Here is a 41,299-nt window from a genome sequence, read left to right as displayed (position 1 = left end):
TTTATACCCGAGATTGCAGGTTTTAATTTTGGATACGAACAACTACCACTTCATTTACTGATTACAAATTATGAACTTAAAGAGTTAGGTATTGATTCCAAATATTTTAACCTACACATTACAATTGATAACTTTGATAATGGACATGCTCAATTAGCTACAAATGCGATCAAATGTTTAGCCAAACGTTACCCAAATCAATCCGAATTTATTCGTAAATTAAAGATAGGCTTTTTATTGAATAATCGGGGAATTAGCTCAGTTCAAATAATAAAGAACCTAAATACTGAGCGAGTGGTTCTGGACATTTTCAAGAGCAAAGCTTTGGTTGGAAAGCACATGCATAATGAGAAATGCAAGTTTAAGAATAAGTCTGTAAATTCATGGCTATCAGAAGAAGATCAGGTTGAGGAATTCATTCTTGAGCTAATAAAAATAGGATGGATTAAGCTTAACGAAGATCCTGAACATAGCCGATTTTGGAAAATGATCAATGATGAAGATGGGAAAATGTTTGGAGTTTTCTCTGCTGCAGAAAAAGCTTTTATTTATGATTGGATTGCTGGTGCTAATTCAAGTAGACGCATTAACCCAGTAAATACAGAATATATAAAAAACTTTATAGAACTAAATGATTTTAGTTATTTGTCAGAAAAGGAATTATTGCTGTTACAGCAGCAAATTCAGATATCTACAAATACTGGACATAAAATTAGCAAATTGATGCCATATTTAGCTCCACATCAACATCACCAAGAGATTGGTTTATGGGCTACGCAAAAAGTAGTTGAATATATTTTCCCATTCTTAGGCAGTAATTTTAAATAAGAGTAGGCTAACTTATTAATTTATACAGAATAGATGTAGTCTATGACAAATAGATTGCATCTCGCTATTTTTTACACGTATGAAATGAAACACCTTTGATTCAAACGGACATTGCGAAGGCTTAGGGCTTTTTTGAAATTACTTACAAAGAAATAAAGAGTACGATCAAAGTCTAGCCCTACTCTTTATTTTACGATAATTTAAATAGCTTGCCATTGTTGCTTAACTTCTTCTGAATTTTTAATCAGAACTACTTTGTCATCTTTGACCTCACCAATCCATGCCGTTGGGATCAGATGATGCTGATCATTTTCATCACGCGTCAGTTTGAGTTGGCTATCACCTTCGAGATGATCAACTGTTCCGACTTTGGTACCACAAGAAGCAATTACATCTGAATGTTTTTTAATATCTTGAATATTTAAAGTACTCATTTCTTAAACCTCTTTTATAAACATTACAACACAGAAGCCTTTAAGCTACTGCTTATTTCCTCATAATTGTTGGATTTTAAATAATCCTTACATGATGATTTTATAGATTCACTTAAACCTACTATTTAGTTAACAATGAAACAAAAAGAAATAAATAGTTAAATAATTACGAATAATTATCTTTTCATTACAATTTATCTATTTAACTAAACAGATTATTTCAATTATTGTTTAAATAAACTCATTTGAATTAACATTTTAAGAATGAATAGAAAAATATTTATAAAAAGCTCAACTTTAGACATATTAAATCGCTTTGAGCAGTATTCAGCTGAAGAAAAGCTAACTCAACGTCCAATTGTGTTGAAACAGTTGATTCATTCTGTTGGACGATTGCCTGACCCTGCTTCGGGACAAACCTATCAACGCTGGCAAATTTTTGCCCAGATAGCTGGCTTTGACCTAAGTTTAGCAAAGCTTTTTGAGTCCCATTTTGATGCTTTAAGTATTTTGCATGAACTCGGTTATCAACATGAAATCAATGAGGAGACATGGGCTGTTTGGGCTGCCGATGGTGGACCCGTGCCGTTACAGGTCGAAAATGGGCTTTGTAATGGAATTAAGCCGTGGTGTTCAGGCGCTGAATTTATTCATAAAGCATTAATCAGTTTTAAAGATCAACAGGGGCAATCTCAGCTCTGCATTATTGACCTCAACCAATCCTTGATCACCATTGATCTGGCTCACTGGCAAGCTATAGGCATGAAGGGAACACAGACCGCAAGAGTCAATTTTCAAGAGATAGCAGTCAAACTCATTGGTCACCCCAATGACTACCTTGATCGGGTTGGTTTCTGGCATGGTGCTGCGGGTGTTGCAGCTTGCTGGTACGGTGCCGCGGTGCGGTTAGTGGATGAGCTACAACAAAGTTGCCTTAAAGCCCCTAATCCTTTTAAGAAAATGTATTTAGGGCGGTTGGTAACTCGACTTGCTGTAACCCGACAATATTTCCAATATATCGCGCAACTGATTGATAGCCAACCCAAGCTTAGCCATGAACGGGATGTACGGATCTTGCGTGCGCAGGCAGAACAAAGCTGTTTGGAGGTTATTGAAGGGGTAGGAAAAGCGCTTGGAGCACGGCCTTTTTGTGAACAAGCAACTTTTGCCAGCCTAATGGCTGATTTACCTGTATTTATTCGGCAAAGTCATGCGGCATTCGATGATGAGCAAATTGCTGAACGATGTTTACAGGAGCAAATATCATGGCAGCTCTAAAACATCCTTTAGTCGAAGATCGTATTATTGAAGGGCAAGGGACCTCCCGAGAACAATGGCTGCATGCATTTGAGCAGCAGCCGCTTTCTCTACTCAATTTTAAAAAATTTCAGTCTAAAAGAATCTTGATTGTTGCACCCCATCCAGATGATGAGATACTGGGGTGTGGCGGCTTGATGCAACAATTAATTATGTTGAATTGTCAGTTGGTGATCGTGGCCGTAAGTAATGGGACACAAAGCCATCCACATTCAACCAAATACAGCCCAGATCAATTAGATCAAATTCGCCCACAAGAAAGCTTGGCGGCCTTACAGCGTCTAGATATTTCTGAATATGTTCAACGTATTGCACTAAATTTACCAGATGGGCAGATTCATTTGCACAGGGAACATCTGTGGCAAGAATTAGACAAGTTGGTTAAAGCGGAAGATATTTTAATTTGTAGCTATGCACAGGATGGGCATCCAGATCATGAAGCGGTAGGAAAAACTGTACAGGCATTTGCTCTAGCTCATGACATGTCATATTTACACGTGCTGATCTGGGCTTGGCATTGGGCGCTACCACTAGATCCGCGTATCAACTGGCAAAAGGCTAGAGCTTACAACTTAACTCAGGCTCAATTAATCAAAAAACGTCGGGCCATCATGCAGTTTAAGAGTCAGATTGAAGCTGATGAAAGTACAGGCAATTCTGCGATTTTATCTCCAGCAATCATCGAACGTTTGTTAATGCCTTGGGAGGTTTATCTTTGTGAATGATTCTAGTCAATATTTCGAAGCCTTATATCATCACAATAACGACCCTTGGGGCTATGATTTACATTGGTATGAAGCTCGTAAAAGGCAGATTTGTTTGGCATTGCTTACTCAACAGCATTATTCATCAGTGTTGGAAATCGGCTGTTCCAATGGCCATTTAAGTGTACATTTAGCCAAACGCGCTGATCAGCTTTTATGTCTAGATTTTTCTGAACATGCTGTTCATTGGGCCTCTAAACGTTTAGAGAATTTGAAGCATGTGAGCGTTCAACACCAAAAAATTCCTGAATATTTTCCTGAACAGAAATTTGATCTGATTGTCATCAGTGAAGTGGCCTATTACTTATCACGCACTGAACTGCATGAACTGATCTATCAGCTCAAAAACAGTTTAACGCCACAAGGTGAAATCCTGTGTTGTCACTGGCGTCACGCTATTCAGGATTTTGAACTAGATGCTTCTCAAGTCCATCATCATTTAAAACAATCTTTGTTGTTCACTCATTATTTAAGTTTGAATGATCCAGATTTCATTATTGATATCTGGACGGTAAATCCTTCATCTTTGGCAAAACAACAGGGCTTAATATGAAAATAGGTATTGTTATCCCAGCCCATAATGAAGAACAGAATTTATCCGCTTGTTTGCAGTCAATTGAACAAGCTACACAGTATATAGGTCACGGTCAGGTCAAGATTCTAGTGGTTTTAGACAGTTGTACTGACCAGTCCCTCATGATTGTAAAGTCACATCAGATGAACTGGATTGAATGTAATTTTGCTTGTGTGGGCAAGGCCAGAGACCTTGGCATTAGGCAGCTAATCGATCAAGGTGTTACATGGGTTGCTTGCACGGATGCTGATACAATTGTAGATCCAGATTGGTTACTATGCCAAATGCGACATCAGCCAACAGATGCCATTTGTGGAATCGTTATACTGGATGATCTTAGCCACTTATCAATACAACAACAGCAAAAATATCTGACGCATTATCAGGACATGATGGATCATCAACATATACATGGGGCGAATTTAAGCTTTAGTGCCGAAGCCTATATTCAGGCAGGAGGCTTTGAACCTATTCCTTGTCATGAGGATGTCTCATTAATTGAAAAATTTATTAAGCAATGTTGCAAAATCACTTGGAGTAATTTGGTTCGGGTCACCACTAGCAGTCGATTAAATGGACGTGCACCTGAAGGTTTATCGTACTTTTTAAAACATTTATAAAATTGACCTAATCCGAGAGAGAAAGTTAATCCACAGCTTTAGCGGGTGACATATATTATTCAGCTTTATAAATGAGCTATTTAATTCTGTCATCCTTACAAAATTTAAGTAAATTCATATCTTTGCCTAATAAAATTGAAAAGCTAAGAGGAAAAAGTGTTAAAAATAAATGCTTTAATTTTATTTGAATAAATAATAATAAGTTGTTGATATATATAGATTTAATTTTTGTAAAAAATACTGTTTCTAGCTTGGTTTTGTGTATAATTTCGTCATAAAAGCCTCTGTGAATTTATAGAACTTCTCTATAGATTAGCAGGGGTTTTTCTATGGTGATTTATCCGAGATGGACGCTCTGAGTTAATTTGTGTGGATGGTATTAAATGATCCTTTTTTCCAGAACTGCTCTTATTGATCCTGAAATTCAATTAAGTGCTCAACGTCTTTCAACTCGTTTTAGCTTTTTCGGTCTGGGTTTCGCCACGGCTGCATGGGCGCCGCTGATTCCTTTTGCCCAGCAACGTTTGCATTTTAATCATGCCGATTTTGGTTTGTTGCTATTATGCGGCGGCTTAGGTGCAATGCTAGCTATGCCTGCAACAGGTAAAATTGTTCAGCGTATTGGTTGTCGTGTGCCGATCGGTTTCGCTTTACTTTTGCTTGCCGTTTTATTGCCAAGCCTAAGCTTATTGAACACGCCGTTAATGATGGCGATCACCTTATTCCTATTTGGTACAGCAGCAGGAAGTCTGGGCGTTGCTCTCAATATTCAGGCCGTAGTGGTTGAGAAAAATAGCTTAAAATCATTGATGTCTGGCTTTCATGGTATGGCGAGTCTAGGCGGATTAGCTGGGGTACTGACGATTACTGCATTGCTTGCTTTAAGTATTTCGTCTGTTATAAGCGCATTTGCTGTGAGTTTACTGTTGGTAATTATTGTTTTTCTTTCAGTGCCATACAACATAAAAGCTGTAGAAAACACCCTTCTTGAAGCGTCATCGAAAGTGAAAAAGTCGATACGACAGCGTCTGCCACAACCTTTGATTATATTAATTGGTATTGCCTGCTTCATCATTTTCATGACGGAAGGTGCGGCGATGGACTGGAGTGGTATTTATTTAACGCAACAATATGGAGTTAGTGCCGCTTTTGCGGGATTGGCGTATACCTTCTTCGCGATTGCCATGACCACAGGACGTTTTACGGGAGATTATCTGATCCGTTATTTTGGTGAAAAAAAGCTTTTAACCTATAGCGCGATTTGTGCAACTTTAGGTTTGGCTTTGGTCAGTATCGCGCCTCATTGGTGGCTGGTTTTAGTGGGTTATACATTGGTTGGGGCAGGTTGTTCTAACATCGTCCCGATCATGTTTTCCCGTGCTGGACGTCAGAAGATGATGGCAAGTGCAGTTGCATTGTCTTGTGTTTCGACTATGGCTTATACGGGTATTCTGGTTGGACCTGCTTTCATTGGAATGGTGAGTGAGCTGATTGGCCTAAGTACAGTGTTTATGGCACTATCTGGTCTATTATTATTGATTGTGACTTTAAATCGGTTTACTTATGTGAAATAAGCATCATAGTGAATTGAACTGGCAATATCTGGATACTGCCAGTTCCTTACAAATCGAAGTACTATAAATTTTGATAAATAGGGTTAACGTTACGCATTCCCAGGAATCTGAAATTTTGCATAGCGGTTTTGTTCTGTAAGTCGTTAAGAAATGCATTGCGCCAGTCATTAATATCAAAATCTTTTAAACCTTTCATTAGTTGTTTGTAGCGTGAAATACGTTCTTGTCGTGGCATTTCCAGTGCTGTTTTTAAAACATCGACCATTGCCGTTTTGTCGGTAGGATCAACCAGTAGTGCTTCTGACATATGCTCTGCAGCACCTGCATATTTGGATAGAATAAGTACACCAGGATTTGATGGATTTTGCGCGGCAATATATTCTTTCGCGACCAGATTCATCCCATCTCGTATTGAACTGATCCAGCACACATCCGCTTGACGATAGATTTGCATCAAATGATGATGTTTCATTGCATCATAAATACATTCCACGGGTTGCCAATCTTCCTGTGCAAATTCCTGATTAATCATCTCGATCTTAATCTTGAAACGCTCAAATAAACGTTGATAAGCTGGAACTTCCAAACGGCATGGGCAAGCAATTTGTAAATGTTGAATATGCTGCTGATACTCAGGATATTTCTCTAAGAACTCTGCATAGGACAAAAAACGTTCCAGTAAACCTTTTGAATAATCAATCCGATCTACGCCGATAATGGTTTTTGCAGCATTCAGCTCTACTGGGCGGGTAAGGAAGTCTTGTACATCAATAAACTGCTGGGCCGCTTTTTGAATCGCTGTTGGATTTACCCCAATTGGGTAGCATTTAATTATGGTTAAACGTTGATGGTAGCTTAACAACGTTTGTTGAATTTTCTGTGCTTTCAATAAAGATGTGCATACTTGCATACACACTTTTTGATCTTTATCTGTTTGTAGACCCACCACATCGTATTGGCATAGATCCTCAATCAATTGTTGAGCACATGGAATTTTTTGCCAGATAAATAAAGGTGCAAAAGGAATGTGCAGGAAAAATCCAATTTTATTCTGCATACCGAGTTCACGGCAATATTTCGCCACACTTAAAAAATGATAATCATGGACCCAAATGGTATCGTCTGGATCTGCAATTTCGGCAAGTTTTTGAGCGAATAAATAATTTACTTTTTGATATCCTTCGTATTCTGATGTTTTAAACTCGATCAGGTCTGAACGATAATGCATGGCAGGCCAAAGTGAATTGTTGGCAAACCCCGCATAATAATCTGAATATTGAGAATTTGTTAAAGGGCAGGTGACATAATCAACTTTATCCTTCCGAAGAATATTAAAATGTACTTCCTCTTGCTTATGAACTCGTTCGCCATTCCATCCGAGCCATACACCACCAATATCATCTAATGCATCTTGTATAGCGACTGCAAGCCCACCTGCTGTAGTTTTTTGCCCATTGGGAATACTGACTCGATTCGATAAAATAATTAATTTAGACATGTTTTCTCTCCATCTAAGTTGTTGTTACCCTTAACATTGTGGTCATAGTTTCGAATGTATTCTAAAAATAATTCCAAAAAATCATGTACTTGCTTTGTGTCTTTAAGCTGGTATTTGGCATGGGTAAGCCCTTGACCGACTTTGATTGAGATGCCATCTTCCACCTGATTCACAAAATAAAAACCATCTTCGTCCGTGACGTCATCGCCAATGAAAATTGGTGTGTAAACCTCATACTGGTTTAAATGAGCTAAAACTTCCTTGATTGCTAAGCCTTTATTGGCTTGAGCGGGTATTAATTCATAAACGAATTTCCCTTGAATTAATCTTAGGTTGGGGAATACCTTTTGACCTTCTAATATTATTTTTTTTGCTATATCTTCTAGCTCTGGAGCTTTCCTATAATGCAACGCAATTGATGATTTCTTGTTTTCAATCAGTAAACTTGGATAGGCGATACATGCTCGAGCTAAAATTTTGTAAATATGTGAAATTTCTAAGAAACTCTTTGGTGTACGTAATTCTTTTTCATTTCCTAGATATATTTCTAATCCATGCAATGCAGCAATTGGAAGATCAAGGGATTCAAATAATTTACGTGCAGAATCAATGTCTCGTCCTGTCACAGCTATAACAGGAATTTTATTTGAAATAATTTGTCTTAAAATATTTAAAGTCTTAGTCGGAATATAACTGTTAGTAGGATCTAATTGAAAATCAGATAAAGTTCCATCTATATCTAAGAATAGACAGGGCTTATTGTAATTTGAGTTAAGCTTATCTCTTAAAGAGTTCAAGTATTCTAATTGTGAAATTGATTTATCTATTATATTTCTCAATTTTAATATCTCATATTGCAATTATATTTTATTATAGGTTGATATTTTTTTTATAATACTTAAGTTGTCAATAAGCAAACACAAGCAGAACGTAATTTACATTATTAATGCTTATAATACATCGTAAACCTTTCTTACATGTTTAATAAGAATTCATTTTTTATATTTATTATGGCTTTGTTACACAAAGATGTATAAGTTGAAGTCGCTTTATTGCATAAATTTCTTCTTGAATATTTTTCAATAATATAAATTCCAAATGAAGAAGCCTGTACCTAAAATCTATCGTACAGTGAATAGGTCCACCAATAACCGAGCATTAATAAATCGAGGAAATATCTCGATTGGTTTTGATCTTACAACTTAATGGTAGACTCCTCCCAAAGGCAAACATGGTCGAAATTAAACTTATTCGAACACATTCATCCAATGTTGTTTAATGATCAAATCCTTATTTAATCTAATGTAGACCAAAAAAGTAAAATCAAATTTTCCCATATTATTAACTTATTGTTCCTTAAATGTCTCATTCAAAGCCTGTTGAACTGCATCTACACGTGTTTTACAGGCTCTGTATGCCACCATAGACTCTTCAACGATTTTCATTAAATTGTCGATGTCGGGCTCTTCCTGTGATTCCAATAGTTCAGCATTCTTTTTAAGGACTTCATAACCTTTCTTGAAAGAGAGTTCTTTTTTACTCATTCCTATATACCTTCGTTACATTTGCTTGAATGGTACCATCCAGTAATTCGACCTGGATGTTATCACCTGAGATTTGTTGAATAGAGCGAATAGCTTTTCCTTCACTACGAACAATTCCGTAGCCTTTAGCCATCACGTTTCTTGGATTCTGAATTAAGGTTTCACGCATCAGTGATTCGACTTGATTCGTTGCCAGTTTGATCTGTTGCTGGGCTAAGTAATGCAGGGTGCTTCGCAGCAAATCTACGCTTTTATTAGCTTCATTGATTTGCCCATGTGCAAGCGTCTTAATCACTCTCATGTATTGATCATTTTGACTTTGGTACGCCGTGATTTGATGTTGAGATAAGAGCTTTATGGTTTGGAATGAATCTAAGACGTCCTGCGTCCGTTCAGCGATAAGATTACGAATACCACCAATCACTTTACTTGGTGTATCAAATGAACGGTTTGCAACTTCATCTAGTATTGTGCGGTCTTTCTCGTGACCAATGCCGACCCAAATCGGAACAGTTCGTTGAGCCAACAATGCTGCCAGTTCGTAATCATTTAAATAGGCAAGGTCGTTCACAGCACCACCGCCGCGGATAATCACAATGAGATCAGGTGGGATATTGAAATCGGTAGCCCATTGTCTCAGACCATTACTTAGAGAAGTGATGATACTCTGTGCTGCCGTGTTCCCTTGAAATGTGGCTGAATAGTATTTGAAATGACATACACCAGATTTTTCTAAAGCATCAGCATCTTTTTTGAAGTCACCTAAACCTGCCGCATTCTCAGGAGCAATTACCAGGACATTCTGAATATCAAACGGAGTAGGAATGAGCTTATTTTTATTTAACAGACCTTCAGTGGTTAGTCTTTCTAATATTTGTTGATAACGCCGTGCAATGTCTCCAAGGGTATAGCTTGAATCAATATCTTCAACATTAACTGAAAAGCCATACTGTGGATCAAACTTGGCTCTGACTTTTACCAGGACATTTAAATCTTTTGAAAGCTCTACACCGCTTTCCCTTTCAAACTTAAGCACCATTTTCTGAGCTGTAAATTTCCAGATGGTTCCTTTACAACTCGCTATAACTTTGTCGGTACTTTCATCCTTTTCAGCTAACTCAAGATAGTAATGTCCGCCCTTAATATTTAGATTACGGATCTCAGCTTTCACCCATACAGGCTCATTGAAAGTAATTTGAATTACTTCCTGTACGGTTGATAGATAATCACTGAGAGAAAACTGAGGTTCAGACATTAGATCAATTATTTGAAGTGCTTAGATGAATAGTATTAAAGCAAAGCTAGAAGTGCAAATTGAGAATATGCTCACTTGACCCTGATCAAGGTATATGGCATATTTCTGCTATAGTGGACGTACATATGGAAATTCACTTAATTACCGTAAAAAGCTCATCATTTGATGGGCTTTTTTTGTTGCTAGATAATTTGGAATAAAATGTGAATGAGGTCTCAATATAAACCAAGTATATTAGTTGGTATTAAGTTCTCCATGATAGTTAATATCAGTTTATACCTGCACCTTCCCCAAGTTGCAGGTTTTTTTTCTTCATTTTTTATTCGATTAATGATTTAATTATTTTGTTGTAAATAAAAACAACGATTCCTTGTTTCGGCGCAAAAGACCAAGGGGAAAAGCCTTACAGAAATGTAGGGCTTTTTTAATAGGAGCTTAACTTAAATTGTATTGGTATAAATTTTAATTTTTTATCAGATGCTTAGTCGATAAAGTGCGTTCAAATAATTGCGCTTTTTTGTTGTGATATATTTTAATCATTACTTACAACAAGAAGAATAGAAATGAATATTTATATCGGTGGTGATTTAGATGGCAGGGTAATAGTGCTTGATAAACCATGTTTTAATGCTAAAAAAGTAAACAAGACAAAAGCAGCAAACTACATTAAGCAAATGTATGTCATACATGGTGACGTCTATTATTTTTGGCGTGATGCTGAGCTTAAATTATTGGAAGTTACTCAACGTATAGAGATCTTACTGGCAAAGACTAAGCGAAAATCTATTTAACTGTCCCTGATAGTAAGTTTTTTATTGTCTTTATCCGTAAAAGAAATTAGTTTAAATTGAACCAATTGTTAAAATAATTATGAGAACGGAAAAAATGAATAGAAAATTTGAACTACATGTGATTAGCCAGATCTATGACTTTTTAGTTGAAAGAGAGGCGTTTACCTCACTAAACCTTGATCGGAAAGTTACGGAGTTTTTTCGGGAAGTACATGTAGGGCGAGAAGAAGATTTTACAATTCTTGAATCAAATAAAATCTCAGGAAACTTTGGTGAAGTTTCCTATATCAATTTATTGAATGTCCCTAATTTCAACGATAAAGATAAATTTCTGAAATGGGCACATAAAGCTTTAAATTTATAAGTTGTAATAAATCAGTGTAATTTAATAGGAATTGTTTCATTGTTTAACAAATTCAATTACATAAATAATAATGTGGTTACATTATGAACAGTAATTCATCATAAGGCGGTTAGATAAATACAAATCACAGTGATATGTTTGAATCAAAAGTTCTACATGGATGGAATTAAAGATGAAATTCTTAACTTTGGTGAGCATAGGTGCGGTAGCAAGTTTCTGTTTATTTTTAAAGAGTCACACTACTGACAATTCATTTCATTCAAACTTCGATAAAGTTGTTCGAAATGCTGTCTTACAGGGATTCATATAAATATAGATGCCTAAGATATATAGCTTTTAAGTACTTAAAGGAGAAATAAGATGATCAGATTATTAATGTGTATATTTGGCCTTCATGGTGCTAGAGAGATTGATTACACCAATGACCAAAAAGAAATTTGTGTATGCCGAGAGTGCTTGAAGAAAGTCAAGAGTCCTTATGAATAGGTATAATTTCTTTTTATGAAAAGACTGCCTAAAAAATCTAAGCATATAACCTCAAATTGGACAACCGAGCAGGATATTTTCTTAATTGAAAATAGTGTTATGGCGATTGAGGAGCTTATCAATCATCTGCCTTTTACTGAAGATGAAATTATTAAGCGCAAAGAGGTACTAGGTCTCACTAGAAGACATAGACAGATGCGTAAATTTTTAAGCAATCCATCTTAAGAGAGTTCTAAGCCTCTATTTTTTTAAATGGATCAGACATAAAAGACCCTGTTCGATATCTATTATTCGCGGAGGTTTTTTCTCTCTTATGAAATGTTGTTATACAACTTTATACACTTAATCAACGTCACAGTTACTTTTATAAAACCTCTTACATGTCTATCCCTAGAATTTGTGATAATTGTTTGCATTTAGAGTCAAATGCATTCTTAATGACTAGAGCATTAAATAGAACAATAGAAGGAGATGGATATGACCTCGCAAGAAGTACTCGTATTTTCAGCCTCAGCATTTGGTCTCACATTACTCATTTATGAGTTTGGACAGATGTCCATGATGTTTAGTTAAACCACCTTCGGGTGGTTTTTTATTGCAAGATATAACTACATCACAATATGGATAGAATATGTAAACTGGTTAAATTTTAGTGTAATTATGAATTTACAATATTTACTGGAAGTTTCATTTACGTAACAAACGAGTAGTTAATTATTGATTATGTATTCACATAATAGTTTAGGTATGATTTATATAAAGGAAATTATCATGCCACAATATCTAGCTTTGGCTGAAAAAGTCATAAAAGACATTAAGGAAGAGGTTGGTATTGAAAGGGATCAAAAAGGCCTTTTCACATTGATAATCCTCAAAGTTAGAGAGTATACCCACTCAAGTAATTTAAAAGTTGATCATGAAATTTGTGCGACCATTTTTGATGATGAGAATAAAATTGAGGGTATTAAAAGGTTGGATTTAACCCTAATTCCTCGAATCTCAAATGAAGATGAGTTTCTGTTATGGTTAGCAGGTTTCATACAACATATTACTATTGATGAGAGTAAGAAAGACCAGATTCCTTTATCCATTGTTATGAAACAAAGTAAAAAATCCAGCAAACATACTTTGTTAGATGATGTTAATTATGAGTATGAAATTTATAAGTATTTCAGAGAGCCATCTAAGGAAAAAATTACTGATGAATAATAAGTTCTAATAATAAAATAGAACTCATAATAATTATTTCTAGATATTTTAACCACCTTAGGGTGGTTTTTTAATAAGCGTACCATGTGTAAGCAGACGACTACTTCCAGAAAAACAAAAAGCGGCCACCCAACTGCTATCAGGCTGTGCAGCATATTCGATTTCGACAAAGGTACATGTCCTAGTTTGTGTGCAGTGTGTGAATTGAGAAAAAGGAGGTAAAACTGATTTATTGAATGACCGCAATCCAGTCAACGTCACACTTTTCCCCATTTTTAAAAATTAACTGATTTGAGTATGAATATTTATCGTAAATCAAAATAGCTTCCTCTCCATAAATATATTCATAGCAATATTTAGTTTTAATAATTAGTTTTGCTTGGGTATCCATGTAGATGTTGCTATCGTCTCTTTTAATATAAACTTTATAGTATTCCGCATTCGCTAAGGTGGAAAATAGTGAGAGTGCGAAAGCCCCAGAGATTAAAAAGCTTTTCATATTTAGAGTTGTGTCCTAATTTTTTAAAGGATTATACATAAATCAATAAATTAGGGCCTAATTTTCTAATAACCTTAGCACCTTTCCACGTTGTTTTAATAAGGAGGAACTGGCAATCCCTCTAGTGTTAAACATTTTTGTTGTCAACCTAAACCTTTCTTTGACACCTTTCACAGCAAGCTGTAGCTTTTCATTTCGTTCTATCGATTCAACATTAGTAAGCAAGGCCAGGATGTATGCAGCCTTGTTCTCGATACATATTAAAATCACACAGCACTTTTTAAACTAAATTCCTTCTTGAAACAGATCATTCGAGTGCGATTTCCCATTAATGTATTGGGGTTCAAAGATGGTTTCGAAATGGATTAAACCAAATTGAGACTTGTGCCGAGCTTCTCTAAAACTGGGTTTCTCAGCAACCATCTCTGTCCAGGCATTATATGTGTACTTTCCAAAAATTTTTTCTTTTGCCCATTTGAGAATCATTCCAAAATCAACTGATATCTATTTGATCTTGACGTCATTGGAAAAGATCAAAGGTGAGGGGGAGTTCGGAAATATGTCTTTAGGGAATTCTAATTGATCTGGTTCAGGAAGGTCTAGCAAGAATGCGCGATTCTTTCTGATCGCTTCAAAGTTTGCGCACATGAGAGAAATATTCCGTAATATACAATTTTTTGATCGTTTACACCAAAGCCAGTATAAAACGCACTCCATCTTGAGACCGAGGGAGATATGTTAATTTTTTCTTTTTCGATTAGCTTTCCAAATAACTCCCAATCAATCACTAGAACCGATTTTACTTTCATTACTTATCTAGTGCATTAGGTAGTTAGTTGGGTGTTATATCTGATATTTTCATAATTCATGTGCTCCAGCTATCTACAATATTTGCCCAATCCTGAAGCATCTTTCTACGATCAGTCAAATATTTCGCATGGTTATATGAAGCGCGGGTCTTATTTACTTCGGCATGGGCTAGTTGTGTTTCAATCCAGTCAGTATTATAGCCAAGGCCATTTAATTCAGTTGAGGCTGTAGCCCTAAAGTCATGAGCTGTTACTTGATTTAAGCCAATATATGTAAGCATTTTGTTTAGAGTAGTTCTAGAGATCATGCAGTCTCTTTTTTGCGGGGAAGGGAATACATATTTTTGATCTTTAGTAAAAGCATATTGTTCATTCAAAATATTAAGTAATTGATTGGAAATGGGAACGATATGAACTCGATTTTTCTTCATTATTCGTTCTTGCTTTAATCGTCTAGAGGCTTTAGGAAATTTGATAATCTTCTCTTCAAAATCTACAAAACTCCATTCCATTTTTCTTATTTCAACAGTCCTGAGCATAGAGTAAAGCATTGCCAAACATGCATTCTTAACGGTTGTAGAACCTCCATAACTATCAATATTTTGTCGTAGTGCATTCTTCTCATGCTTTTCAAGTGGTCGAGCATGTTCTACCTCAGGGGATTCAATGGCCTCCCTTACCGCGTAGGTGGGATCGTTATCAGCGCGTAAAGTCACAATTGCATAGCGCATAACTAAACCAATGAATCTACGATTAAGGTTGGCAGCAGACTCACCAGTGCCATGCTTCCCTTGACTTAATACACGTTGAACAGTGTTCTTCATAATGGATAAGATATCTGCAGAGCTAACGTCATTGATTGGCTTATTGCCAATGGCTTTGTAGACATCCTTTTCCATAGAATTATTAAAACGGCCGATATAGTCCTCTGATTTGTACTTCATTCTCTCTTGAACATATTCTTGAGCAATGGCCTTAAATGTATTGTTAACAGCCAATTCTTTTTCAATTCTATCTTTTTTCTTTTCTTCAACAGGGTTCAAGCCTTTAGCAAGTTTAGCTTTAGCCTCGTCTTTAAGCTTACGAGCATCCTGAAGTGATACTGCAGGGTATTCGCCAAAACTAATAGTCCCTTCTTTTCCATGTAAGACAAATTTGAATCGCCAAATTTTTTTACCAGTCGGGCGCACTTCAATATATAAACGTTCAGCATCAAGTATTCGGTAAGATTTTTCTAGTGATTTTAAAGTTCTGACTTTTGCATCGGTGAGCATACGGGTATCTTGTTAATAGAAATATGTTACCCGTTAAGATACCCGTTTTTATTGAGGATTAAAATAGAATAAAAAAGACTAAAATAGAGTGTAAGTTTTGTTTTGTAAGGGTTTAAGTGGTTTTGATTAGATTGTAACGGATTGATACAGACTCATATTATCAGCATTATTCAGGATGACGATTTTCATAGTCAATAACTTCTGTAATTACATAAAATAAGAAATATCAAGATTTATTTAATAGAGAAATGTAGTTATTTCTCGTATAAATCTCAAAAACAGCGGAATTCGATTAAGCTATTATGCGATAAGAAGAGTGGAAAGTATTGTCTATCGGCAATTATTTTTTAAATTTGCCAATTATAATAAAAGGGAGCGCCTGCAAAATGGGTTATCAGAAGATCATCGTTCCTGTGGATGGTAGTAAAATTACCGTAAACGCAGATTTATCATTAAATGTTCCAAATCAACCGATTATTCCTTTTATTGAAGGCGATGGTATTGGTGTTGACATTACACCAGCCATGAAAACTGTAGTAGATGCTGCAGTACAAAAAGCATATGGTGGTAAACGCTCGATTGAGTGGATGGAAGTCTACTGCGGTGAAAAAGCCAATAAAATTTATGGCTCTTATATGCCAGAAGAAACTTTTGATGCGTTACGCGAGTTCGTGGTTTCAATTAAAGGCCCTTTAACCACACCTGTCGGTGGGGGCATTCGTTCTTTGAACGTGGCGCTACGCCAAGAATTAGATTTGTACGTATGTGTACGCCCTGTACGTTGGTTTGAAGGGGTACCATCACCTGTTCAGCACCCTGAACTGACCGATATGGTCATTTTCCGTGAAAATTCAGAAGATATTTATGCAGGAATCGAATGGAAAGCCGACTCTCCTGAAGCAAAGAAAGTGATTAAGTTCCTCAAAGAAGAAATGGGCGTGACTAAAATCCGCTTTGAAGATAACTGTGGTATCGGGATTAAGCCTGTATCGAAAGAGGGAACGCAGCGCCTTGTGCGTAAAGCGATTCAGTTTGCGATTGATAATGATAAGCCGAGTGTGACCTTGGTTCACAAAGGCAATATCATGAAATATACCGAAGGGGCGTTTAAAGAGTGGGGCTATGAACTTGCGATGGACCGTTTCGGTGGTGAGCTCATTGATGGCGGGCCATGGGTAAAAATTAAAAACCCAAAAAATGGTAAAGACATCATCATTAAAGATGTGATTGCCGATGCATTTTTGCAACAGATTTTAATGCGTCCTGCGGACTATTCAGTGATTGCGACTTTAAACCTGAATGGTGACTATATTTCTGATGCGCTGGCTGCTGAAGTCGGAGGGATTGGTATCGCGCCGGGTGCGAATATTGGTGGGGCGATTTCTGTTTATGAGGCCACGCACGGAACAGCGCCAAAATATGCCGGTCAAGATAAAGTCAACCCAGGCTCCATTATTCTTTCTGCTGAAATGATGCTACGGGATATGGGCTGGGTAGAGGCGGCAGATTTGATTATTAAAGGCATTTCAGGGGCAATCGAAGCGAAAACAGTCACTTATGATTTTGAGCGATTAATGCCGAATGCGACCTTATTGCGTTGTTCAGAGTTTGGTGAGGCCATTATTGCGAATATGGAATAAGCCTTAAGCTAAAAGATGATAGAAACCTGCACATGCTGCGGGTTTTCTTTTGTTGGCTTGAAAATAGCCGTGGAAATATGATTGCAATGTAAGGCTAGGTTAAGGGATCGGTGTTTTGAGTGAGTATAGGTAAGGCTGAAGAATAAGTGGGAGTTGATTCTTAACCATAATTTATATATGTAATTACATTGAATCACCTTGATACAGCTTATGACTTGGGTTTTCTCCCTATTACTGTAAGGTGGGACTTGTCAACTAAGGCAAATGATGAAAAAGGAGTAGTCTCATGGCTAATCAACAACAAAGTAATCAGCAACAACGTCAACAACAGCCGAATCAACCTCAAGAACAGCAAGATCAACAGCAACAACAGCAACAGCCGAACCAGCCACAAGAACAGCAAAATCCGCAAAAACAACCGAATCAAAAACAGCCGAACCCAGATCAGCAACAACGCTAGACGTATTGCTATTTCATGAACGAATGCCAAAGGTATTTCAAGGAAGTATCGATCAAATGGAGTTGAACCAAAGGAGGACCCTATGTCGAATAATGTTGTGAAAACATTAAAACAGAAGATCAAAGCACGTTTAAAAAAGATTTCTAAGCATCAGTCTAAGCTGAAAGCCTTAGAGAAAGAATTGAAGAAACGTAAGTAATTTATGTGATTTATTTGAAGCAAAGCCCTCATTTTATATGAGGGCTTTGTCGTTACATTTATAAGATATCTTTCAATATATGAAGCATTTAGTATGAAAAGGTAACTTTATCTTATTTGAATATCTAAAAATTAGCTGAGTAGTTGAATCATGTCTCGTTTAGTTCTGAGTGGAGCTATTTTAAGTACAAGTCTGCTGATGAGTGGATGTCAGCCACCTGTTTCGGGTGAAGCAGCAGGTCTGAGTTATCCATATTTATATTGGCAGTTATATAAGACACCTTTAGCAAAAAATTTAAATGTGCCTGTACAAGGTGTAAGCCATAAGCATATACAGGACACTTGGGGGGCTGCACGTGGTCAGGGACGAAAACATCAAGGTATTGATATCTTTGCTAAACGCGGAACACCTGTATTAAGCGCCACATCAGGCATTGTCTTGGATGTCGGCATCAATAGTTTAGGTGGACAAGTGGTGTGGGTAATGGGACCAAACTTAAGCCGTCACTACTATGCACATTTAGATGCTTATGCGCCTGATATTCAAACGGGTGATTGGGTTGAAGTGGGAGAAGTATTGGGCTATGTCGGGAACACGGGCAATGCCAAGAATACGCCACCACATTTGCACTATGGAATTTATAGGACTGGGAAAGGAGCTGTGAATCCTTATCCATATTTAACTTTAAATGCATTGAAATAACAGAGCTTTGATCTACAGCTATAAAAGTTTGAATGCGTTCATTGTATTGGTCATAGATGGTATATCAATTAGGCTCTTTTCTTATTCTTACACCTTACGTTTGTAATATTTAGGGGTAAGTTAAAAATATCACTACGTATTTAACATGGATGACCCTCTATAACGCGCCCGACTAACGCAAGTAGGTTATTTTTTTTGATTCTCTTCAATGCGAAGGCTTAAAAGGCCTCTTTTTTAGTTGTTGGATTGGAGGTGGATGTCCTACGAGTAAAATAAAATAGTTGCAGTGTTCCTAAACCGAGTACTCCCGCAGCAAGCATAAACTGAAAGTGATATGACCAACCCAAATGCTGCAAGGTACTAAAACTTAGGCCACCAACCAGCTGTACCGTTGCAAAGCTGAGTGTCGCCATACTCCACAGTTTTTTATAGGCCAAGCCGTAGAGTTGTAAGATGGTGTAGGAGGTGAGAAAGACCACCGCAGGGTTCAGTAGGCCTGTGAGAAATGAGGACATGAGCGTAAATACAGGCGAAAAACTCAGAACCGCAATAAAAACTGCCGCAATATAGACACTGTATAAAATCTTTAAAGCCAGAAAGTTGCCAAATTTACGCGCTAAAACATAAGCTGTCGCTGCACCCAAAGCGCTGCCTAAGCCATATAAAATCCAGTTAAAATTGATCCAATATAAATTTAGCGTTAACACATGGCTTAAATAATCAATCCAAAACAAAGAATGGGGAATATACGCAAAGGCACTACAGGCATAAACAATGAGTAAGCTATAGTAAATTTTATTCACTGTATATGTCTGGGGCTGGCTTGTAGGGATACTGTGCAGTTGCTTTTGGAAAGGGTGAACAAGTATCCATAATAACCATGTAATGACAAATGCAAAGCCACAGAGAATGAACCATGCATTACTGATTGCAATACGGTCTAAATACGGCATAAACAGCGTGGCTGCCAATACACCAATTCCTATTCCGCTAAATCCAATGAGATTAATTTTAAAACGGTGCTGTAACTCACTGCACTGCGCCACAATACTGGGCGATAGAATCATCAGCAAACCACCGCCGATACCTGAAATGATGCGCCACACCAAATACCAAACTTCGTTAAAATGCGCAAATGCACAGGCAAACAGGCTGATTGAACCAAAGAGCGCAGCAAAAATGATATAGATCGGCATTTTTACATTCTGTGGCAACTTCATCGCCCAAAATGCTCCGATTAGATAACCCAGCAGATTGGCGCTACCGAGTAGGCTGGCGAAATTGTGTGACCATTCATAGGCTTCGCGAGTGGACGGCAGTAGAGCGGTATAAGAAAAACGTAAGATGCCAATTCCCAAGCACATACTCAGGCAGAGAAAGAGACTCAGTTGTACGGTGCTTGAGAACGTCCTGTTCATCATAATTTGACTATTTGTTTAAAAAATACACTTGAACTATAAGATGAAATTTACAATAAAACAATCGGGTGATGTTCGCCTTTAGTCGAGCGGAGTAAAGGTGAAGTCAATTTACTCTGTGTCTTTAAGTGTATTGATATCCACCGCATTACCAATGGTATAAAAATGTCCGCCTGCAACATGGTGGATGCTTTTCCATTCATCTGCGGCTTCATGGTAGTACCAATGGCCATCTCTAAAAACCCGATCATCTGCATAAGCGGCAATGACTTTGCCAATAAACAAGTCATGTTGCTGTTGATTATGCGGTTCAGGAATGAGTTCACACAGAATCCAAGCGCTACAGCCTTCAACCACTGGAATTGGGCTGTAACCAAACTGAAAAAGTTCGACCCCACACTGACGTAATTTTTCAGGAGCATCATATTGACTGATCATGCCCAGTGCGTAGACCATTTTCAGCTGTTTAAGTGTAGGGACTTGCAGCGCAAACAAACCCGATTTTTCAATAATACTGCGGGTTTTTGTCGATTTATCGAGTACGACCGTCACTTTGGCTGGGCTAAACTCTAGGGCGCATGCCCAAGCCGCGGCCATGACATCGGTGCTTTCATCATCTTGACTGGAAACCAGCACGGTTGGGCCGTGGTTGAGTAGCCGATATGCTTTTTCTAAAGGGACGGGCAGAATGTGAGGATTAAGCAGAGATTGATTCATATAAAAGAACACTTTAACAGCCGTTTAAATGCTTTATACCACATTCTAAAACTGCCAATTCAGTCTAAATTTGTACATTCAGCGTGGAATATGGCGCAAAATAGTAAGCCCGTTTAAATTTTGATTTATAATTATGACAGCATCATTTAGGGAAACAATATGAATATCCCCTTAATCGTCAATGTCATCATTTTTATTGCATTGCTTTTTTTACTGGGCCGAACCCGTAAAACCGATTGGAGTTTAGCGAAGAAGGTACTGGCAGGTCTCTGTCTCGGTATTGTTTTTGGTCTCGCTTTACATGGGTTTTATGGTACGAATTCTCCTGTACTGCAAGAGTCGGTACAGTGGTTTAATTTGGTCGGTAAAGGCTATGTCAAACTACTACAAATGGTGGTGATGCCTTTGGTATTTGTTTCGATTTTAGGCGCTGTGATTAAGCTGCACGATGCGGGTTCATTGGGTAAAATTAGTTTTATCAGTATTGGGACTTTGTTATTTACCACAGCGATTGCTGCGTTTGTCGGTGTGGTGGTGACCAATCTGTTTGGCTTAACTGCGGCAGGTTTGGTACAAGGGACACAAGAAACTGAACGTTTAAATACGATTCAAACTGACTATGTCGGGCAAGTCGCTGACTTGCAAGTGCCTGATTTATTTCTGTCATTTATTCCGAGCAATCCTTTTGCCGAGCTGACAGGGGCACATCCAACCTCAATTATTAGTGTAGTCATTTTTGCAGTGTTTTTAGGCATTGCAGGCTTGAACCTCATGAAAGCGGATGCTGATAAAGGGCAAAAACTGTTGTCTGCAATTGACATCTTGCAAGCGTGGGTCATGAAGTTGGTGCGTCTAATTATGATGCTCACGCCTTATGGTGTGTTCGCACTCATGACCAATATTGTGGCCAACTCTAAAATGGCGGACATCTTAAACTTAGGTGGCTTCTTGGTTGCGTCTTATATTGGCTTGGCGATTATGTTTATCGTGCACGCCGTGATTTTGGCGCTCACAGGCGTGAACCCAATTCAGTTCTTTAAAAAGGTTTGGCCTGTGCTGACCTTTGCATTTACCAGCCGTTCAAGTGCTGCCAGTATCCCTTTAAATATTGAAGCGCAAACACGACGTCTGGGCGTACCTGAATCGATTGCCAGCTTTTCAGCATCATTTGGTACGACCATTGGGCAAAACGGCTGTGCAGGGCTTTATCCTGCGATGCTGGCCGTTATGGTTGCACCGACAGTGGGTATTAATCCGCTCGATCCACTTTGGATTTTGACTTTGGTTTGTGTCGTGACCTTGAGCTCGATTGGGGTGGCGGGTGTAGGTGGTGGAGCAACATTTGCAGCACTAATTGTCCTACCGATGCTGGGCTTGCCTGTGACTTTGGTTGCACTGCTTATTTCAATTGAGCCTTTAATTGATATGGGGCGTACGGCTTTGAATGTGAATGGTTCTATGACAGCAGGTGTTGTGACCAGCCAAGTCTTAGGTCAAACGGATAAGCGTATTTTTGAGCAAGACAATGTGGACTTAAAAGAAGTCTAAGCTGAGAAATATATAGCTTATGAACTGAAAAGAAGCCTATCTTCATGATTAGGCTTCTTTTTATTGGGCGTGTATCCATAAATGACTAAAAACTGTATCTACTTTTTTACTCAGTTTTTTGCAAAATAAAGCTTCAATTTAGGAGAAAAACGATGAAAATGTATCAAGTCGATGCCTTTACAACTGAATTATTCAAAGGTAATCCTGCCGCTGTGATTGTGCGTGATGAATGGTTAGCAGTAGATTTGATGCAGAATATTGCCTTGGAAAACAATTTGGCAGAAACGGCTTTTGTGAAAGTCATTGATGCTGAAAACTATGAAATTCGTTGGTTCACCCCCCAGGTTGAAGTGGACTTTTGTGGGCACGCGACTTTAGCCAGTAGTTTCGTCCTGTTTCGCGATTATACCGATGCTAAACGTATCCAGTTTTATGTGAAAGACTTGGGTGTTTTTATCATTGATCAAGATGTTGACGGCAAGATTCATATGAATTTTCCAATTCGTGCACCGCAAAAATTAGAAGACTATCCTGCGGAAATTCATGAACTGGTCGATTGTGAAATTAAAGAAGTCTATTTAAACCCTCAGGCTTATATTTTAGTCTGTGAGTCTGAGCAGGCCGTTAAGGATGCCAAACCGAATTTAGATAAAATTCGTCAACTGGCAGAAAAGCATAAAGTCAGTACTGCGATTACTGCTGAAAACTTGGATGTTACATTGACCTCAACGTCTCAAGACTATGACTATATCGCGCGTTATTTCGCACCGCATAAAGGCATCAATGAAGACCCTGTGACAGGCTCCATGCATACAGGTCTTGCACCACAGTGGGCGGAGAAGTTGGGTAAAACCTCATTGATTGCCTATCAGGCATCGAGCCGTGGTGGATTACTGTACTGTGATATTCAGTCTGAAACGCGAATCCAAATCTCAGGCTATGCCAAGTTATATATGACGGCTGAACTTTACTTAGATTAAGTTGTAATTCTCTTAAATTAAAACTACTGGTGAAAAATAAGCATTGATTAAAATGCTATTTTTCACCAAATTACTATAAAAATAATTTCACTTTCCTCTATGATGTTGAGAATCATTCATATTTTGTCGAATTATTTGGAAAAATAATGTTAATGCGTTTTAAAACATTGAGTTTGTCGGTATTGCTACTTGGCTTTGGGGGCACAGTATGGGCACAACCCGTATTGGTAAAATCGGAACAGAAAATTGAAGAATATAAATTAGATAACGGTTTACGTATTATTCTTGCGCCAAACGATAAAGAAAATAAAGTGTATATGAATATGGTCTATTTGACTGGTTCATTGAACGATCCCAAAGGTAAGGGCGGTTTGGCGCACCTACTGGAACATTTAGCGTTCAAGGGAACTAAAAATGTTCCAGGGGACGAGTTTCAGCGCCGTTTAGATCAGTACGGTTTAATGAATAATGCCAGCACGGACTATTATTCAACCAAATATATTAATGTGGTTCGTCCTGAACAAAATGCGATTAATGAGCTGATTCATCTTGAAGCTGAGCGTATGGACGGCTTGGTGCTCCAAGAAAAATATGTACCGTCTGAAATCGCGATTGTAAAGCGCGAGCGTGAAGTCCGTATGGATCAGCCTTTTTCGGTACTCATGGATCAGATGTGGAAGTCTGCTTATGGTAATCAATATTTAGGGCGTTTACCGATTGGTGATCTAAATGAGTTACAGTCAATCAAAATGGCTGAACTGAATAAGTTTTATCGTGACTGGTATGCACCGAATAATGCGGTATTTGTCATTTCAGGTAAGTTTGACCAAGCAGCTGTACTGAAGCAGATTGATGAAAAGTTTAGTGCGATTAAAACGCGCGCTGTGCCTGCGAAAGTTAAAGTGCCTGTCTTAGATGCCAGTAAGATTAAAGATCGCCAGTTTGTGGTGAAAAAAGGCAGTAATTTCGCCAAATATAATATCTACCTGAATGGTAAAAACGAGAACATTAAGACTGCGCTGGCGGTGTCACCGTATTTATACACCATGCAACCCAGTGGACATTTGTACCAAAGCATTGTAGAAACGGGAACGGCGACAGCTGTTCAGTCGACCACATGGTTAGACCAAGATTTTAATATGGTGTTTATGGGCGCAGTTTATGCACCCAACCATGATGTGAAAAAAGTCGAGTCGGCTTTGGTTGCTGGAGTAGAAAAGACACCAAGCTTCAACGAGATTGAGCTCAACCGTGTGAAGAGCATGATTAAAAATGCCCAAGAAAGCATGTTCAGCAGCGCAACGGCAGTCGGTGGTATGCTCAGTGACTACGTGGTTTCTGCCAATGGTGATTGGACACAATACTTTAAAGATCAGCAACAGTTACAACAGCTCAGCGTTACTGATGTGAACCAACGTTTAGATGACTTTTTAGTACCCGAGCATCGTATTTCAGGCACTATTTTACCGACCCCAGAAGATCAGAAAAAAGCACTTGAACAAGCGGCAGCAGCGACCCCAGCAAAAACTTTAGACCAACAAGCCGTGGCTGAAGAACCATTGAAAGATGTCAGTGCGTATAAGGCAGAAGTGGCTGGATATGTAAAAAGTTCAAAGCAGTATTTAGAAAGTGCTGAAAAACAAATTCAGCGTGGTAAGTTAAAAAATGGCATGCAATATGCGCTGTACCCAAGTACCACGCGTGATGATAAGACTTATGCCACCATTTCGATTGATTTTGGTACTGCAGAAAGTTTGTTTAATAAAGCAGAGTTGTTAGATCTTACCTCTTATTTATTGCTCAGAGCGTCAACTCAATATAGTTTGCAAGATATTGCCGATCACTCGATCGATGCTGGTGGTGGTGCAAGTGCAGCAAGTAATGGTAACGGCATCAATATTTCAATCGTGGCGAAGAAAGAAAAGTTTGATGAATTTTTTAACTTCGTGATCGATGTACTTAAAAATCCAACTTTTGAACAAAGCCAGTTTGATTTGATTAGGTCACAAAGCTTAGCAAGTCTAGATCGACCGTATACTGAGCCTGAAACTGTAGCGGCTTTAACCATTGCTCGGTTACTTGAAACTTATCCAATTGGGGATATTCGACATCACTTCGAGCCTGAATATGTCAAGAAGCAGTATCAGGCCGCAACACAAGCTCAGGTTAAACAGCTGTATCAGCAGTTTTTTGCGATGAATCATGCACAAATTTCGGTAACGGGCGTGATTGATACGAAAAAGATGAAAAAGACTTTAAATCAGGCTTTTGCAAACTGGAATTCGGCAGCGCCTTATCAGCGAATTACTTCTGACTTTACTGCATATAAAGCGCAGCGTGTACATGCACTGTCAGAGCAGCGTGAGTTTGGTAGCTATCAGAGCATTATGACGTTCCCCGTGGGCACATACCACCCAGATGCGCCTGCTTTACAGGTACTCGAGCACATTTTAGGTGAGTCGCAATTATCTTCTCGTTTGGCGCAAGAGCTACGTGAAAAGAATGCCTTGGTCTATGGTTTCGGCAGTAGCATTTCGTTGGATGACTGGACGGAGTCAGGAGCGCTAACGATTGATGCAAACTATAGCGCAGGCAAATCGGCTCAAGTGTCTCAGGCGGTGTATAAAGTGTTGAATGAGTTACTGGTAAAAGGCGTTACTGAACAGGAAGTGGAAGCTGCTAAGGCTGATATTTTGAAAAAGCGTGTGACTGCACTTGAAGATAGTCGCAATATCCATCGTATGTTGATTCCTCAAATGAAGCGTAATCGTACTTTATTGGATCGTGAGCAGCGTGATTTAGCATTGGCCAAAATCAGTAAAGCCGATGTTGATGCGGTGATTCAGAAGTATATTAAGCTGGATCAGTTGGTTGAAGTGATGGCTGACCAATATGGCAAAGCGCAGCCAGCGTTGAAAAAGTAAAGATTTTAGTTCCCACCTAAAAAAAACCCCTCAAAATTGAGGGGTTCTTTGTTATAAGTCTTATGAATCAGCTTTCTTATTTTTTTAATTAAAGCCGATAAAACTGTTTGGCATTGTGATGGAATACGCGCTCTAAAGCATCAGGGTCATAGGCTGCGACAACATCACTAAAAGCATCGATAATATTCACCAATGATGTACTGACCGAATCCATTGGAAAGTTAGAGGCAAACATCACCCGATAGGTGCCAAAACAGGCGAGGGTATGTGTAATCATGGGATGTGCAAGGTCAAACACTTCTTGTTTAGACGCCAGTCGACCTTCTTTATGAAAGCGATGTCCTAATACAGGCATGAAGAGCCCTGACATTTTGGTATAGACATTTGGACAACTGGCGAGTTCTGCTAAGTCATCTTTCCAACGGAAGAAAATATTTTCCCGTGCCGTCTGTGTCATCCCTGTATTTGTACCAATTGGGCCAAATAAACCTGCGGGTGTACCCAAATGATCGAGCACAATGGAAGTTTCAGGGAACTGCTTGGCCAGATAAATCACATCTTCGAGCTGCGTAGAATAAACCCAAGCATCAAAACTCAAGTTGTATTGGGACAGTACTTCGAAGCCTTTGAGAAATTTTTTATCACGGTATAAGTGTGGTTCATCTGCCCACGCATGGATTTCTTTGTCTTCATGAAAAGACGCCATTTTACGAATACCACGAAAGTGTGGGGAAGCTTTATGGTGTAATTTTAGGATCTTTTTAAAGTTACGATCACGCGGGTCAGCTGTTGCGACGATGCCACCCAATTTGACGGTATCCGCTCCAAAAGCTAAAGACTCGATAAACTGAGTTTCCTCAACCACACCTTTGCCTTTGCTGTGATGCCAACTGGCTTCAACATGTACCACTTGTTCTACTGTGTATGGGCCAGTATCGAGTTTATAGTCTTGGGGCAAATAAGGACGTGTGATATGACGGGTTAGACCGATGGTTTCAATCAGATCTTTAGGTTTCACCAAACGAACCATCTTATCCAAAAGCTTAGGATGCTTACCCAATAATTTGACTGCCAAAGCCGCTGCATGTGGCGTGCTATATGGGTCCCATTGATGGATGTGTGGATCGATGAGTGCAAAGTCCAAATGCTGCATATTCTTCCCTAAGTCATTTTCCTTAGCGATTACCTTACTGTAAATTGATGTGTTGCAACATTGTATTTCTTTTCAAATACGACGAAATGAAAAAAGCCTGCACGAGGCAGGCTTGGATTGATCAGTGATCGTGTTTGTGGTCATGCTTGTTGGCATGAAATTCTTCGTTATGACGGAAACGAAGGTAGTTCTCAAACTGTTCACAATATTCGTCATAGTTGTCTTCAAGCATCATTTGGAACTGTTGCAAAATATAAGACATCACTTGTTCTTTGGCATCACGCATTTCATCGCCATCTTTAAAGTTGTTGGCTGCCACCCACGTGTTAAAGCGTGCTGTACCAAACAACATCGCAGCACTCACTTGGCCACGTATTTCAGCAGGTTTCACTTGTGAACCTTTTTCAGTGCGACAAAAATCGTTGGCTTGCTTAATAAATTCATCTGCACGTTCAAAAAAAGCAGCATTCAACGCTTCTTCTTCGGTTACATCTGTTGCTTCAATCTTCTGAACCATGAACTTGTCCTAAAATACATAAATAACTCAGACTGCATTATAGGCAAAGCCTTGCAGAAACTAAACCTTTGCCTTAATCTAAAAATAGCCTAAGCAATAAAATAGAGAATATCTATGCAAGACGCCATTGCGGTACAAAGTTTAAAAAGTGATATTGCCTTATTGCGTCAAAATATTTGGCCACCACAAAATCTAGCCAATGTTGAAGGCTTGCCTATCTACTATGGAACGAAATTGGAAGTCGAGGACTACTACCACCAGTGGACGGGTTTAATTGAGCGGGCGCAAGACTTGTTCCAACCCTTTATGGAAGACGAGGTGTTGGATGCGATTCATTTACCTAGTCATTTGAACTTACCGCTGTTTTATTTTCATGTCGATCGTATTCGGATTAATAAAACCCGCGCCAAAGAGTCTAAAAGTTTTCGCGGCATTGCGAGCTTAATTGAAAAATGCGGACAATTTGAACCAGAACAGGTACAGGCTATGCGCGCTTGGGTGGACAGCGATGATAATGCCGCTTTGGTTGCACATCGTGAGTTTATTGATCTCAGAACCTATGTCTTTCAACACGGACAGAGTGAATATACCCGTACCCGATTTTATGTAAATGGTATCGTGTTAAGTACCGAAGCACACTTTGAACTGGTCGATGCACGAGACAAACCACGTAAACAGCGCAGTGATAGCTATAACGACCCCTTAGCAGATAACAATACGTGGAAAGTGTATGGCAAGTATCGTTAACTGAGGTATCGGCAGGGAATTCACTTATAGAAGAGCCTTTCGCGGTTGATCTATATTTTGATTTAAAGGCTATTTCAGCTTTTTGGTTTGACTAAACTGCATCAGTTGTTGTTCAACCAATTTCAGCATCCTATTTTTTTCCGCAGCAATCCAGCCTGTAGCAAAACTATAGGCGGCTTCTGGTTCAGAGGCTTGTGAAAATAAGGCTTCTGCAACCACCAAATCATTATAGTGCCCCAAGCTTTCCTGAACTGCTTTAAGTTTTTTTAAATAAGTTTTTAAAGCTTTTGCATCGAGTAAAGACGCCGCGAACTCAATGCTATAACGCAGTTGTTTGACTTGTTTACGAATGCGGTGTTTTTCCTCATCTTCAAGCTGGCTAAAGTGCTCGGCATGCGCGCATATTTTATGGTGTAAAGCTTGTATCACTTTGAGTGCATGTTTTTTCAGTTTGCTTTTTGAAGGCGAATCTAGTTCTTGCTCTGTAAATAAAATTAATTCAAGCCAAAGTTGAGTCGTTTCTGGTCGTTGGAATAGAGCGCAGACATCAGTGATGGCTTCTGTACTTGGAGCAAGATGGTCTAATGGATAACCTGCCTCAATTAGCTGAGGAAGTAAATCCTCGTTCAGCGCATCGATATCACGTGTTCCACTTAAGGCTTGAAAAATAGTGGTGAGTTCCGTTTTCCAGTGCGGTTGCGTAGCCTCCGACCATGCAGTAAAACTTTTTAGTGCACTACGTAATCGGCGGATTGCCACGCGTGCTTGGTGCACATGCTCACTGGAGTACTGCTGTCGAGCAATTGAACTGGCATTCGGAAGTAAGTGCTGTAAGCAATTGGCCACTATGCTTTGTAGCGCTTCAGCTTCACTTGAGGTTCTGTTCAGTACAAGAGCTGTTTGATACTGCGCAGGAAAGTAGGTCTGTTGGTGAACCACTTGAAGACCATAGTCAGATTTACTGTGTGTGTCGAGATTCAGTTGGTATTTTTGAACCCAAGGTCGTATAAATGCGATCAAATCTTCTATTGATCCTTGTTTTAATTCAAATTCGATTTCGAAAATATCAACACTGTTTTGTTCTTTAAAAATTTTTCCAATATCGAGTGCAACTTCAACTGTACTACTTCCAACATTTTGCAAAATGCGTAAACGTTGGATGTTGGTTTCAAAGAGCAATTCCAGGGTTGGAAGTGGAAGCCCCAAAGCGCGTTTTAATTTTTTATAGGCAGCAGGATAAGCTTCATAGTTATGTAAGTCGAGAGTAGTCGTCTCAGGTAGTGAAATATCAAATTCAAGTTCAAAGCGACTCAATGCTTTTGCGCTGTTCACTGCTTTGAAGGTTTGTTTCCATGCATCATTTTCCAGACGCCGTCGAATCTCGATGCAATGCTTAGCAAGCGTTTGATCGACTGTATCAAAGTATTGGGCTGCCAAATGAATCGGCTCAGCCTTGAGCAGTGTAAATGCTTTTTGCAAGGCCTTACGCTTCTTAACTGGAACTTGAAACTTAAATTCAATCTCTTGCATAGCCCTGACTCATGACAATCTACGTTTTACTATATGCTAAATTGAGCAAAAAAAGACCAGTTTTGAATAGGTATAAGCTAAAAGAGCAGAAATAGTGGGCTAGATGTCACTTTTAAAATGAGATGGTGGTTGGAAATATGCAAGTTAATAAGTACAGATGGTTACTTCGAAGTGATAATAAATTTACATTGAGTAGGAATGTATAGGCTTACTTTTTAAGAATAAAAATGAATATAAGGCCTGTATTGTTTTGATAATAGGCCGTTTTGTCATAGATAAATTAGCGGTTTGAAGCGACCAACTATGATTTTCTATCATGGTTTTAGGTCTTATCAGGCTTTGTGGGGATGATAGCAGTCATGTATTAACATGACTGCTTTGGTATACAGAGCGTTATTTTAAGAATTTACGGCTAACTAAGAACTGTTCTGTCACTTCTAAAAGTTTATCGGCATAAACTTCAAGCTTCGCCGTGAGCCAACCCAAAACAAACCAATCACTGGCTTCAAGTTCGGTCTGTTGAATGTATGCAGCTGAAGTCGCCAAGATTTGATATTCATGTGCAGCTTGTTGGGCATCATTCAACGCTTTACTGTATTTCTGCAAATTTTTCACATCATAAATTGACGTTAAAATAGGAAAGCTAAACTTCAATTCCTTAATTTTCTGCGCCAATACATCTAAGCTTTCAAAGTGACTAATATCCGCAGCATTTAAGCTTTCTTGTAGCTGTCGATATTGGTTTTGCAGGGTATTGTGTGCATAGGTTTTCAAATCCTGCTTTTGCACCTGATCATGTGAACTTAAACTAAAGGTCAATAATTCAAGATAATGATGGACGTTCTGTGTCGATTTGACTAAATTTCCAAGCTTTTCTTGAGCATATAAAATGTCTTTGGCAAGATTTTCTGTAGTGGTTGGATTCTGAAGAAAAGCGCCTAGGGTACTTTGCATATGCTGCAAATGTTGTAAATGATCAAACTGATGTTTGAATGCGGCAAGTTGCATCGCCCATTTATCAGAAATATTACTATTCCAGTCTTTAAATAAAGCCAAGGTCAGTTGTAAGTGCTCTAAAGCAGTTTGTGCTTGATCAATATGGCTTTGCTCAGCAACACCTGCTGAAATTGCAGCAATATTTGGCAGTAAATGCTGCATTTGCTGACCAATCAACAAACTCAGGTTATGTGCCGCACTTTCTTTTTTCGATAACACAAACTCTTTTTCAAAACGTGCTGGACTTACGGTTTGCTCAAGTGCCAGTAGATTACCCATTTCGGCTTTGCTGCGGACATCTAACCACAGTTGATACTTCTTCACCCATTCAAAACTAAAAGCCAAAAGCGACTGAACAGAGCCTGATTTGAGTTCAAACTCTACCTCATGGATGGTCTGTTCTCGACCAGATGCACGAACCACTCCGACATCCAAACAGACTTCAATTTCAGCGTCTTCAAACTCAATGACGCGATAGGTACGTTGGATGTCCGTTTCAAAAGTGAGTTTTAACGCAGCCGCGTCCACTCCTAAAGCTTGGGTTAAAATTTGCTGAGCCTCTGGAATAGCTTCATAAATGCTTAAGTCCAGTTCAGGAGATGACTCTAACTCACCCAAATTATGATTATGTTCAAAACGGTGTAAATGACTTTTACCTGCGGCTTTGAGTGTTTGAATCCAGCAAGCACCTTCAAGACGCTGACGCAAAGCAGCACCATGTTGGGCCAAGAGGCGATCAGGCGTGTCAAAATACTTGGCTTGAAGTTGAATCGTTTCAGATTTTTTAGGATCTAAAGCTTTAAGAAGGGCGGTACGTCGTGCTTCGCTAATCTGAAATTTTAATTCAATTTCAACCATGAAAAATTCCTAATTTGAGGGGCTAGGTCAGTGCCAAGCCTTTATGTATTTAGATGCATGATCTGTAGTTTGTTTTTATGTGCGCTAAAGGCACACCAATGGACCACTGGATTGTAGCGAAAAAGAGACAGTATGTAAGACTTGACGACACAATAAAACAAAGTTGCAGCATGAGATTGATCAAAAAACAATTCTGTTTTTAGTGGACACGCGCCTAGAGGCGATTGCACTTTGCAGATTGCATATTTTCAGCTATGTTGGTAAAAAACCATCAGGATGATGACAGATGAATGCTCAGGTTGAACCGAAACAGGAACACGACGCTGAACCTAATTTTCAATTGCCGATTAAGGACTATCACCAGTTTTATCGTTTTATCTAACAGAGCACCGCAACATCATGAGTCGTCGGCTACACGTTGCGGGCAGTTCTATTGGGCTGTACTTTTTCTCTAAAGCTATACTTAAACGCAAGCCGCGTTATTTTATATACGGCTTAGTCTCTGGCTATGCTTGTGCGTGGGTAGGTCATTTTGTTTTTGAAAAAAATAAGCCGGCCAGTTTTAAACAGCCTTTGTATAGTTTTATTTCTGACTGGCGCATGTTTTCCGATGTTTTACGTGGAAATTTAAGCTTACAAGATCGTGCCTTGGATAAAATTCCAAGTTAGTGAAGCACTTTGTGACTTCATCATGAAAGTTTTATGAAAAGCTTGAAATTAACAGTTGCAAAGTATGAATTAATGTTCTAATAATGAGGTCGTTGATTATATTTTCATCAAATAATATATAAGTACTTTGAACTTTAAAGTGCTTTTAGTTTTCCAAGCCTAGAGCGACCTTCTCTAGGCTTTTTTTATATGGACGTTAATTAAAATATGCGGCTTTTTAGCTTTTATGATGTTATTTCAACATCACTGGTTTAAAAAGCTAAAAAGCCGTATCAGATCGCTGTGTGTCTCTTATTCTTGTTATAAAGTTGTTATTTTTATTTTATTCTTGTTGCTTTCTGTATCCATTAAACTGCGAAAGCGGTGGGGCGACTATCACTGAAAATAGGTATTTTTATATAGCCTGAACTTGGCCGCGGGATTTTTGTGCAAAGCAAAGTATTTTCGGTCCCAATTCATTAAAGAATTAGTCACCATTAGCTTTATAATAGAATGACATAACCCAAAGGTAGAGTTAAATGCGCGGTTTATATTTAATTACAAATGATGATCCTTTAGAGCTACTTTTGGCTAAGCTAGAAGGTGCAATGGCAACACGTGAAGTTGCCATTTTGCAGTATCGCCGAAAAAAAGTACCCAAAGAAGAACAGGCTTACGAAGTTGAGTATATGAAAGCGATGTGCGCTGAGTATCGTGTTCCTTTTGTGATCAATGATGACTTAGAAATGGCCGTTAAATACGGCGTTGGTGTGCATTTAGGGCAAGGTGATGGCGAAGTTGCCGAAGCTGTCGCACGCCTGCCAAAAGATACGGTGATTGGTCGTACGTGTTTGAACTCGATTGAGCTGGCTGAAAAGGCGATTACTGAAGGTGCAACTTACGTCGCTTTTGGTGCAATTTATGCAACTGAGACCAAGCCAGAAGCTGGCAATATTGGCTTGCAGACTTTAAAAGAAGCCAAAGCCAAATTGAATGTGCCTATTTGTGCGATTGGTGGCTTAACAGTTGAAAATTCAGGTGAAGTGATCGAAGCTGGTGCCGACCTTTGCGCAGTGATTAGTGATATATTAGGGCTATCAATGTCTGCGATTCCTGATCGTATAGAACAGTGGGCTGATTTATTTGCATCTAAAGCTTAAGCGTTTTTAGATGTTTTTTTATTTTTTGAGTTGAGTAACTTCATGAGCTTATCTCCAAAGCAAGAACAATTGTTTAAACAAGCAAGCAAACATATTCCGGGTGGTGTGAACTCACCTGTACGTGCATTTAATAGCGTAGGCGGAACGCCTGTCTTTATTGAAAAGGCGCAAGGTGCATACTTGTACGATGTGGATGGTAAGCGCTATGTAGATTATGTGGGCTCATGGGGACCAATGATTTTAGGTCATGCTCATCCTGAAATTATTAAAGCAGTTCAAAATGCTGCAGTGGATGGATTAAGTTTCGGTGCGCCTACTGTACATGAAACGACTTTAGCCGACATTATTTGCGAAATTATGCCGTCAATTGAGCTGGTTCGTATGACCAACTCAGGTACTGAAGCTACCATGACCGCTATTCGTCTTGCGCGTGGTTATACAGGTCGTGACAAGATTGTAAAATTTGAAGGCTGTTACCACGGTCATTCAGACTCACTGCTAGTAAAAGCAGGTTCAGGTTTGTTAACCAGCGGCGAAGGTGAAGCGACTTCAGCTGGTGTTCCTGCCGACTTTGCCAAACACACATTGACTCTTCCATATAACGATATTGCTACTTTAAAAGAGTGCTTTGCTAAGTTTGGTTCAGAGATTGCAGGGGTGATTGTGGAGCCTGTGGCAGGGAACATGAATCTAGTCAAACCAATCGAAGGCTTCTTACAAGCGATTCGTGATGTATGTGATGAACATGGTTCTGTTTTTATCATTGATGAAGTGATGACTGGTTTCCGTGTTGGATTGGGTGGTGCGCAAGCTCACTATGGCGTGACTCCTGATTTAACCACTTTGGGTAAAATTATTGGTGCAGGCTTACCCGTTGGTGCTTTTGGTGGGAAACGAGAAGTGATGGAGTGTATTGCTCCACTGGGTAAAGTTTACCAAGCTGGAACACTGTCGGGGAATCCACTTGCAATGCGTGCAGGGATTGAGATGTTTAAACACCTGCGCCAAGATGGTTTTTATGAAAAATTGACAGCGCAGCTAGAAAAACTGCTTGTGGGTTTACAAGCCGCGGCTGATGAAGCGGGTATTGCTTTTAAAACGCAACAAGTAGGCGGTATGTTTGGTTTGTACTTTACCGATCAAGAAGACATTACCAGCTTCGACTCGATGCTGAAGTGTGATATCGATGCATTCCGTAAGTTCTTCCATGGAATGTTAGACCGTGGTGTGAACCTTGCACCATCTGCCTTTGAAGCTGGCTTTATTTCAGCTGCCCATTCTGATGAAGACATTGAATTTACCCTGCAAGCAGCGAAAGAAGTTTTTGCAAGTATGAAGTAAGTATTTCTCCTTGTTAAAAAAGCCCATCTCATTTGATGGGCTTTTTTATGATGGGTATTTTGAATAAAAAATACTATATCTCAAATACTTTGTGTTAATTTTAGGAGTGCATGAAAAAAATGAATAATTAAATAAGATGACTTATGATTTTAAATTTTCTTCGAAAGCCTATTCAGCTAAAACATTTTTTGATCTTTATACTATTGTCACCAATCATTATCGTTATTTTGAGTGTTATTGTTAGTGTATTAGAACCAAGTGATGTACCGAGCTTAAAAGAAAAACCATATGAGTGTGGAAGTTTTGGCGATCAGAAAATGCACATTGATCGACGATATTTATTTTTTGCAAGTGTTGAATATCAAGATGTTAATTATTGGGAGAAAGGTTCTAATCAACTACATAATACCAAAGGTTGTAATGATCAAATCGGTAACGCCACATTTCTTGTGAAATGGCCAGAAATGCATCCTTCAGAAGGTTTTAGGCTTTCCTCAAATCAAATCAGTGACATCGCTTTCACTTTATCACAACGTGGTAATTGGAAGGATGAGTGGGGAGACGACAAAACGTTTTTTGATTATACGCCTTCATTGAAATTTTATTTAAGTGAACGGATGGGTGCTCGAAAAGATATGAGCATAAGTGAGATTAATTCGGAGAAGAAATTTAATGCAAGTTTGTCACTTTATGAAATAGATTTGGGAGAGCAAGATAATATTTCTAAAAAAATTTACTGGAAAGAAGAAAACGGGAAAGGCATTGGTGTAGTCATTGCGTGTGCTTCATATCCAAGTGGTGCTACGGCGTGTGAATTAAATAGTCATGTACCAAATTATGGTTTTAATACTAGTAATTTGGATATAGATTTCCATGCGGAGCTTCTGCCACATTGGGAAAAAATTCAGCGTGATTCTTTAAAATTATTTAATTCTTTTCAGATAGAAGAAAATAAAGTAAATGCTTCGGGTAAAGAACATTGATGTAGTAATGGTAAAAGTGGGGAGGAAGAATGGATAAATACTTACTGGTGGCCTTGGTGGTTGGTGCATGCATACTTTTGGTGATTTATACCCAACTTGCACCATCAGGTGGACAGAAAAATTTTAAACAAATCGTACAGCAGGCATTTAGTCGTTATAAAGTGATCGAAAAAAACTACACCATTATGATTTGTGAGATTAACCATCGCAATGAGCCAGAAGAATTGGTCTTTATACGTATCGATCCTGCTCAAAAGAAAAATTTACGCATTTCAGGAAGAATGCTGATAGCAACTTATCCCAAAGCACCGTCGGTACGTGAAATGCGTAAAGACTTTAAAGACTATCTCACTTAACACTTAGCGTCGACGAGAGCTACTACGGCTGCGTCCGCGCGCCATACCGCCAAGAGCATTGAGTACAGCAAGCTTGGTCATACTGCCTGAAGCATGTGCATGACAGATGGCAGCAGCGAGAGCATCGGCGGCATCTTGCTGTGGTTTGATGCTCAGGTTTAGGAGTCTCATCACCATCATTTGTACTTGTTCTTTGTCCGCAGCGCCATAACCGACCACCGACTGTTTAATCTGGCGTGCGGTGTATTCTGCAACTTGTAGGTCAAGGTTGACCAGTGCAGCAATAGCAGCCCCGCGTGCTTGCCCTAGCTTCAGTGCGGAGTCAGGGTTTTGTGCCATAAATACTTGCTCAACTGCGGCTTCGGTTGGGCCATGAAATTTTACAATACGATCAATCCCTGCAAAAATACGTTTTAGCCGTTCAGGCATATCAGCAGCTTCGGTACGAATGGTGCCAGCATCGACAAAAATTAGTTTTTGACCTTCTTTTTGAATAATACCGTAGCCTGTGAGGCGAGAACCGGGGTCAATACCAATAATTAATGACATGCTTGCCCTTTAAAAAAAATAATATGCCCATATTGTTACATAAGCGTATCAAAAAAGCTTGATGTAGATTGAGCACTTGATTCTTGCACCTTATTCATTTTGTTGAGATTAGATTAATTTTCATGAAATTATTTCTTTTTATATTAGCTGGTGTCATTCTCGAAGTCTTCGTATGGATTGGCGTGGGTGACCTCGTTGGTAGCATGTGGTACGTGTTCTTCTGGTTTATTGCCGCTTTCTTTATTGGTATGAGCCTGATTCGTAAGTATTCAGCAGGTTTAATGCCACAAATGCAGCAAATGCAAGCGGGCCAGATGGGTGCAGATCCTGCATTAACAAACAATCTGCCAAAAATCATTGCGGGTTTTCTTTTATTGATTCCTGGCTTGGTGACAGACGTGGTTGCCGTGTTATTGCTTATTCCTGCAGTGCAAAAAGCCATGACAGGTGCACTGATGAACGTGATGATGAAACGTCAGCAAGCGATGATGGAAAAAATGATGGGTGGCATGATGGGGGATATGAATGGCATGGGCGGTGGTGCTCAAGGTCAAAACCCATTTGCAGATATCATGCGTCAGATGCAAGAAATGCAGCAACAGCAGGGCGGTTCAGCTTATCGTGACTCGAGTATTATTGATGGCGAAGCACGAGAAGTCACGCCAGATGCGAAAAAAATTGAAATGAAAGATGTGAATAAATAATTTCATCCCTAATTTTAAAGCCGAGTTCTAACTCGGCTTTTTTTATCTTTATGAAAATGTTTTAAGTGCTTATGATTTAAAATAAATATAACAAACGATATAATTATTTTTTAAAATTTATGCCGTTTTTTATGTCATTGCTTTTCACGATTTGCGCATTGCATTTTGTTGCGCAGCTAAGTCCTGGTCCTGATGTTTTACTGATTGCCAAAAGTTCAGCTTCGACCACACAAAAAAACACTTTAAAAACGATCTTAGGTATTTCTGTTGGCATCGTCGTTTGGGTGGTTTTAACCTTGTTAGGTTTTACCGTACTCATCGAAAAAATGCCATGGATTCAACAGGTATTGATGGTGATTGGTGGGGTGTTCCTTGCACGTATGGGGTGGCTGATGTTGAAAGCTGGCCTCAATACAATGCAGCAAGAAGCCTTGCTAGATGATGGTCAAAAACTGCCTCCACCAAAGGCAAACCATTATTTCATGTCAGGTTTACTGACGAACTTGTCTAACCCGAAAACGCTGATTTATTTCAGTAGTGTGTTTTCATTGGCACTGAGTTCTAGCGCAAGTCCCTATTTAAAAATGCAACTTGCGGTCATTATTCCAATCCAAACTTTTATGACTTTTGCACTGCTGATGCTGCTTTTATCATTACCTAAAATTAAAGCGGCATATCAGCGTTCAGGAAGTTATATTGACATTTTTTCTGGCGGGTTGTTTCTGATTTTTGCTTTATGGCTTTGGTACGATGCTCTCGCAATCTACATCTAAGTCATTTTTAAGCTCTTTAGATGATGGAGCCTGTTCCAAGATAGACACTTCGTCTTTTTTACTTTGCGCATAGCGGTTGGGCTGCAATGTCGCTTCGGTATTTTCTGAGCCCTTATAGCTCCGACTGCGGTTGGCACGTTCGCGTAAACCGCCTTTTTTAATCAACTGAACCATTTTTTCTTCCTCATCGTTGCATCTTATTTTAATAAACAATCGCGAGAAAACTAAAGGGTTTTAAGCAAATATGACGGAATACGTCAAAAACTATTATGTTACAAGATGAAATTGTCATGATTCGGTGTTATAAACAGGAATATGCGTTAAATCAATTGATTAATCTTTCAGTGTAAGCCGTTGCTGACATCACTTCAGGCGAATGGCGCTTGAGTCTCAACAAATACTCACATAAGATAAATGAATCTAACATTCTGTGAGGCAGGGTGATGGACAATAAAAACAAGAAAGGACAAAAACAAGGGGGTAAAGCCATGCTCTATCAATACCACTGCGCATGTTGTGAAACAGTTGTCGCATCAACAGATAAAGACTGTCCAAACTGTGGATCACATAATATTCGAAGTCCTTTTGGATTTTGGATTTTCTGTATTGTTGCATGTCTTGCAGCAGCTATTATCGTTAAATCTGTACAAGTCTATTTGGCCGACCGAAACAGTGAACCCGCTGCCGTGACTTCGCTCTTTGATGTACTCAATCATGACAACAAACCTAAGTAGTGAGGTTCAATGACTTCACGACTGAACTGATGGGCTATTTTCCATCAGTGAAAATAAAAAAAACCCGCATTAAGCGGGTTTCTTTATGGATCAAACTTATAGACCAGCCGAAGCTTTAAGCGCTTCCACTTTGTCTGTTTTTTCCCAAGTAAATGCAGTATCTGAACCTTCACGACCGAAGTGACCATAAGCAGCAGTTTGCTTATACATCGGTTGAATGAGGTCAAGCATACGAGTGATACCGTATGGACGTAAGTCGAAGTGTTCACGGACTAACGCAATGATCAATTCTTCAGATACTTTTGCTGTATTGAAGGTATTGATTGAAATAGACGTTGGCTCAGCCACACCAATGGCATAAGACACTTGAATTTCACATTTGTCTGCAAGGCCCGCAGCTACGATGTTTTTCGCAACATAACGACCTGCATATGCAGCAGAACGGTCAACTTTAGATGGATCTTTACCAGAGAAAGCACCACCACCGTGACGTGCCATACCACCGTAAGTGTCTACAATGATTTTACGACCTGTTAAACCACAGTCACCCACTGGACCACCAATCACAAACATCCCTGTTGGGTTGATGTGGAATTTGGTGTCTGCATGGAACATTTCAGCAGGGATCACTTTTTTCACGATTTCTTCAATCACAGCTTCTTTTAAGTTGCTTTGAGAAATTTCAGGATCGTGCTGGGTAGATAATACGACTGCGTCTAAACGAACAGGCATGCCATTTTCATAAGCAAAAGTCACTTGGCTTTTTGCATCTGGGCGTAACCATGGCAAAGCGCCACTACGACGTAGTTCAGCTTGCTTTTCCATTAAACGGTGTGCATATGAAATTGGAGCAGGCATAAGCACGTCAGTTTCACGGCTTGCATAACCAAACATTAAACCTTGGTCACCTGCACCTTGATCTTCAGGCTTTTGACGGTCTACACCTTGAGCAATCTCTGGTGACTGTTTACCAATCATATTGATCACGGCACATGTTGAACCATCAAAACCAAGGTCAGAATGGTGGTATCCAATGCCATTTACGGTTTGACGAACAATCGCTTCAAAGTCAACATTTGCAGTTGTTGTGATTTCACCTGCAAGTACTACCGCACCCGTTTTTACAAGCGTTTCACAAGCAACCCGCGCATATGGGTCTTCTTTTAAGATCGCATCCAAGATAGCATCACTGATTTGGTCAGCCATTTTATCTGGATGGCCTTCGCTTACAGATTCCGAGGTAAATACAGCGTACTCGCGCATAAGTCCTATCACAGTTAATTTAAAAGACGCAATATGGTACATCGACTTAGCCGTTTGAGCCAGTTCTACACGACCAAAATGACTGAATTTATTTCAATTCAACGACTTTTTATCTGATATAAGCATCTAAAAAATTGATATAGCGTTTATTTTTAGTTCGAAATGACAAAATAACGGGTTTTGCTTCAAAGTATACAGGTACCTATTATGAGGTGTTTTGCTTTGGTTATATCTAAATGTAAAACAATAGCTTGCTCAAGTTTGTATTGGCTTGGGTGTTAGGTTGGTAAAGAAAAAATGCTCAAAATATGCATCATAAAATAATCTATAATCTGTGGTAATTCATGAATAATTTAAAAAAGTGAATAAAATTCACCATGAATGTTTAATTGTATGTAAAAAATACAAATGTATCCTGTGATGTGTTTGATACTCAAGGATAACGGTTTGTTCTGATTAGTGAATAGGGTGGCTGAGCTTTGTTTTTAAAAGCTGATGATTCTATCGTGTAGAATTTGAACCGGAGAAAAGCGAGAGAGACATTTCTGAGTGAAATTGT

40 protein-coding genes and 2 pseudogenes are annotated in these 41,299 nt (G+C 38.9%); 26 read left to right on the top strand and 16 right to left on the bottom strand.

The genetic code is table 11. The features are described 5' to 3' along the window. The coding region (locus F946_RS16855; RefSeq protein WP_004985009.1) for an iron-containing redox enzyme family protein at positions 1-828 on the top strand (828 nt) is incomplete at its 5' end. Positions 829-1,028: 200 nt separating this feature from the next. On the opposite strand, the gene F946_RS16850 is transcribed toward F946_RS16855, so the two are convergent. After that, complete coding sequence (locus F946_RS16850) at positions 1,029-1,262, bottom strand: DUF2171 domain-containing protein (protein WP_004772208.1); 234 nt, start codon at positions 1,260-1,262, stop codon at positions 1,029-1,031. A gap of 264 nt (positions 1,263-1,526) precedes the next feature. On the opposite strand from F946_RS16850, the gene F946_RS16845 reads away from it, so the two are divergent. From F946_RS16845 to F946_RS16825, 5 genes are all read left to right on the top strand, one after another. Then, positions 1,527-2,540: an acyl-CoA/acyl-ACP dehydrogenase gene (locus F946_RS16845; RefSeq protein WP_004985006.1), complete on the top strand. Its 1,014-nt coding sequence runs from the start codon at positions 1,527-1,529 to the stop codon at positions 2,538-2,540. Beyond that, positions 2,528-3,304, top strand: coding sequence for a PIG-L deacetylase family protein (locus F946_RS16840; protein WP_004985005.1), 777 nt, complete (start codon positions 2,528-2,530; stop codon positions 3,302-3,304). The genes F946_RS16845 and F946_RS16840 overlap by 13 nt, the downstream gene beginning before the upstream one ends. Next, a complete protein-coding gene (locus F946_RS16835; RefSeq protein WP_004985003.1) occupies positions 3,297-3,896 on the top strand; it encodes a class I SAM-dependent methyltransferase in 600 nt (199 codons plus the stop codon). The genes F946_RS16840 and F946_RS16835 overlap by 8 nt, the downstream gene beginning before the upstream one ends. Then, the gene (locus F946_RS16830; protein WP_004985002.1) at positions 3,893-4,537 is read left to right on the top strand and encodes a glycosyltransferase family 2 protein; all 645 of its coding nucleotides are present in this window, start codon (positions 3,893-3,895) and stop codon (positions 4,535-4,537) included. The genes F946_RS16835 and F946_RS16830 overlap by 4 nt, the downstream gene beginning before the upstream one ends. 383 nt (positions 4,538-4,920) lie before the next feature. Beyond that, positions 4,921-6,111, top strand: coding sequence for an MFS transporter (locus F946_RS16825; protein WP_004985001.1), 1,191 nt, complete (start codon positions 4,921-4,923; stop codon positions 6,109-6,111). Positions 6,112-6,172: 61 nt separating this feature from the next. Here the strand turns inward: F946_RS16825 and F946_RS16820 are convergent, their stop codons facing one another. Then, complete coding sequence (locus tag F946_RS16820; RefSeq protein WP_004984999.1) at positions 6,173-7,609, bottom strand: trehalose-6-phosphate synthase; 1,437 nt, start codon at positions 7,607-7,609, stop codon at positions 6,173-6,175. Next, the gene (gene otsB, locus F946_RS16815; RefSeq protein WP_004984990.1) at positions 7,597-8,448 is read right to left on the bottom strand and encodes a trehalose-phosphatase; all 852 of its coding nucleotides are present in this window, start codon (positions 8,446-8,448) and stop codon (positions 7,597-7,599) included. The genes F946_RS16820 and otsB overlap by 13 nt, the downstream gene beginning before the upstream one ends. A 259-nt stretch (positions 8,449-8,707) precedes the next feature. Between otsB and F946_RS17140 the strand changes: the two are divergent. After that, positions 8,708-8,851, top strand: a pseudogene (locus F946_RS17140) (IS5/IS1182 family transposase); the annotation flags it as partial. A 104-nt stretch (positions 8,852-8,955) separates the two neighbouring features. On the opposite strand, the gene xseB reads toward F946_RS17140, so the two are convergent. Further along, complete coding sequence (gene xseB, locus F946_RS16810) at positions 8,956-9,153, bottom strand: exodeoxyribonuclease VII small subunit (protein WP_004984989.1); 198 nt, start codon at positions 9,151-9,153, stop codon at positions 8,956-8,958. Then, complete coding sequence (xseA, locus tag F946_RS16805; protein ID WP_004984987.1) at positions 9,146-10,408, bottom strand: exodeoxyribonuclease VII large subunit; 1,263 nt, start codon at positions 10,406-10,408, stop codon at positions 9,146-9,148. The genes xseB and xseA overlap by 8 nt, the downstream gene beginning before the upstream one ends. Before the next feature lie 563 nt (positions 10,409-10,971). On the opposite strand from xseA, the gene F946_RS16800 reads away from it, so the two are divergent. The 4 genes from F946_RS16800 (at position 10,972) to F946_RS16785 (ending at position 13,258) form a co-directional block, all read left to right on the top strand. After that, positions 10,972-11,199: a hypothetical protein gene (locus tag F946_RS16800; protein ID WP_004984985.1), complete on the top strand. Its 228-nt coding sequence runs from the start codon at positions 10,972-10,974 to the stop codon at positions 11,197-11,199. A gap of 94 nt (positions 11,200-11,293) precedes the next feature. After that, the gene (locus F946_RS16795) at positions 11,294-11,563 is read left to right on the top strand and encodes a hypothetical protein (RefSeq protein WP_004984984.1); all 270 of its coding nucleotides are present in this window, start codon (positions 11,294-11,296) and stop codon (positions 11,561-11,563) included. Positions 11,564-12,064: 501 nt separating this feature from the next. After that, positions 12,065-12,274 (top strand): hypothetical protein, encoded by a 210-nt coding sequence (locus tag F946_RS16790; RefSeq protein ID WP_004984983.1) that lies wholly within the window; start codon positions 12,065-12,067, stop codon positions 12,272-12,274. 546 nt (positions 12,275-12,820) lie between these two features. After that, complete coding sequence (locus F946_RS16785) at positions 12,821-13,258, top strand: hypothetical protein (protein WP_004984981.1); 438 nt, start codon at positions 12,821-12,823, stop codon at positions 13,256-13,258. Between the two features lie 229 nt (positions 13,259-13,487). On the opposite strand, the gene F946_RS17335 is transcribed toward F946_RS16785, so the two are convergent. Together F946_RS17335 and F946_RS16765 are read right to left on the bottom strand one after the other, a co-directional pair. After that, entirely contained in the window at positions 13,488-13,649 is a 162-nt protein-coding gene (locus F946_RS17335) for a hypothetical protein (RefSeq protein ID WP_212749328.1), read from the bottom strand. A 973-nt stretch (positions 13,650-14,622) separates the two neighbouring features. Beyond that, complete coding sequence (locus tag F946_RS16765) at positions 14,623-15,840, bottom strand: tyrosine-type recombinase/integrase (RefSeq protein ID WP_004984978.1); 1,218 nt, start codon at positions 15,838-15,840, stop codon at positions 14,623-14,625. 386 nt (positions 15,841-16,226) lie between these two features. On the opposite strand from F946_RS16765, the gene icd reads away from it, so the two are divergent. The 3 genes from icd (at position 16,227) to F946_RS16755 (ending at position 18,841) form a co-directional block, all read left to right on the top strand. Continuing rightward, a complete protein-coding gene (gene icd / locus F946_RS16760) occupies positions 16,227-17,480 on the top strand; it encodes an NADP-dependent isocitrate dehydrogenase (protein ID WP_004984977.1) in 1,254 nt (417 codons plus the stop codon). Positions 17,481-17,766: 286 nt separating this feature from the next. Beyond that, entirely contained in the window at positions 17,767-17,940 is a 174-nt protein-coding gene (locus F946_RS17320; RefSeq protein ID WP_004984976.1) for a hypothetical protein, read from the top strand. A 349-nt stretch (positions 17,941-18,289) separates the two neighbouring features. Beyond that, positions 18,290-18,841: a M23 family metallopeptidase gene (locus tag F946_RS16755; RefSeq protein ID WP_004984972.1), complete on the top strand. Its 552-nt coding sequence runs from the start codon at positions 18,290-18,292 to the stop codon at positions 18,839-18,841. 218 nt (positions 18,842-19,059) lie between these two features. Here F946_RS16755 and F946_RS16750 read toward each other — a convergent pair whose 3' ends face one another. Together F946_RS16750 and F946_RS16745 are read right to left on the bottom strand one after the other, a co-directional pair. Continuing rightward, entirely contained in the window at positions 19,060-20,262 is a 1,203-nt protein-coding gene (locus F946_RS16750; RefSeq protein WP_004984970.1) for a YbfB/YjiJ family MFS transporter, read from the bottom strand. 108 nt (positions 20,263-20,370) lie between these two features. Beyond that, complete coding sequence (locus F946_RS16745; protein ID WP_004984968.1) at positions 20,371-20,976, bottom strand: flavin reductase family protein; 606 nt, start codon at positions 20,974-20,976, stop codon at positions 20,371-20,373. Between the two features lie 159 nt (positions 20,977-21,135). Here F946_RS16745 and F946_RS16740 point away from each other — a divergent pair, with 159 nt between their 5' ends. The 3 genes from F946_RS16740 to F946_RS16730 all read left to right on the top strand — a co-directional run bounded on the left by F946_RS16740 (position 21,136) and on the right by F946_RS16730 (position 26,428). Beyond that, on the top strand, positions 21,136-22,524 hold the full coding sequence (locus F946_RS16740; protein WP_004984966.1) for an L-cystine transporter: 1,389 nt from the start codon (positions 21,136-21,138) through the stop codon (positions 22,522-22,524). Between the two features lie 152 nt (positions 22,525-22,676). Then, positions 22,677-23,504 (top strand): PhzF family phenazine biosynthesis protein, encoded by an 828-nt coding sequence (locus F946_RS16735; protein WP_004984964.1) that lies wholly within the window; start codon positions 22,677-22,679, stop codon positions 23,502-23,504. A gap of 146 nt (positions 23,505-23,650) precedes the next feature. After that, the gene (locus tag F946_RS16730; RefSeq protein WP_004984962.1) at positions 23,651-26,428 is read left to right on the top strand and encodes a M16 family metallopeptidase; all 2,778 of its coding nucleotides are present in this window, start codon (positions 23,651-23,653) and stop codon (positions 26,426-26,428) included. An 88-nt stretch (positions 26,429-26,516) separates the two neighbouring features. Here the strand turns inward: F946_RS16730 and F946_RS16725 are convergent, their stop codons facing one another. Together F946_RS16725 and F946_RS16720 are read right to left on the bottom strand one after the other, a co-directional pair. Further along, entirely contained in the window at positions 26,517-27,581 is a 1,065-nt protein-coding gene (locus tag F946_RS16725; RefSeq protein ID WP_004984959.1) for an amidohydrolase family protein, read from the bottom strand. Between the two features lie 121 nt (positions 27,582-27,702). Then, on the bottom strand, positions 27,703-28,098 hold the full coding sequence (locus F946_RS16720) for a DUF3144 domain-containing protein (RefSeq protein WP_004696747.1): 396 nt from the start codon (positions 28,096-28,098) through the stop codon (positions 27,703-27,705). 114 nt (positions 28,099-28,212) lie between these two features. Here F946_RS16720 and F946_RS16715 point away from each other — a divergent pair, with 114 nt between their 5' ends. Further along, positions 28,213-28,845: a hypothetical protein gene (locus F946_RS16715; RefSeq protein WP_004984956.1), complete on the top strand. Its 633-nt coding sequence runs from the start codon at positions 28,213-28,215 to the stop codon at positions 28,843-28,845. A 69-nt stretch (positions 28,846-28,914) separates the two neighbouring features. Here F946_RS16715 and F946_RS16710 read toward each other — a convergent pair whose 3' ends face one another. Both F946_RS16710 and F946_RS16705 read right to left on the bottom strand, forming a co-directional pair. Beyond that, a complete protein-coding gene (locus F946_RS16710; RefSeq protein WP_004984953.1) occupies positions 28,915-30,375 on the bottom strand; it encodes a CYTH and CHAD domain-containing protein in 1,461 nt (486 codons plus the stop codon). A 393-nt stretch (positions 30,376-30,768) separates the two neighbouring features. Further along, positions 30,769-32,229 (bottom strand): CYTH domain-containing protein, encoded by a 1,461-nt coding sequence (locus F946_RS16705; RefSeq protein ID WP_004984949.1) that lies wholly within the window; start codon positions 32,227-32,229, stop codon positions 30,769-30,771. A 286-nt stretch (positions 32,230-32,515) separates the two neighbouring features. On the opposite strand from F946_RS16705, the pseudogene F946_RS16700 reads away from it, so the two are divergent. The 5 genes and pseudogenes from F946_RS16700 to F946_RS16680 all read left to right on the top strand — a co-directional run bounded on the left by F946_RS16700 (position 32,516) and on the right by F946_RS16680 (position 36,717). After that, positions 32,516-32,898: pseudogene (locus tag F946_RS16700) on the top strand (Mpo1-like protein). Positions 32,899-33,416: 518 nt separating this feature from the next. Further along, positions 33,417-34,037 carry a thiamine phosphate synthase gene (gene thiE, locus F946_RS16695; protein WP_004984943.1) on the top strand — a complete coding sequence of 207 codons (621 nt, stop codon included), beginning with the start codon at positions 33,417-33,419 and terminating at the stop codon, positions 34,035-34,037. Between the two features lie 42 nt (positions 34,038-34,079). Continuing rightward, the gene (hemL, locus tag F946_RS16690) at positions 34,080-35,378 is read left to right on the top strand and encodes a glutamate-1-semialdehyde 2,1-aminomutase (RefSeq protein ID WP_004696756.1); all 1,299 of its coding nucleotides are present in this window, start codon (positions 34,080-34,082) and stop codon (positions 35,376-35,378) included. Between the two features lie 143 nt (positions 35,379-35,521). After that, positions 35,522-36,361 carry a hypothetical protein gene (locus F946_RS16685; protein WP_004984939.1) on the top strand — a complete coding sequence of 280 codons (840 nt, stop codon included), beginning with the start codon at positions 35,522-35,524 and terminating at the stop codon, positions 36,359-36,361. Positions 36,362-36,390: 29 nt separating this feature from the next. Then, positions 36,391-36,717, top strand: a complete 327-nt coding sequence (locus F946_RS16680) for a hypothetical protein (RefSeq protein WP_004984937.1) — start codon at positions 36,391-36,393, stop codon at positions 36,715-36,717. Positions 36,718-36,720: 3 nt separating this feature from the next. Here F946_RS16680 and ruvC read toward each other — a convergent pair whose 3' ends face one another. Beyond that, on the bottom strand, positions 36,721-37,266 hold the full coding sequence (gene ruvC / locus F946_RS16675; RefSeq protein ID WP_004984936.1) for a crossover junction endodeoxyribonuclease RuvC: 546 nt from the start codon (positions 37,264-37,266) through the stop codon (positions 36,721-36,723). A gap of 122 nt (positions 37,267-37,388) precedes the next feature. Between ruvC and F946_RS16670 the strand changes: the two genes are divergently transcribed. Together F946_RS16670 and F946_RS16665 are read left to right on the top strand one after the other, a co-directional pair. Beyond that, entirely contained in the window at positions 37,389-37,970 is a 582-nt protein-coding gene (locus tag F946_RS16670) for an FxsA family protein (RefSeq protein ID WP_035327338.1), read from the top strand. A 131-nt stretch (positions 37,971-38,101) separates the two neighbouring features. Beyond that, the gene (locus F946_RS16665) at positions 38,102-38,743 is read left to right on the top strand and encodes a LysE family transporter (RefSeq protein ID WP_035327336.1); all 642 of its coding nucleotides are present in this window, start codon (positions 38,102-38,104) and stop codon (positions 38,741-38,743) included. Here the strand turns inward: F946_RS16665 and F946_RS16660 are convergent. After that, positions 38,705-38,917, bottom strand: a complete 213-nt coding sequence (locus F946_RS16660; RefSeq protein WP_004984928.1) for a hypothetical protein — start codon at positions 38,915-38,917, stop codon at positions 38,705-38,707. The two genes, F946_RS16665 and F946_RS16660, sit on opposite strands and share 39 nt — an antisense overlap. A 314-nt stretch (positions 38,918-39,231) precedes the next feature. On the opposite strand from F946_RS16660, the gene F946_RS16655 reads away from it, so the two are divergent. Continuing rightward, positions 39,232-39,477 carry a hypothetical protein gene (locus F946_RS16655; protein ID WP_005401120.1) on the top strand — a complete coding sequence of 82 codons (246 nt, stop codon included), beginning with the start codon at positions 39,232-39,234 and terminating at the stop codon, positions 39,475-39,477. A 96-nt stretch (positions 39,478-39,573) separates the two neighbouring features. Here F946_RS16655 and metK read toward each other — a convergent pair whose 3' ends face one another. Next, entirely contained in the window at positions 39,574-40,740 is a 1,167-nt protein-coding gene (metK, locus tag F946_RS16650) for a methionine adenosyltransferase (RefSeq protein WP_004984924.1), read from the bottom strand. Between the last annotated feature and the right edge of the window lie 559 nt (positions 40,741-41,299).

Origin of the sequence: Acinetobacter johnsonii ANC 3681 (assembly GCF_000368805.1) — a bacterium.
GTDB lineage: Bacteria > Pseudomonadota > Gammaproteobacteria > Pseudomonadales > Moraxellaceae > Acinetobacter > Acinetobacter johnsonii.
The sequence above is the reverse complement of the archived record's forward strand: the minus strand, read 5'-3'. Positions and strand labels throughout refer to the sequence as shown.

What these genes read in the sequence shown, in the direction of transcription:
- F946_RS16735 (WP_004984964.1), top strand. Translation starts at nt 22,677, where the DNA reads ATGAAAATGTATCAAGTCGATGCCTTTACAACTGAATTATTCAAAGGT.
- F946_RS16745 (WP_004984968.1), bottom strand. Translation starts at nt 20,976, where the DNA reads ATGAATCAATCTCTGCTTAATCCTCACATTCTGCCCGTCCCTTTAGAA.
- F946_RS16795 (WP_004984984.1), top strand. Translation starts at nt 11,294, where the DNA reads ATGAATAGAAAATTTGAACTACATGTGATTAGCCAGATCTATGACTTT.
- F946_RS16720 (WP_004696747.1), bottom strand. Translation starts at nt 28,098, where the DNA reads ATGGTTCAGAAGATTGAAGCAACAGATGTAACCGAAGAAGAAGCGTTG.
- F946_RS16785 (WP_004984981.1), top strand. Translation starts at nt 12,821, where the DNA reads ATGCCACAATATCTAGCTTTGGCTGAAAAAGTCATAAAAGACATTAAG.
- F946_RS16820 (WP_004984999.1), bottom strand. Translation starts at nt 7,609, where the DNA reads ATGTCTAAATTAATTATTTTATCGAATCGAGTCAGTATTCCCAATGGG.
- F946_RS16765 (WP_004984978.1), bottom strand. Translation starts at nt 15,840, where the DNA reads ATGCTCACCGATGCAAAAGTCAGAACTTTAAAATCACTAGAAAAATCT.
- F946_RS16725 (WP_004984959.1), bottom strand. Translation starts at nt 27,581, where the DNA reads ATGCAGCATTTGGACTTTGCACTCATCGATCCACACATCCATCAATGG.
- F946_RS16655 (WP_005401120.1), top strand. Translation starts at nt 39,232, where the DNA reads ATGCTCTATCAATACCACTGCGCATGTTGTGAAACAGTTGTCGCATCA.
- F946_RS16665 (WP_035327336.1), top strand. Translation starts at nt 38,102, where the DNA reads ATGTCATTGCTTTTCACGATTTGCGCATTGCATTTTGTTGCGCAGCTA.
- hemL (WP_004696756.1), top strand. Translation starts at nt 34,080, where the DNA reads ATGAGCTTATCTCCAAAGCAAGAACAATTGTTTAAACAAGCAAGCAAA.
- F946_RS16840 (WP_004985005.1), top strand. Translation starts at nt 2,528, where the DNA reads ATGGCAGCTCTAAAACATCCTTTAGTCGAAGATCGTATTATTGAAGGG.
- F946_RS17335 (WP_212749328.1), bottom strand. Translation starts at nt 13,649, where the DNA reads ATGGATACCCAAGCAAAACTAATTATTAAAACTAAATATTGCTATGAA.
- ruvC (WP_004984936.1), bottom strand. Translation starts at nt 37,266, where the DNA reads ATGTCATTAATTATTGGTATTGACCCCGGTTCTCGCCTCACAGGCTAC.
- F946_RS16790 (WP_004984983.1), top strand. Translation starts at nt 12,065, where the DNA reads ATGAAAAGACTGCCTAAAAAATCTAAGCATATAACCTCAAATTGGACA.
- F946_RS16710 (WP_004984953.1), bottom strand. Translation starts at nt 30,375, where the DNA reads ATGCAAGAGATTGAATTTAAGTTTCAAGTTCCAGTTAAGAAGCGTAAG.
- metK (WP_004984924.1), bottom strand. Translation starts at nt 40,740, where the DNA reads ATGCGCGAGTACGCTGTATTTACCTCGGAATCTGTAAGCGAAGGCCAT.
- F946_RS16715 (WP_004984956.1), top strand. Translation starts at nt 28,213, where the DNA reads ATGCAAGACGCCATTGCGGTACAAAGTTTAAAAAGTGATATTGCCTTA.
- F946_RS16755 (WP_004984972.1), top strand. Translation starts at nt 18,290, where the DNA reads ATGTCTCGTTTAGTTCTGAGTGGAGCTATTTTAAGTACAAGTCTGCTG.
- F946_RS16825 (WP_004985001.1), top strand. Translation starts at nt 4,921, where the DNA reads ATGATCCTTTTTTCCAGAACTGCTCTTATTGATCCTGAAATTCAATTA.
- F946_RS16750 (WP_004984970.1), bottom strand. Translation starts at nt 20,262, where the DNA reads ATGATGAACAGGACGTTCTCAAGCACCGTACAACTGAGTCTCTTTCTC.
- F946_RS16740 (WP_004984966.1), top strand. Translation starts at nt 21,136, where the DNA reads ATGAATATCCCCTTAATCGTCAATGTCATCATTTTTATTGCATTGCTT.
- F946_RS16685 (WP_004984939.1), top strand. Translation starts at nt 35,522, where the DNA reads ATGATTTTAAATTTTCTTCGAAAGCCTATTCAGCTAAAACATTTTTTG.
- F946_RS16800 (WP_004984985.1), top strand. Translation starts at nt 10,972, where the DNA reads ATGAATATTTATATCGGTGGTGATTTAGATGGCAGGGTAATAGTGCTT.
- xseB (WP_004984989.1), bottom strand. Translation starts at nt 9,153, where the DNA reads ATGAGTAAAAAAGAACTCTCTTTCAAGAAAGGTTATGAAGTCCTTAAA.
- F946_RS16680 (WP_004984937.1), top strand. Translation starts at nt 36,391, where the DNA reads ATGGATAAATACTTACTGGTGGCCTTGGTGGTTGGTGCATGCATACTT.
- F946_RS16660 (WP_004984928.1), bottom strand. Translation starts at nt 38,917, where the DNA reads ATGGTTCAGTTGATTAAAAAAGGCGGTTTACGCGAACGTGCCAACCGC.
- thiE (WP_004984943.1), top strand. Translation starts at nt 33,417, where the DNA reads ATGCGCGGTTTATATTTAATTACAAATGATGATCCTTTAGAGCTACTT.
- F946_RS17320 (WP_004984976.1), top strand. Translation starts at nt 17,767, where the DNA reads ATGGCTAATCAACAACAAAGTAATCAGCAACAACGTCAACAACAGCCG.
- F946_RS16845 (WP_004985006.1), top strand. Translation starts at nt 1,527, where the DNA reads ATGAATAGAAAAATATTTATAAAAAGCTCAACTTTAGACATATTAAAT.
- F946_RS16730 (WP_004984962.1), top strand. Translation starts at nt 23,651, where the DNA reads ATGTTAATGCGTTTTAAAACATTGAGTTTGTCGGTATTGCTACTTGGC.
- F946_RS16670 (WP_035327338.1), top strand. Translation starts at nt 37,389, where the DNA reads ATGAAATTATTTCTTTTTATATTAGCTGGTGTCATTCTCGAAGTCTTC.
- F946_RS16830 (WP_004985002.1), top strand. Translation starts at nt 3,893, where the DNA reads ATGAAAATAGGTATTGTTATCCCAGCCCATAATGAAGAACAGAATTTA.
- xseA (WP_004984987.1), bottom strand. Translation starts at nt 10,408, where the DNA reads ATGTCTGAACCTCAGTTTTCTCTCAGTGATTATCTATCAACCGTACAG.
- F946_RS16705 (WP_004984949.1), bottom strand. Translation starts at nt 32,229, where the DNA reads ATGGTTGAAATTGAATTAAAATTTCAGATTAGCGAAGCACGACGTACC.
- icd (WP_004984977.1), top strand. Translation starts at nt 16,227, where the DNA reads ATGGGTTATCAGAAGATCATCGTTCCTGTGGATGGTAGTAAAATTACC.
- F946_RS16850 (WP_004772208.1), bottom strand. Translation starts at nt 1,262, where the DNA reads ATGAGTACTTTAAATATTCAAGATATTAAAAAACATTCAGATGTAATT.